This is a genomic window from Sulfitobacter sp. 1A10359 (assembly GCF_043558145.1).
In the GTDB taxonomy this organism is placed as follows: Bacteria; Pseudomonadota; Alphaproteobacteria; order Rhodobacterales; family Rhodobacteraceae; genus Sulfitobacter; species Sulfitobacter faviae.
Map to the genome: position 1 here is coordinate 389,845 of NZ_JBIFGB010000001.1, position 57,062 is coordinate 446,906.

50 protein-coding genes (1 of these 50 running past the window's edge) are annotated in these 57,062 nt (G+C 63.7%); 31 read left to right on the forward strand and 19 right to left on the reverse strand.

Annotated elements, in window-relative coordinates; translation table 11 throughout:
* Positions 1-9: 9 nt before the first annotated feature.
* Genes ACGYK2_RS01965 through pdxH form a run of 3 tightly spaced genes read right to left on the reverse strand, consistent with a single transcriptional unit; the run spans position 10 to position 1,662 of the window.
* The gene (locus ACGYK2_RS01965) at positions 10-468 is read right to left on the reverse strand and encodes a DUF192 domain-containing protein (RefSeq protein ID WP_271689962.1); all 459 of its coding nucleotides are present in this window, start codon (positions 466-468) and stop codon (positions 10-12) included.
* A 23-nt stretch (positions 469-491) separates the two neighbouring features.
* Positions 492-1,037, reverse strand: coding sequence for a cold shock domain-containing protein (locus ACGYK2_RS01970; protein ID WP_197470812.1), 546 nt, complete (start codon positions 1,035-1,037; stop codon positions 492-494).
* 19 nt (positions 1,038-1,056) lie between these two features.
* On the reverse strand, positions 1,057-1,662 hold the full coding sequence (pdxH, locus tag ACGYK2_RS01975; protein WP_271687142.1) for a pyridoxamine 5'-phosphate oxidase: 606 nt from the start codon (positions 1,660-1,662) through the stop codon (positions 1,057-1,059).
* 248 nt (positions 1,663-1,910) lie between these two features.
* Here pdxH and fabI point away from each other — a divergent pair, with 248 nt between their 5' ends.
* From fabI to ACGYK2_RS02005, 6 genes are read left to right on the forward strand one after another with little or no spacing between them, the layout of a single operon-like run.
* Positions 1,911-2,717, forward strand: a complete 807-nt coding sequence (gene fabI, locus ACGYK2_RS01980; RefSeq protein WP_067261594.1) for an enoyl-ACP reductase FabI — start codon at positions 1,911-1,913, stop codon at positions 2,715-2,717.
* A gap of 54 nt (positions 2,718-2,771) precedes the next feature.
* Positions 2,772-3,305, forward strand: coding sequence for a xanthine phosphoribosyltransferase (gene gpt / locus ACGYK2_RS01985; RefSeq protein ID WP_067261592.1), 534 nt, complete (start codon positions 2,772-2,774; stop codon positions 3,303-3,305).
* Between the two features lie 46 nt (positions 3,306-3,351).
* Positions 3,352-4,533 carry an aminotransferase gene (locus ACGYK2_RS01990; protein ID WP_271687140.1) on the forward strand — a complete coding sequence of 394 codons (1,182 nt, stop codon included), beginning with the start codon at positions 3,352-3,354 and terminating at the stop codon, positions 4,531-4,533.
* A 30-nt stretch (positions 4,534-4,563) separates the two neighbouring features.
* Entirely contained in the window at positions 4,564-6,408 is a 1,845-nt protein-coding gene (locus ACGYK2_RS01995; protein ID WP_271687139.1) for a peptidyl-prolyl cis-trans isomerase, read from the forward strand.
* A gap of 12 nt (positions 6,409-6,420) precedes the next feature.
* Positions 6,421-7,932, forward strand: a complete 1,512-nt coding sequence (trpE, locus tag ACGYK2_RS02000; RefSeq protein WP_209217679.1) for an anthranilate synthase component I — start codon at positions 6,421-6,423, stop codon at positions 7,930-7,932.
* 2 nt (positions 7,933-7,934) lie between these two features.
* The gene (locus ACGYK2_RS02005) at positions 7,935-8,975 is read left to right on the forward strand and encodes a succinylglutamate desuccinylase/aspartoacylase family protein (protein ID WP_271687138.1); all 1,041 of its coding nucleotides are present in this window, start codon (positions 7,935-7,937) and stop codon (positions 8,973-8,975) included.
* A 27-nt stretch (positions 8,976-9,002) separates the two neighbouring features.
* Here the strand turns inward: ACGYK2_RS02005 and ACGYK2_RS02010 are convergent, their stop codons facing one another.
* Entirely contained in the window at positions 9,003-10,562 is a 1,560-nt protein-coding gene (locus tag ACGYK2_RS02010; protein WP_271687137.1) for a polysaccharide deacteylase family 2 protein, read from the reverse strand.
* Between the two features lie 166 nt (positions 10,563-10,728).
* On the opposite strand from ACGYK2_RS02010, the gene ACGYK2_RS02015 reads away from it, so the two are divergent.
* The 7 genes from ACGYK2_RS02015 to lexA all read left to right on the forward strand — a co-directional run bounded on the left by ACGYK2_RS02015 (position 10,729) and on the right by lexA (position 16,209).
* On the forward strand, positions 10,729-11,310 hold the full coding sequence (locus ACGYK2_RS02015; protein WP_271687136.1) for an aminodeoxychorismate/anthranilate synthase component II: 582 nt from the start codon (positions 10,729-10,731) through the stop codon (positions 11,308-11,310).
* Positions 11,307-12,323, forward strand: coding sequence for an anthranilate phosphoribosyltransferase (gene trpD / locus ACGYK2_RS02020; protein WP_271687135.1), 1,017 nt, complete (start codon positions 11,307-11,309; stop codon positions 12,321-12,323). The genes ACGYK2_RS02015 and trpD overlap by 4 nt, the downstream gene beginning before the upstream one ends.
* Positions 12,320-12,979 carry a uracil-DNA glycosylase gene (locus ACGYK2_RS02025; RefSeq protein WP_271687134.1) on the forward strand — a complete coding sequence of 220 codons (660 nt, stop codon included), beginning with the start codon at positions 12,320-12,322 and terminating at the stop codon, positions 12,977-12,979. Before trpD ends, ACGYK2_RS02025 begins: the two co-directional genes overlap by 4 nt.
* A gap of 7 nt (positions 12,980-12,986) precedes the next feature.
* Positions 12,987-13,799, forward strand: coding sequence for an indole-3-glycerol phosphate synthase TrpC (gene trpC, locus ACGYK2_RS02030; protein WP_271687133.1), 813 nt, complete (start codon positions 12,987-12,989; stop codon positions 13,797-13,799).
* Positions 13,799-14,272: a cyclic pyranopterin monophosphate synthase MoaC gene (moaC, locus tag ACGYK2_RS02035; protein ID WP_271687132.1), complete on the forward strand. Its 474-nt coding sequence runs from the start codon at positions 13,799-13,801 to the stop codon at positions 14,270-14,272. The genes trpC and moaC overlap by 1 nt, the downstream gene beginning before the upstream one ends.
* Positions 14,269-15,441 (forward strand): gephyrin-like molybdotransferase Glp, encoded by a 1,173-nt coding sequence (gene glp / locus ACGYK2_RS02040; RefSeq protein WP_271687131.1) that lies wholly within the window; start codon positions 14,269-14,271, stop codon positions 15,439-15,441. Before moaC ends, glp begins: the two co-directional genes overlap by 4 nt.
* A 72-nt stretch (positions 15,442-15,513) precedes the next feature.
* The gene (gene lexA, locus ACGYK2_RS02045; protein ID WP_271687130.1) at positions 15,514-16,209 is read left to right on the forward strand and encodes a transcriptional repressor LexA; all 696 of its coding nucleotides are present in this window, start codon (positions 15,514-15,516) and stop codon (positions 16,207-16,209) included.
* Here lexA and ACGYK2_RS02050 read toward each other — a convergent pair.
* Entirely contained in the window at positions 16,203-18,230 is a 2,028-nt protein-coding gene (locus ACGYK2_RS02050) for a ComEC/Rec2 family competence protein (protein WP_271687129.1), read from the reverse strand. The genes lexA and ACGYK2_RS02050 overlap by 7 nt on opposite strands.
* A 115-nt stretch (positions 18,231-18,345) precedes the next feature.
* On the opposite strand from ACGYK2_RS02050, the gene gltX reads away from it, so the two are divergent.
* The 3 genes from gltX to ACGYK2_RS02065 all read left to right on the forward strand — a co-directional run bounded on the left by gltX (position 18,346) and on the right by ACGYK2_RS02065 (position 21,927).
* Positions 18,346-19,746: a glutamate--tRNA ligase gene (gene gltX / locus ACGYK2_RS02055; RefSeq protein ID WP_271687128.1), complete on the forward strand. Its 1,401-nt coding sequence runs from the start codon at positions 18,346-18,348 to the stop codon at positions 19,744-19,746.
* 114 nt (positions 19,747-19,860) lie between these two features.
* A complete protein-coding gene (locus ACGYK2_RS02060) occupies positions 19,861-21,156 on the forward strand; it encodes a citrate synthase (RefSeq protein ID WP_067260690.1) in 1,296 nt (431 codons plus the stop codon).
* Positions 21,157-21,636: 480 nt separating this feature from the next.
* Positions 21,637-21,927, forward strand: coding sequence for a hypothetical protein (locus tag ACGYK2_RS02065; protein WP_271687126.1), 291 nt, complete (start codon positions 21,637-21,639; stop codon positions 21,925-21,927).
* A gap of 3 nt (positions 21,928-21,930) precedes the next feature.
* Here ACGYK2_RS02065 and ACGYK2_RS02070 read toward each other — a convergent pair whose 3' ends face one another.
* From ACGYK2_RS02070 to ACGYK2_RS02115, 10 genes are all read right to left on the reverse strand, one after another.
* Positions 21,931-22,704 (reverse strand): enoyl-CoA hydratase-related protein, encoded by a 774-nt coding sequence (locus tag ACGYK2_RS02070; RefSeq protein ID WP_271687125.1) that lies wholly within the window; start codon positions 22,702-22,704, stop codon positions 21,931-21,933.
* Between the two features lie 67 nt (positions 22,705-22,771).
* Positions 22,772-23,224 (reverse strand): cytochrome c-type biogenesis protein, encoded by a 453-nt coding sequence (locus tag ACGYK2_RS02075; RefSeq protein WP_271687124.1) that lies wholly within the window; start codon positions 23,222-23,224, stop codon positions 22,772-22,774.
* A complete protein-coding gene (locus ACGYK2_RS02080; RefSeq protein ID WP_271687123.1) occupies positions 23,221-25,185 on the reverse strand; it encodes a heme lyase CcmF/NrfE family subunit in 1,965 nt (654 codons plus the stop codon). Before ACGYK2_RS02080 ends, ACGYK2_RS02075 begins: the two co-directional genes overlap by 4 nt.
* 74 nt (positions 25,186-25,259) lie before the next feature.
* Entirely contained in the window at positions 25,260-25,835 is a 576-nt protein-coding gene (locus tag ACGYK2_RS02085) for a holin family protein (protein WP_271687122.1), read from the reverse strand.
* The gene (locus ACGYK2_RS02090; protein WP_271687121.1) at positions 25,826-26,437 is read right to left on the reverse strand and encodes a holin-associated N-acetylmuramidase; all 612 of its coding nucleotides are present in this window, start codon (positions 26,435-26,437) and stop codon (positions 25,826-25,828) included. The genes ACGYK2_RS02085 and ACGYK2_RS02090 overlap by 10 nt, the downstream gene beginning before the upstream one ends.
* An 81-nt stretch (positions 26,438-26,518) precedes the next feature.
* Positions 26,519-26,962: a cytochrome c maturation protein CcmE gene (gene ccmE / locus ACGYK2_RS02095; protein ID WP_067260705.1), complete on the reverse strand. Its 444-nt coding sequence runs from the start codon at positions 26,960-26,962 to the stop codon at positions 26,519-26,521.
* Positions 26,959-27,987, reverse strand: coding sequence for an N-acetyl-gamma-glutamyl-phosphate reductase (argC, locus tag ACGYK2_RS02100; protein WP_271687120.1), 1,029 nt, complete (start codon positions 27,985-27,987; stop codon positions 26,959-26,961). Before argC ends, ccmE begins: the two co-directional genes overlap by 4 nt.
* A gap of 38 nt (positions 27,988-28,025) precedes the next feature.
* Entirely contained in the window at positions 28,026-28,835 is an 810-nt protein-coding gene (locus tag ACGYK2_RS02105) for a glutamate racemase (protein WP_067260710.1), read from the reverse strand.
* Between the two features lie 9 nt (positions 28,836-28,844).
* Positions 28,845-29,717: a lysophospholipid acyltransferase family protein gene (locus ACGYK2_RS02110; protein ID WP_276154414.1), complete on the reverse strand. Its 873-nt coding sequence runs from the start codon at positions 29,715-29,717 to the stop codon at positions 28,845-28,847.
* A gap of 57 nt (positions 29,718-29,774) precedes the next feature.
* On the reverse strand, positions 29,775-33,191 hold the full coding sequence (locus ACGYK2_RS02115) for an indolepyruvate ferredoxin oxidoreductase family protein (protein ID WP_271687117.1): 3,417 nt from the start codon (positions 33,189-33,191) through the stop codon (positions 29,775-29,777).
* 169 nt (positions 33,192-33,360) lie between these two features.
* On the opposite strand from ACGYK2_RS02115, the gene ACGYK2_RS02120 reads away from it, so the two are divergent.
* Both ACGYK2_RS02120 and purL read left to right on the forward strand, forming a co-directional pair.
* The gene (locus ACGYK2_RS02120; RefSeq protein WP_067260717.1) at positions 33,361-34,272 is read left to right on the forward strand and encodes a LysR family transcriptional regulator; all 912 of its coding nucleotides are present in this window, start codon (positions 33,361-33,363) and stop codon (positions 34,270-34,272) included.
* Between the two features lie 283 nt (positions 34,273-34,555).
* Positions 34,556-36,715 carry a phosphoribosylformylglycinamidine synthase subunit PurL gene (gene purL, locus ACGYK2_RS02125; protein WP_276154851.1) on the forward strand — a complete coding sequence of 720 codons (2,160 nt, stop codon included), beginning with the start codon at positions 34,556-34,558 and terminating at the stop codon, positions 36,713-36,715.
* A gap of 211 nt (positions 36,716-36,926) precedes the next feature.
* Here purL and ACGYK2_RS02130 read toward each other — a convergent pair whose 3' ends face one another.
* Complete coding sequence (locus ACGYK2_RS02130) at positions 36,927-38,186, reverse strand: VWA domain-containing protein (RefSeq protein WP_271687115.1); 1,260 nt, start codon at positions 38,184-38,186, stop codon at positions 36,927-36,929.
* Positions 38,187-38,190: 4 nt separating this feature from the next.
* Positions 38,191-39,099: a MoxR family ATPase gene (locus tag ACGYK2_RS02135; RefSeq protein WP_271687114.1), complete on the reverse strand. Its 909-nt coding sequence runs from the start codon at positions 39,097-39,099 to the stop codon at positions 38,191-38,193.
* A gap of 185 nt (positions 39,100-39,284) precedes the next feature.
* On the opposite strand from ACGYK2_RS02135, the gene ACGYK2_RS02140 reads away from it, so the two are divergent.
* The 8 genes from ACGYK2_RS02140 (at position 39,285) to ACGYK2_RS02175 (ending at position 48,544) form a co-directional block, all read left to right on the forward strand.
* A complete protein-coding gene (locus ACGYK2_RS02140) occupies positions 39,285-40,304 on the forward strand; it encodes a glycosyltransferase family 2 protein (RefSeq protein WP_276154417.1) in 1,020 nt (339 codons plus the stop codon).
* Positions 40,301-40,927: a sulfotransferase gene (locus ACGYK2_RS02145; RefSeq protein ID WP_271687112.1), complete on the forward strand. Its 627-nt coding sequence runs from the start codon at positions 40,301-40,303 to the stop codon at positions 40,925-40,927. Before ACGYK2_RS02140 ends, ACGYK2_RS02145 begins: the two co-directional genes overlap by 4 nt.
* Positions 40,927-43,281 carry a glycosyltransferase family 2 protein gene (locus tag ACGYK2_RS02150; protein ID WP_271687111.1) on the forward strand — a complete coding sequence of 785 codons (2,355 nt, stop codon included), beginning with the start codon at positions 40,927-40,929 and terminating at the stop codon, positions 43,279-43,281. Before ACGYK2_RS02145 ends, ACGYK2_RS02150 begins: the two co-directional genes overlap by 1 nt.
* A gap of 3 nt (positions 43,282-43,284) precedes the next feature.
* The gene (locus ACGYK2_RS02155; protein ID WP_331618811.1) at positions 43,285-43,980 is read left to right on the forward strand and encodes an FkbM family methyltransferase; all 696 of its coding nucleotides are present in this window, start codon (positions 43,285-43,287) and stop codon (positions 43,978-43,980) included.
* Between the two features lie 143 nt (positions 43,981-44,123).
* Positions 44,124-45,083: a phosphoadenosine phosphosulfate reductase gene (locus ACGYK2_RS02160; protein ID WP_271687110.1), complete on the forward strand. Its 960-nt coding sequence runs from the start codon at positions 44,124-44,126 to the stop codon at positions 45,081-45,083.
* Positions 45,084-45,129: 46 nt separating this feature from the next.
* Complete coding sequence (gene pyrC, locus ACGYK2_RS02165; protein ID WP_271687109.1) at positions 45,130-46,161, forward strand: dihydroorotase; 1,032 nt, start codon at positions 45,130-45,132, stop codon at positions 46,159-46,161.
* Between the two features lie 55 nt (positions 46,162-46,216).
* A complete protein-coding gene (locus tag ACGYK2_RS02170; protein WP_067268253.1) occupies positions 46,217-46,894 on the forward strand; it encodes an orotate phosphoribosyltransferase in 678 nt (225 codons plus the stop codon).
* 150 nt (positions 46,895-47,044) lie between these two features.
* Positions 47,045-48,544 (forward strand): replicative DNA helicase, encoded by a 1,500-nt coding sequence (locus ACGYK2_RS02175; RefSeq protein ID WP_067268251.1) that lies wholly within the window; start codon positions 47,045-47,047, stop codon positions 48,542-48,544.
* Between the two features lie 379 nt (positions 48,545-48,923).
* Here the strand turns inward: ACGYK2_RS02175 and ACGYK2_RS02180 are convergent, their stop codons facing one another.
* Positions 48,924-50,231, reverse strand: a complete 1,308-nt coding sequence (locus ACGYK2_RS02180; RefSeq protein WP_271689960.1) for a dienelactone hydrolase — start codon at positions 50,229-50,231, stop codon at positions 48,924-48,926.
* A gap of 100 nt (positions 50,232-50,331) precedes the next feature.
* Positions 50,332-51,057 carry a sterol desaturase family protein gene (locus tag ACGYK2_RS02185; RefSeq protein ID WP_271687107.1) on the reverse strand — a complete coding sequence of 242 codons (726 nt, stop codon included), beginning with the start codon at positions 51,055-51,057 and terminating at the stop codon, positions 50,332-50,334.
* A gap of 129 nt (positions 51,058-51,186) precedes the next feature.
* Between ACGYK2_RS02185 and alr the strand changes: the two genes are divergently transcribed.
* The 5 genes from alr to purF all read left to right on the forward strand — a co-directional run.
* A complete protein-coding gene (gene alr / locus ACGYK2_RS02190; protein ID WP_271687106.1) occupies positions 51,187-52,230 on the forward strand; it encodes an alanine racemase in 1,044 nt (347 codons plus the stop codon).
* Positions 52,231-52,510: 280 nt separating this feature from the next.
* Positions 52,511-53,308 carry a DNA repair protein gene (locus ACGYK2_RS02195; protein ID WP_271687105.1) on the forward strand — a complete coding sequence of 266 codons (798 nt, stop codon included), beginning with the start codon at positions 52,511-52,513 and terminating at the stop codon, positions 53,306-53,308.
* A 104-nt stretch (positions 53,309-53,412) separates the two neighbouring features.
* The gene (gene radA / locus ACGYK2_RS02200) at positions 53,413-54,780 is read left to right on the forward strand and encodes a DNA repair protein RadA (protein WP_271687104.1); all 1,368 of its coding nucleotides are present in this window, start codon (positions 53,413-53,415) and stop codon (positions 54,778-54,780) included.
* 29 nt (positions 54,781-54,809) lie between these two features.
* Entirely contained in the window at positions 54,810-55,364 is a 555-nt protein-coding gene (locus ACGYK2_RS02205) for a CvpA family protein (RefSeq protein WP_067268241.1), read from the forward strand.
* 233 nt (positions 55,365-55,597) lie between these two features.
* On the forward strand, positions 55,598-57,062 hold the 5' portion of the coding sequence (gene purF, locus ACGYK2_RS02210) for an amidophosphoribosyltransferase (protein WP_271689959.1). Its footprint extends 20 nt past the window's final position; the window shows 1,465 of its 1,485 coding nt (coding positions 1-1,465); its start codon is at positions 55,598-55,600; its stop codon lies off the right edge, out of view.

The following is a 57,062-nucleotide window of genomic DNA, read 5'->3' on the forward strand; positions in this document are numbered from 1 at the left end:
GCGAAGTCTTTAGCAGGGCCAAGCCGGAGCGTTGCTGGCAAAGGCCGGATGGCGGATTTCGCTGCCTTCGGTGATGCCGAGGCGTTTTGACAAGCCGCCGTTAATCTCCAGCACCGACAGCAGATCGTCGCCGCCCGGGATCGGTGTTTCGTCAAGCGGTTTGGCGGAGTGATGAATCTTCTGCACCACACCCCTTTCGTCGATGAACAGCAAGTCCAGCGGGATCAACGTGTTGCGCATCCAGAAATTCAGGGGCTGAGGTCTTTCGTAGATAAAGAGCATGCCCGCGCTCAGCGGCAGCGAACGGCGGTGCATCAGCCCCTTGGCGCGTTCCGCCGTGTCATCGGCCACTTCGACAGAGAAGCGGGCCTTCCCCCACTCCCCGCGGAGCGTCACAGAATCGATACGGCAAACCTCGGCCACCGCCGCGCCGGTCAGCAGCAGGCCAGCCAGTGCCGCCCCTGACATATACCTTGCCAGTCGCCCGACCTTTAGCCGTCTATCACCGCGTCCCATGAGCTTACCTCCGCCGCCAGATGGCCCCGATCGCCAACAATCACACGCATGGCAAGTGCTTCGCCCGGTTGCAAATCACAAAGTCCGGATTGGCGCAGCACGTCGATATGCAAAAACACATCTTCCGCGCAGCCAAAGACATTTGCAAACCCGAATCCCTTGGCCTTGTCGAACCATTTGACACGGGCGGGCTCAAACTCGGCGGTGGCCAGCTGCTCAGGGTCGAAACCGGCGAATTCCACCACGGCGGCGGGCAATTCACTGGGCGCCTCTACGGAAAGCACTTCGACCGCCTGCGCCCCGCGCTCGGTCTGTTGGACGCGCACCGCCACCCGCGCTCCATCCGCGACAGAGCTTTGGCCGTAATTGCGCAGGACATTGACGTGCAGCAGGATGTCCGCCCCGCCCGCATCCGCAACGACAAAGCCGAAGCCCTTGACCGGGTCGAACCATTTGACCACGCCTTCGAGAGGGTCATCTATCGCCGCTGGTTCCGCTTGGGTTTCAGACACATCTTTCATGGGGTATCGCGCCGTCAGATCAGGGGTTGAGCCGGGTCACGGCCCAGGGTGCCGCGACATCTGCGCGCCGCCATTGGAAACGGTCATGCAGGCGAAACTCGCCATCGGCCCAGAATTCGATTTCCAGCGGGGTGATCCGGTAGCCGCCCCAGAACGGGGGACGCTCAGGGTTCACCCCCTTCTGCGCGGTCACCTTGGCCACCTCGGCCATCAGCGCACCTCGGCCCGAGAGCGGCTGCGATTGGCGCGAGGCCCAAGCCCCCAGACGGCTTTTGAGCGAGCGCGAGGCGTAATAGGCATCGGCCTGCGGCCCGTCCTCTCGGCTGATCAAGCCGCGCACCCGCAGCTGGCGGCGCAGGGATTTCCAATGCATGACAAAGGCCGCCTTGCCCGCGACGTCAAGTTCCTGCGCCTTCTGGCTTTCGTAATTGGTATAAAAGACAAAAGCCTCCGGCTCGATCTCTTTTAGCAGCACCATGCGGGCGTTGGGCAGCCCTTGCGAATCTACCGTGCTGAGCGCGATGGCATTGGGATCATTAGGCTCGGTCGCCTCTGCTTCGGAAAGCCAACGCTGCGCAATTGCAAAGGGATCATCCCCCGCAAAAATACCAGTCCGCGTCTCCATTCGGCATCTCCTTCAGAGTGCTTTGCCTGTCACCGGTTCTACGCCGGGGTCCGATCTCTTCGGTATGGCATTTGTTAACAATCGGCAACTCAAAGGACAACCTCACCCGATTTCCGACAGTTAGCCGCCGATCTTATGGCAATTCTCGGGGGTGAAGGCGCCTGTGCAGTCTTGATGGTAGCGCTGCAATCGCCTAGACCAAGACAACCTCAACGGAACATAGACAAAAACATAGACAAGGCGGCGGAATGGGAAACGAACTGATGCAGGGCAAGCGCGGGCTCATCATGGGGCTGGCGAATGACAAATCCATCGCATGGGGCGTGGCCAAGGCACTGGCCGATGCGGGGGCGGAGCTTGCTTTTTCCTACCAAGGCGAAGCGCTGAAGAAACGCGTAGGCCCGCTGGCCGAGCAGCTTGGCAGCGACATCGTTCTGCCCTGCGACGTGGGCGATGAAGCGTCGATTGATGCGTTGTTCGAGAGCCTGAAAGAACGCTGGGGTGAGTTGGATTTCATCGTGCACGCCATCGGCTTTTCCGACAAGGGCGAGCTGCGCGGCCGCTATGTTGACACCAGCCGCGGCAATTTCGCCATGTCGATGGACATCTCCGTCTACTCCTTCACCGCCGTGATGCAGCGCGCCGAGAAGATGATGTCGCCCGGGGCAAGCGCGCTGACGCTCACCTACTACGGCGCCGAGAAGGTGATGCCGCATTACAATGTCATGGGCGTGGCCAAGGCGGCGCTGGAAGCGAGCGTAAAATACCTCGCCGAAGATCTGGGCAAGGACGGCATCCGCGTCAACGCGATCTCGGCGGGGCCGATCAAGACGCTGGCGGCTTCCGGCATCGGCGACTTCCGCTACATCATGAAATGGAACGAGTATAACTCGCCCCTGCGCCGCAACGTCACCACCGAGGACGTGGGCAAGGCCGCGCTGTTCCTGCTGTCGGATCTGGGCAGCGGCACCACGGGCGAGAACCTGCATGTGGACGCGGGCTATCACGTCGTCGGCATGAAGGCGGTTGACGCGCCCGACATGTCCAAGGAATAAGCCGCCCAAATTAATTCGCGCGGGTGCCCGCGCCAGCTGCTGCAAAGGACCACCATGACCAAATCCAAGGACGCCTCGCGCCTGCCCCATGAAAAGGGCTTTCACATCTCCTGGGATCAGATCCACCGCGACAGCCGCGCGCTGGCCTGGCGGCTGGATGGTCTGGGCCCCGACGATGGCGCTTGGCGTGCGGTGGTGGCGATCACCCGCGGCGGCATGGCGCCCGCGATGATCGTCGCGCGCGAACTCGACATCCGCACCGTCGATACGATCTCGGTCATGTCGTACCACTCGGGCGGCGGCGCCGCCGACCAACGCCGCGAGGCGAAGGTGTTGAAATCCCCCGATGCCGAGATGATGGGCGACGGCACTGGCATCCTGATCGTCGATGACCTCGTCGACAGCGGCAAGACCATCGAACTGGTGCGCGAACTTTACCCCCAGGCCCATTTCGCCACCGTCTATGCCAAGCCCGAGGGCGAGCCGCAGGTCGATACTTTCATCACCGGCGTAAGTCAGGACACATGGATTTTCTTCCCGTGGGACATGGCCCTGCAATACGTCGAACCCTACCGCGGCAAGGACTGACCGGCCCCGCGCCACCTGCCCTGCCTCTATCTGACCGGATACCCCCATGACGCTTCCGCGCACCGCCACCACTTTCTTTCCTCCGGTGATGGAGGCGCGGCGTTGGCTCGACGGGGTCGACTTCCCGCCCGACCGACCGCTGATCAATGTCAGCCAAGCCGCGCCCGTCGATCCGCCCCCCGAAGGGCTGCGCCGGGCGATGGCCGAGGTCACGCTGAACAACGATGAGGCGCATCTCTACGGGCCGGTGCTGGGCCTGCCGGAGCTGCGCGCCGAACTGGCGCGGCAGACGGCAGAGAAATACGCGGGCGTGGTGACCGACGAACAGGTCTGCATCACCTCCGGCTGCAACCAGGCTTTCGCCGCCGCCATCGCCACGCTCTGCGGCGAGGGTGACGAGGTCATCATCCCGACGCCCTGGTACTTCAATCACAAGATGTGGCTTGACATGAGCGGCGTCACCGCGGTGCCACTGCCCGTCGAGGCCGACATGCTGCCCGACCCCGAGAAGGCCGGGGCATCCATCACCCCGCGCACCCGTGCCATCGCGCTGGTCACGCCGAACAATCCCGGCGGCGTGGAGTATCCCGCCGCCCTCGTCCAGGAATTCTTCGAACTGGCCCGCCGCCACGGCATCGCGTTTATCCTTGACGAGACCTACCGCGATTTTCACAGCCGCCCCGGCCCGCCACACGCGCTGTTCCGCGACCCCGATTGGCATGACACGCTCATCCACCTCTATTCCTTCTCCAAGGCCTACCGCCTGACCGGCCACCGCGTCGGCGCGCTGATCGCCAGCCGCGCACGGCTGGCCGAGGTCGAGAAATTCCTCGACACTGTCGCCATCTGCCCCGCGCAGATCGGCCAGCACGGCGCGCTTTGGGGGATGCAGAACCTCAGCGCATGGCTTGCCGAAGAACGCGAGGAAATCCTCGCCCGCCGCGCCGCCATTGCCGACCTGATGCCCCGGCTTGAACCGCTGGGCTGGGAGCTTCTGGGGCTGGGTGGCTACTTCGCCTATATGCGCCAGCCTTTCAGCGTCTCTTCGGCTGATCTGGCGCGCGATCTGGTGCGCGACGCTGGCGTGCTCTGCCTGCCCGGCACGATGTTCCAGCCCGAGGGCGACGCCCGCGGCGAAAGCCAGCTGCGCATCGCCTTTGCCAACCTCGACGCCGCCGGTCTGAAGGTGCTTTTCGACAGGCTTGCAGCCCTGCCACGCAACGCATAGACAGGTCCGAAATCAACGAGGGACCGTGTCATGGCCAAAAAGGGCTTCAGCTTTTCGAAAACCGCCGTCTGGGCCTTGATGGCCCTTTTGATCTTGGGTCTGGGCGGCTTTGGCGCGATCAACCTCAGTGGCAATCTGCGCAGCATCGGCACCGTCGGCGACAAGTCGATCTCGGTCGATCAATATGCCCGCCAGTTGCAGCAGGAAATCCGCGCGATCGAAGCGCAAACGGGGGAGAGCCTGCCCTTCGCCCGCGCCCAAGAGATGGGGCTAGACCGCGCCGTGCTGCAACGGATCGTGCGCAACCGCGCGTTGGACCACGAAGCCGACGAAATGGGCATCTCCATCGGTGACGCCACCCTGCGCGATGAGATCGTGGCAATCTCGGCCTTCCAAGGGATCGACGGCAACTTTGACCGCGAAGGCTATCGCTTTGCCCTTCAGCAAAGCGGGATGAGCGAGGCCGAGTTCGAACGCTCGATCCGCGAAGAAGCCGCGCGTGGCCTGCTCCAACGCGCCATTCTGGGCGGCGTCTCAATGCCCGACACCTATGCCCGCACCCTGGTCGACTATGTCGCCGAAGAGCGCAGCTTCACTTGGGCCCGGCTGAGCGAGGATGACCTCGACGCGCCCCTGCCCGCCGCCACCGAAGACGAATTGCGCGCCTATTACGACGCCAACACCGACGACTTCATGCTGCCCGCCAGCAAAAGCATCACCTACGCTTGGCTCGCTCCCGAAGACCTGCTGGACGAAGTCGAAGTGCCCGAAGAAGAGCTGCGGGCCGAATATGACGCCCGCAGCGACGAATACGACCAGCCCGAGCGGCGTTTGGTCGAACGTCTGGTCTTTGCCGATCAGGAGGCCGCAGACCGCGCCGCCGCAGCGCTTGAGGTCGACGGCACCACTTTCGAGGCGCTGGTCGAAGAGCGCGGCCTGGCCTTGGCGGATGTCGATCTCGGCGATGTCGCGAAATCCGACCTTGATGATGCAGGCGATGCGGTCTTTGCCGCCGAAAGCGGTGATATCGTAGGCCCGCTGGCCAGCTCGCTCGGGCCGGCCCTGTTCCGCGTAAACGCCATCCTCCCCGCGCAGCATGTGCCTTTCGAAGAGGCCCGTGACGTGCTGGAAGAGACCCTCGCCATCTCCCGCGCCACCCGTGCCGTCGAAGCCCGCGCGCAAGAGATTGACGACCAGCTTGCCGGGGGTGCCACGCTCGAAGACTTGGCCAAAGAGACCAAGATGCGCCTTGGCACCATCGACTGGACCCAAGACAGCAGCGAGGGCATCGCCGCCTATGGTGCCTTCCGCGAGGCCGCAGCGGGGCTGAGCGCGAATGACTTCCCGCAGATCGATCAACTCGAAGACGGCGGCATCTTTGCCATGCGGCTGGATGAGACCAAAGAGGCGCGTCCCGAACCTTTCGAAGAGGCCCGCGACGCCGTTGAGACCGCATGGCGCAACGCCCAAATTGTCGAGGCGCTGACCGAAAAGGCCGAGAGCCTGACCGAGACGCTGGCCGAAGAAGGGGGTTTTGAGGCCGCCGGTCTTTCGCCTCAGCTTGGCGAAGGCCTGACCCGCAGCTCCTATGTCGACGGCACGCCCGACGACTTCATGGATCAGGTCTTTGACCTCGACGAAGGCGGTGTGGCCGTCCTGCCTGCGGGCGATAGCGTCGTGGTTCTGCGCCTTGATGCCGTGACACCGGCGGGCGAAGACGACCAGACCCAAGCGCTGATGGACCGCCTTTCGCAGCAGTTGGATCAGGCGCTGGCCCAAGGTCTTTTCGATATCTACAGCAATGCCGTCATGCGCGACGCCGATCCCCAGATCGACCAGCGCGCGATCAATGCCGTGCATGTGAACTTTCCCTGATAGGCAATTTTGATGGCCCTGACCCCGGATTTCGATAGTTTCGCCCGCGCCTATGAGGCGGGCGAGAATCAGATCGTCTACACCCGCCTTGCCGCCGATCTCGACACGCCTGTGTCCTTGATGTTGAAACTCACCGGCGCGGCGGAGAATGCTTTTGTGCTGGAATCCGTCACCGGCGGCGATGTGCGCGGGCGGTATTCGATCATTGGCATGAAGCCCGATCTGATCTGGCGCTGCCGGGGCAAGACCTCCGCACTCAACCGTGCGGCGCGCTATGATGCCGATGCCTTTGAGGATATGCCCGGTGACCCGCTCGACCGTCTGCGCGACGTGATCGCGGAATCGCGGATCACCCTGCCCGACGATCTGCCGCAAGCCGCCGCCGGGCTTTTCGGCTACCTCGGCTATGACATGATCCGGCTGGTGGAACATCTGCCCAATGTGAACCCCGACCCTCTGGGCCTGCCCGATGCCGTGATGGTGCGCCCTTCGGTCGTCGCTGTGCTCGACGGGGTCAAAGGCGAGGTCACCATTGTCTCCCCCGCTTGGGTGTCCGAAGGTCAAACCGCTCGCGCGGCCTATGCCCAAGCCGCCGAGCGGGTGATGGACGCCGTGCGCGATCTGGAACGCGCCATGCCCCAGACCTCCCGCGATTTGGGAGAGGCCGAAGACGCGCCGGAGCCGGTCAGCAATTTCACCCGCGAGGGCTATAAATCCGCCGTGGAAAAGGCGCGCGACTATATCAAGGCGGGTGACATCTTTCAGGTGGTGCCAAGCCAGCGGTGGGCCCAAGGTTTCACCCAACCGCCCTTCGCGCTCTACCGCAGCCTGCGGCGCACCAACCCCTCGCCCTTCATGTTCTATTTCAACTTTGGCGGCTTCCATGTGGTGGGCGCCAGCCCCGAGATCCTCGTCCGGGTCTTCGGCAACGAAGTGACCATTCGCCCCATCGCAGGCACCCGCAAGCGCGGCGCGACCCCGGAAGAAGATCGCGCGCTAGAAGCCGATTTGCTCAGCGACCCCAAGGAGTTGGCAGAACACCTGATGCTGCTGGATCTGGGCCGCAACGACGTGGGCCGGGTTGCCAAGATCGGCAGCGTGCGCCCGACGGAAGAGTTCATCGTCGAGCGCTACAGCCACGTCATGCACATCGTCTCTAACGTGGTGGGTGAGTTGAAAGAGGGCAAGGATGCGCTCGACGCCTTCTTCGCCGGGATGCCCGCAGGCACCGTCTCGGGCGCGCCAAAGGTCCGCGCGATGGAGATCATAGACGAATTGGAGCCCGAGAAACGTGGCGTCTATGGCGGCGGCGTGGGCTATTTCAGCGCGGGCGGCGACATGGACATGTGTATCGCCTTGCGCACCGCCGTGGTGAAAGACGAGACGCTCTACATCCAAGCAGGCGGCGGCGTGGTCTATGACAGCGACCCCGAGGCCGAATTCATGGAAACCGTGCATAAATCCGGCGCAATCCGCCGCGCGGCTGCGGATGCGTCGCGGTTCGGTGGCAAGGGCAACGGCTGACCATGGCCCCCCGCGCGCCTTTCCAGATCGCGGGGCATTCCGTCGCCCCCGGCAGCAGCCTTGCCGTTGATCTGCCCGTTTCGATCCTGCCGGACCACACGCCGGTGCATCTGTCGCTGGAAATCTTCCACGGCAAACGGCCCGGGCCGACGTTGTTCGTTTCAGCGGCGGTGCATGGGGATGAGGTGATCGGCGTGGAGATCCTGCGCCGCCTGCTGCGCGCGCCGCAGCTTTCGGCCTTGCGCGGCACGCTCATTGTCGTGCCTGTCGTGAACTCCTTCGGCTTCCTGAACCGCTCGCGCTACCTGCCTGACCGGCGTGATCTGAACCGCTGCTTCCCCGGCTCGCCTACCGGCAGCCTCGGCGCGCGCCTGGCGCATATCTTTCTGCAAGAGGTGGTGCTGCGCTGCGACTTCGGCATTGATCTGCATTCGGCGGCGATCCACCGCACGAACCTGCCGCAGGTGCGCGTCTCTCCGGCGGATAAGGTGACCCAGAAAATGGCGCTGGATTTCGGCGCGCCGGTGGTGCTGACCTCCCCCCTGCGCGACGGATCGCTGCGCGCGGTCGCCGCGAAACAAGGCACGCCGATCCTGCTCTACGAGGCGGGCGAAGGGCTGCGCTTTGACGAGATGGCCGTGCGGGCGGGTCTGGCGGGCATCTTGCGGGTCATGCGCGGGCAAGACATGCTGCCCGCCAAGGGCATCGCCCGCGCCCGCAGCGCGCCCTATATCTGCACCGCTTCCCATTGGCTGCGCGCCCCCGCAGGCGGCCTGCTGCGCACCTTCCGGGCCGAGGGGGAAACCGTCGCCGAGGGCGATCTTCTGGCCATCGTCTCGGACCCATTCGGCAAGGAGGAGGCCGAGCTTCTGGCCGATGCGCCCGGCATCCTCATCGGGCGGGCGATGCTGCCCATCGTTAACGAAGGGGATGCAGTCTTTCACCTTGCCAAACTTAGCCCCCGCGCGGCGGAGGCGACGGTGGATGAACTCGCCAGCCAGTTGGAGGAAGACCCGCTCTTCGACGAGGACGAGATCATCTAGCGCCACGGCGCGCACCGCGCGGGGTCACTACTCCTCGCGCAGCAGCACCGCCGAGATTGGGACCAAAGCCACGTCGCTCGCGCGGTCTTGCAGCCCCCAGAGCAACAGGGCGGAGACGGTATCGGGGCGCAGGCGGCCCAGCATGATCACAGCACCCTCCTGCCCCGCTTTGAAGGCCGCTTGATCCAGAAAACGCCGGATCACCCGGGCCGATTGATCCTTGCTGTCGAAGTCACGAAACACCGGATCGGCAGGCACACCCGCCTTGCGCGCCAGCTTGGGCATGGTGTTAAGCCCCTTGTCCTGCGTCACCAGCCCGTGGCCGGATTGCGCGAGGATATCGGTCACCTGATCGGCCAGTGCGCGGCTGCCTTGGAAGCCGCTCTCCGTGCCTTCTAACACCCCCACCACCGGGCCAATCTGGTCGAGCGTGGCGCCAAATGTAGTCTCGGCATCGCTCGGCTGCGCGCCCTGCGGCAGGTCGACCATGGCCAAAACCTCGAACCCAGCCTCGCGGTAGGTTTCCACCCGCGCGGCGGCGTCCGGCAGGGTGCTGTCGACGGCGAAACTCAGCGGATAGGGAAAGCTGCGCAATGCGGCCAACCCGGCGCTGCCAGCGGTGACCGAGGTACCATCGTCGATCAGCACCACGCTCATCAGCGGCTTGCCCTCGGGCAGGTCCACGGCGCGGCTGTTGGCCACCACGGGGCGCGGGTCTTCGTTCACGATTTCGTCAGCTTCAGCGGGTTCTGCCGCCACCTCTGCGCCGGGGCGGTTGATCACGACGCCTGTATCTCGCTCGGTCAGGCTGGTCGCGGGCGTGCCGATGGCCGGGCGGCTGTCTGCTTCGGTTTCAGTGGGCTCTGGAGTTGCTTCGGCAACCTCCGTCTCTTCCAGCGGCGCGGGGCTTGCCCCCTCGATGCTCTCCGGCTCAGGCACCGGGGAAGACAGGTCAGCTTCAGCGGCCTCCGCCTCACCGTCAGGCGCGTCTTCAAGCGCATCGGCTTCAACCTCCGGCTCTCCGATCACGACCTCTTCCGCCGGCAGGGTGATCGCCTCCTCCTCTTCGACCTCCGGCGCTTCCATGCCCAGTGGCGCGTCAAATGCCCCTTCGATATCCGCCACATCCGGCGCGGGCGGCTGCGCGGGTTCGGTGCTGATCGAAAGCTCATCCGCCGCGGGCGGCGCATCCGGCGCTGTGGCCTGCGGATTGGGCATGACAGGCTCTTCCGCGCCAGGGGACATCGGCGTCTGCCCCTCGGGGGCCGCGGGGGTGCTGAGCCCCTCCGCACCGCCGGTCTCAGGCAAGCTGGCCGAGGTCTGCGTGTCGGGGTCGAGCGCGGCGAGGCTATCCTGCTGCGGCACATCGGCGCGCGGCGCGGGGGCATTCAACACCGGCGCGCTATCGCGGCTTCGCGCCCGCTCGCCGGCGTCCGTCACATTGATCCGCGCCGGGGCGGGGCCGGATCCGGGCGCATCGCCCACCTGCGGCGGCAGCGGCAAAGGCATCATCAGCGACACCGCACCGGCCACACCGATGCTTGCCACACCGCCCCAAATCAGCCCGCTCAGAACTCCGCGTGCCATCTGCGCTACTCCTGCTGTCTGCGCCATGGCCAGAAAGCCCGGCGTTCCCCTCAATTGGCTTGCCCCAAACTCTTGACGATGGGGTTCAAGCCTGAACATGTATGCGAAAACCTATACCGCGCTCCGGCGCGGTTTCTCCAGTCCTAATACAAAGAAATGCCTGCCTGTGCTGCTGCTCATCGATAACTACGACAGCTTTACCTATAACTTGGTCCACTATCTGGGCAGCCTCGGGGCGGATGTGCAGGTGCACCGCAACGACGCGCTCAGCGTGGGCGAAGCGATGGCCATGAACCCCGCCGGTATCCTGCTGTCTCCCGGCCCCTGCGACCCCGACCAAGCGGGAATTTGCCTAGAGCTGACCCATGCCGCCGCCGCAGCGCGCGTGCCGCTTCTGGGGGTCTGCCTTGGCCACCAGACCTTGGGCCAAGCCTTCGGCGGTAAGGTCGTGCGCGCGGATGATATCGTGCATGGTAAACTGGGCCAGATGCAGCACGACGGGCGCGGCGTTTTCGCCGGGCTCCCCGCGCCCTTCGGGGCCACGCGCTATCACTCGCTGGTGGTCGAACGCGCGAGCCTGCCCGATTGCCTTGAGATTACCGCAGCGCTTGAAGACGGCACCATCATGGGCCTACAACACCGCGAGTTGCCCCTGCACGGCGTGCAATTCCACCCGGAATCGATCCGGTCCGAGCATGGCCACGCCCTGCTGCAAAACTTCCTGAACGAGATGAAGGTCCCGGCATGAGTAGCGCGCTGAAACCCCTGCTTGATGCCGCCGCGAACGGGCCGCTGACCTCGGATCAGGCCGTTGAAGCCTTTGAAATTCTGTTCGAGGGCGAAGCGACCCCCAGCCAGATCGGCGGGTTCCTCATGGCGCTGCGCACGCGCGGCGAAACGGTCACCGAATATGCCGCCGCGGCGCAGGTCATGCGCAGCAAATGCAACGCCGTCCGCGCGCCCGAAGGCGCGATCGACATCGTTGGCACCGGCGGTGACGGCAAGGGTACGCTGAACATCTCGACCGCCGCCGCCTTCGTGGCCGCAGGCGCAGGCGCTGTCGTGGCGAAACATGGAAACCGCAACCTCAGTTCGAAATCCGGCGCTTCCGACGCGCTGTCGCAACTGGGGATCAACGTCATGGTCGGCCCCGCGGTGGTCGAGCGTGAATTGGCCGAGGCAGGCATCGGTTTCATGATGGCGCCCATGCATCACCCTGCCGTCGCCCATGTCATGCCGACCCGGTCCGAACTTGGCACCCGCACGATTTTTAACATCCTCGGGCCACTGACTAATCCGGCAGGGGTCAAACGGCAGCTGACCGGCGCCTATACCCGCGATCTGATTGAACCGATGGCGCTGACACTCAAGCAGCTCGGTTCGGAAAAAGCATGGCTGGTGCATGGCTCCGATGGCACGGATGAGCTGACCATCACCGGTGTCAGCTGGGTCGCAGCACTGGAAGACGGTGTCGTCAACCTGCGCGAATTGCACCCCGAAGACGCGGGCCTGCCGGTCCATCCGTTCGAAGCCATCGCCGGGGGTGAGCCCGCCGAAAACACCAAACATTTCAAGGCGCTCCTTGACGGAGTTCCATCAGGCTACCGCGACGCGGTGTTGCTGAACGCGGCCTCTGCTTTGGTGGTGGCCGATGTGGCCCCGGATCTGAAAACCGGCGTCGAGATGGCCCGCGAAAGCATCGACAGCGGCGCGGCGCGTGAGCGGATCGAGAAAGTGGCGCGGATCAGCCAGTCGGCATGACGCTACCCAGCCTCACCGCCCTTGGCGCATGGGCCGAGCTGCCCTTTTTTGCCGAGGATTGGCCGCGTATCGCCGAACAGCTTGCCGCGGATACGAGGGTGGTCCTACCGCCCGCCCCGCAGATATTCGCCGCACTTGAGCATCTGCAACCATCGGCTGTGGAGGTGGTGATCCTTGGCCAAGACCCCTATCCGACACCCGGCCACGCCCATGGCTATGCCTTTTCGGCCGAGCCGGATGTGCGCCCCATTCCCCGCTCCCTTGTTAATATATTCAATGAGTTAGACGCCGATCTTGGCGCATCACCGCAAGACCCAGACCTGCGGTTCTGGGCCGATCAAGGGGTTCTGCTGCTTAACAGCGTGCTGACCGTTCCGGCGGGCTGCGCACATGGGCACGCCAGGCTCGGATGGCAAAGGTTAACCGCTCAGGTGCTCAACCGTCTTTCTGATCGCCCCCGCGCCTACCTGCTTTGGGGGGCGCATGCGCAAAAGGCGGCGGCAGAGGTCGATCCGGCGCGCAACCTGAAGATAGAGACGCCGCACCCTTCACCGCTGTCAGCAAGGCGCGGCTTCTTCGGCTCACGCCCCTTCAGCCGCGTGAATGACTGGTTGCAGGGCCAAGGCAAGCCCGGCATACATTGGACAAAGCCGTGAGGAAGCCATGACCGCCACAATTCTTGAAAAAATCAAAGCCTACAAGCTGGACGAAATTGCCGCTGCCAAGGCCGAAAAATCGCAGGCAGAGGTCGAAGCTGCGGCCCGCGCCGCCCCGCCGGTCCGCCCCTTCGCGCAGAGCTTGCACAAAGCCTCCCGCGAAGGCTATGGCCTGATCGCCGAGATCAAAAAAGCCAGCCCCTCCAAAGGTTTGATCCGCGAAGATTTCGAACCCGCCGCCCTCGCCCGCGCCTATGCTGCGGGCGGCGCGACCTGCCTCTCGGTCCTTACCGACACCCCGAGTTTTCAAGGCGCGAAGGAATTCCTCGTCGAGGCCCGCGCCGAATGCGATCTGCCGGTACTGCGCAAAGATTTCCTCTACGACCCCTACCAGGTCGCCGAAGCGCGCAGCCTTGGTGCCGACTGCATCCTGATCATCATGGCCTCCGTCTCAGACGCGCAGGCCGCGGAACTTGAGCAAGCGGCAGATGAATGGGGCATGGACGCGCTGATTGAGGTTCATGACGCGGAGGAACTCGCCCGGGCCGAAAAGCTCAACAGCCGCATGATCGGGATAAATAACCGCAATCTCAACACCTTCGAGACCTCTCTTGATGTGACGCGCCAACTGTCAGAGGCCGTCCCTCACGACCGTATGCTGGTCTGTGAATCCGGCCTCTACACCCCCGCAGACCTCGCCGATATGGCTGTCTACGGCGCGCGCTGCTTTCTGATCGGCGAAAGCCTGATGCGCCAGCAAGATGTCGAACAGGCCACCCGCGATCTGCTCGCAAACCCGCTCGTTCCCGGAGGGATGTAATGGCGCTCACCCATTTCGACGCCGAGGGCGACGCCCATATGGTCGATGTCTCGGAGAAAGCCGTGACTTCGCGGGTAGCCAAGGCTGAAAGCTACATCAAGATGACGCCGGAAACGCTTGATATCATTACTGAAGGGCGCGCTAAGAAGGGTGATGTTCTTGGGGTCGCAAGGCTTGCCGGGATTATGGCGGCCAAACGGACGGCAGACCTGATCCCGCTTTGCCACCCTCTGCCGATCACCAAGGTCAGCGTCGAACTGACCCCCGACACCGCACTGCCCGGCATCCGTATTCTCGCCACCGTCAAAACTACTGGCCAAACTGGGGTTGAGATGGAGGCCCTCACTGCGGCCTCCGTCACCGCCCTCACCGTCTATGACATGGCCAAAGCGGTGGATAAAGCGATGGAGATTGGCGGCACGCGGGTCGTTCTGAAAGATGGCGGTAAATCAGGCCGTTACGAGGCGACATGATCAGCGTCGAAGCGGCTTTGGAAGCCGTCCTGAACCTTGTCGATCCTCTGAAAACCGAAGAAGTCGCCCTTCGCGGCGCCAATGGCCGTGTCTTGTCGCAGCCCGTGCGCGCGCAGCGCAGCCAGCCGCCTTTCGCCGCCTCCTCTATGGACGGCTACGCCCTGCGCCGCGCCGAAGTCGAACCGGATGCGATGTTCAAAGTTGTCGGCGAAGCCGCGGCGGGCCATGCTTACGTGGGCACGCTGCGAGCCGGACAAGCCGTGCGCATTTTCACCGGCGCGCCTGTGCCCGAGGGCGCCGATTTCGTGGTGATCCAAGAGGATGTGACCCGGCGCGGCGACCTTATCACCCTCGGCCACCATATTGACGACAAAGACAATATTCGCCCCGCTGGCGGAGACTTCACCAAAGGCGAAAACCTAACCGCCCCGCGCATTTTGCGCCCCGCCGATGTGGCGCTGCTGGCTGCGATGAACGTGGCACAGGTGCCTGTCACCCGCAAACCCATCATCGCGATCCTCGCCACCGGGGATGAATTGGTGCAGCCCGGTGAAAGCCCCGGCCCCGACCAGATCATCGCCTCCAATAGCTACGGCCTCGCCGCGATGTTCGAAGAGGCGGGCGCCGAAGTGCGCATGCTGCCCATCGCGCGGGACACGACAGCGTCGCTCAAACAGGCCTTCGCCTTGGCCCGCGGCGCGGATTTGATTGTCACCATCGGCGGCGCGTCGGTGGGTGATCATGACCTCATCGCGCCCGTGGCGGCTGAGCTTGGCATGGAGCAATCATTTTACAAGGTCGCGATGCGGCCCGGCAAGCCGTTGATGGCAGGCAAGATCGGTGATGCCGCGATGATCGGGCTGCCGGGAAACCCCGTTTCTGCAATGGTTTGCGGTGCGATCTTCGTGTTACCTATGCTACGGCGCATGCTTGGGCTGACCGTAGTCCATGCTGTCAAGCGCGAAGCCCCCCTTGGGCGCGAGATTGGCCCGAATGGGCCGCGTGCGCATTACATGCGCGCCTATCTTCGCGATGGCGCGCTCTACCCGGACGATCGGCAGGATTCGTCTCTTCTATCCGTGCTCGCGCAGGCTGATGCGCTGATGATCCGCCCGCCTAATGAACCGGCGCGCAAGGCGGGCGATTTGCAAAAGTACATTTTGATTTAACGCCAACCCACGGTTGACACAAAACAAGAACATCCCTAGAACAAAAGCAATAAAAGCTTCAGGGGCCGCGCGATGCTGACCAAAAAACAACTCGATCTGCTTTCTTTCATTCACCAACGCGTGCAGCGCGACGGCGTCCCGCCCAGCTTTGATGAGATGAAAATGGCGCTCGACTTGCGGTCGAAATCCGGCATCCACCGGCTGATCACGGCATTGGAGGAGCGTGGCTTCATCCACCGCCTGGCCCACCGCGCCCGTGCGATCGAAGTGGTCAAGCTACCCGAGAGCCTAGGCGGTGCGCCCGGTTTCGCCCCCCGCGTGATCGACGGGGATCGGCCCGACGCCCCGCCGCCGCCTGCGGCGCAACCGGTCACCGCGCATCACGCGTTCGATGTGCCGGTCATGGGCCGGATTGCTGCCGGTGTCCCGATCGAGGCGATCTCCCAAGTTTCCCATAGCGTTACGGTGCCCGGCGGGATGATCGCTGGTCAGGGGGAGCATTACGCCCTCGAAGTGCGCGGCGACTCGATGATCGAGGCGGGTATCAACGATGGCGATATCGTGGTGATCCGTGAAACCTCCGTCGCCGATAATGGTGATATCGTGGTGGCTTTGGTCGAAGATCAGGAAGCGACGCTGAAGCGTTTCCGCAGGCAAGGGTCTTCGGTGGCTCTGGAAGCCGCCAATGCCGCCTATGAAACGCGGGTGCTGCCTTCGGACAAGGTGAAGGTTCAGGGGCGACTGGTCGGGTTGATCCGCACTTACTGACTCTGCGGGCGGCTGTTCCACAAGCGTGTCCCGGCGCGGTCTTTCGCGGTGGTGACTTCCCAACCCTGCGCCGATTTGTTCAGCGCGATTGCGCCAGTTTTCCGCAGCCGCAGGGGATCGTAGACTTGGCAGCCCCAATCTCGGTCGGTCGCCATATCGGCGGACGCGACCACGACATCCTCGGGCTGGCAGCCGCTGAAGGCGGCGACCGCCCGTTTTCCTGACAGATGGATGATACCCTCCTCTTGGCCCGCCCATCTTTGGGCGGCCACGGCTTGATCCGCGCCGTCGCCATCATTCTCCAACCAATTGCGCGCGACGAAACCTGCGGCTTTGTCTTTGCTGAGCGCCCTGCCCGCCGGGGTCATGACGCCCACGAGCGTTCCCGTGTCGGCGACAAGCACGTCCGGGCGTGTGGTTCCTTGCCAGAGGGCGAAAGACAGCACGATCGCGGGCAGGCCGAACCAACGCAAATGCCCTTGCCACAGGACGAGCCAGAGAAACCCGAGTGACAGGAGCGGCAACACCCATCCCCCCGGCCCCGGCACGAAGCTGCGCGCGCCGGGCAGATGTGCCACTACATCCGCGACCGATAGGATCCACTCAAGGCCCAGACCCATCGCCCAAAGCGGTATTCCTTCACCGCCGAAGGGCGCAAGGATCGCCGCCAGCACTGCGGCGGGGATGACCAAGCCCCCCATCAAGGGAACCGAGAGCAGGTTCGCGACCAATCCGTAATGCGCGATCGTGTTGAAATGCGCGGCGGATATGGGCGCGGTGGCAAGCCCCGCAACGGCCGAAGAGATCACCACCGCGGCAACGGGGCGGAGACGTTTGGGAATGACCTCACCTTCGATATCGCGGATCCAGCCAAAGACGGCGACAAGCGCCGTGGTCGCGGCGAATGACATTTGGAACCCCGGCCCCATCAGCGCCTCTGGCCGCAGGGTCAGGACGATGATGCCCGCAATGGCGACGGCGCGCAGAGAGATCGCCCGCCGCCCGATCATCAGCGCGCATAGCGCCACGGCGCACATGACATAGGCCCGCTCGGTCGCGACATTTCCGCCCGACAGCGCGAGGTATCCGGTGGCGGCAATCAGAGCGGCCCCCGCGGCTATGCTTCGGCTGGGCCATCGGGTGGCGGTGACCGGATGCAACGCGAGAAGCAGGCGCGCTGCGCCGAAGACAACTCCGCTGAGCAAGCCCATATGCAGGCCCGAGATCGCCAATAGATGCGCCAAATTGCTGCTGCGCAGGTCTTGCAGGGCGTCTTGCGAAATGGCGCTGCGGTCACCGGTGGTGATGGCGGCGGCGAAACCACCGATATCGCCGGGAAGATGGGCGCGCACCCGCGCGGAGGCGGCCATGCGCAATCGGAAAAGGATCAACGCGATGCCCCCTTCCACAGGGTCCGCCATGCCCAAAAGCGGCACGCGGGTGTAGCCCACCGCACCCAACTCGGCAAACCAAGCATGGCGCTGGAAATCAAAGCCGCCCGGCTCGACCGGGCCTGCGGGCGGCGACAGATGCGCCGTGGTCATCACCTGCATGCCGGGCCGTGGCGTAATTGCGCCGGAGAGCGTCGAATGGAGTGAGACGCGAACCCGGGGCGGCGTGCGCGCGGGCGGCACCCGGTCCAACCGCACCTGATCGAGCGTCACGCGGGGCGCGTCGGACTGGCTTCGGTCAAGTGCCACGACACGCCCCTCGACCGGGCCATAGTAACGCCAGCCAAGAACCGGGGCCGCCACCGAATGCGCCCGAAACGCCGCCAGCAGCACTCCCAGCAAGACCAAAGCCGCGGCGACAGCAAAGGGGGCCGTGACCTCAGGCAGCGCTCGCGCGACGACCGCCAGCACGACCACGACACATGCGACCGCCGCCAACATCACCCCCGAAGGCTCAGCCCGCAGCGAAAAATACCAGCCGATCCCCAAGGCGAGGCAGACCGGCACCCAGCAAAATAGATGCCCGCGCTGGCGCAGCATCACGGCGCTGAACTGGTTCCAAAGGCCCATGCTTGCCCCCGCGGATCGCACTGGGTAGACAGGCGTCAAATCCTAGGACCGGGATGGTTACCAATTGGTAAACGCCGCTCCAAACACCATATCTCTGACCGAAAGGCCCTTCGCCATGAACGCCCCTGTTGTGACCCGTTTCGCCCCTTCTCCCACCGGGTTCCTGCATATCGGCGGGGCGCGGACCGCCCTATTCAACTGGCTCTATGCGCGTGGCCGGGGGGGTAAATTCCTGCTGCGCATCGAAGACACCGACCGCGCGCGTTCCACCCCCGAAGCGACGGCGGCGATTCTTCAGGGCATGTCGTGGCTCGGCCTCGACCACGATGGCGAGATCGTGAGCCAGTTCGAAAATGCCCCGCGCCACGCGGAAGTCGCGCAGGAACTGCTGGCCGCCGGCAAAGCCTATAAGTGCTTCGCTAGCCAAGAAGAAATCGCCGCCTTTCGCGAGGCGGCCAAGGCCGAGGGGCGCAGCACGCTCTATCGCTCCCCTTGGCGGGATGCCGATCCGGCGAGCCACCCGGACGCGCCTTACGTCATCCGCATCAAGGCGCCGCTGGAAAGCACTACCGTGATCCGCGATCAGGTGCAGGGCGATGTCACCATCCGCAACGACCAGCTCGACGATATGATCCTGCTGCGCTCGGACGGCACGCCGGTCTATATGCTGGCCGTGGTGGTGGACGATCACGACATGGGCGTGACCCATGTGGTGCGCGGCGACGATCACCTCAACAACGCCGCCCGCCAGATGATGATCTATGAGGCGATGGGCTGGGACGTGCCGGTTTGGGCGCATATCCCGCTGATTCACGGCGCGGACGGCAAGAAGCTGTCGAAACGTCACGGCGCCTTGGGTGCGCAGGAATATCAGGTGATGGGCTATCCTGCGGCGGGCATGCGCAACTACCTCGCCCGTCTGGGCTGGAGCCATGGGGATGACGAATTCTTTACCGATGCACAGGCGCAGGAATGGTTCGATCTGGACGGGATCCGCAAAAGCCCCGCGCAGTTTGACCTGAAAAAGCTGGAAAACCTCTGCGGTCAGCATATCGCACAGGCCGATGATGCCGCACTGCGGCGCGAGATTGAAGCCTATCTTGAAGCGGCAGGAGAGCCCGCGCTGACCGAAGGTCAGGCCGAGGCGTTGGAACGGGCGATGTACTGTCTGAAAGATCGCGCGAAGAAATTCCCCGAACTGCTTGAAAAAGCGACCTTTGTCTTGGCCGATCGCCCGATCACCCCAGATGAGAAAGCGGCAAAGAATCTCGATACGGTATCCCGTGGCATACTGTCGGAATTGACGCCGCAATTGCAAAATGCTAGCTGGAACAAAGAAACGCTGGAGGAGGTACTGAACGGCTTTGCTGCCGCGCATGACACCAAATTTGGCAAGCTGGCGGGGCCGCTTCGGGCGGCCTTGGCTGGCAGGGCAGTCACCCCATCGGTTTTTGACATGATGTTGGTGCTGGGGCGCGATGAGACCCTTGCCCGACTGACGGACGCCGCGGCCTAAGTTTTGGTTCACCACTTCTTTGGGCGGCAGGTATAACTGAACGGGACAGCCCCATATGGGGCTAGGCCCAGACGGCGGGGGCATCTCCGCAGCCTACATTCGGGAAGGGATTTCATGACCAATAACAATAAAACCGCAACGCTGACGATCGACGATCAAAGCTTCGATCTGCCGATTCACAGCCCCACTGACGGGCCCGATGTTGTCGATATCCGCAAGCTCTATGCGCAGGCGGGTGTCTTTACCTACGACCCGGGCTTCACCTCGACCGCGGCTTGCGACAGCACGATCACTTTCATTGATGGTGACAAAGGCGTGCTGCTGCACCGCGGCTACCCGATCGAGCAGCTGGCGTCGAAGTCGCATTACCTCGAAGTCTGCTACCTGCTGCTTTATGGTGAGCTGCCCTCTCCCAAGGCGCTGGAAGATTTCGAATGTCTGGTGACCAACCACACCATGCTGCACGAGCAGATGATGAACTTCTTCCGCGGCTTCCGTCGCGATGCGCATCCGATGGCGATCATGGTGGGCGTGGTTGGCGCGATGTCGGCCTTCTACCACGACAGCACCGACATCAACGATGAGCACCAGCGCGAGGTCGCCACGATCCGCCTGATCGCCAAGATGCCGACGATCGCGGCGATGGCCTATAAATACACCATCGGCCAGCCCTTCGTCTATCCGCGCAACGATCTCGACTACGCGTCGAATTTCCTGCGCATGTGCTTTGCCGTTCCGGCCGAAGAGCATGAGGTCAACCCGATCCTCAGCCGCGCGATGGACCGGATCTTTACGCTCCACGCCGATCACGAGCAGAACGCCTCGACCTCGACCGTGCGTTTGGCGTCGTCTTCCGGTGCGAACCCCTTCGCCTGTATCGCCGCTGGCATCGCCTGCCTCTGGGGTCCGGCGCATGGTGGTGCGAACCAAGCTTGCCTTGAGATGCTCAAGGAAATCGGCACGCCCGATCGCATTCCTGAGTTCATCGCCCGCGCCAAGGACAAGAACGACCCCTTCCGCCTGATGGGCTTTGGCCACCGCGTCTACAAGAACCACGACCCGCGCGCGACCGTGATGAAGGAAAGCGCCGACGAGGTTCTCGAACTGCTGGGCGTGGAAAACAACCCGATCCTTCAGGTCGCGAAGGAGTTGGAGAAAGCCGCGCTGGAGGATCCGTATTTCGCGGAAAAGAAGCTCTTCCCGAACGTGGATTTCTATTCCGGCATCATCCTCGAAGCGATGGGCTTCCCCACGTCGATGTTCACCCCGATCTTCGCGCTGGCGCGGACCGTGGGCTGGATCTCCCAGTGGAAAGAGCAGATCAGCGATCCGCAGCTCAAAATCGGCCGTCCGCGTCAGCTGTACCTCGGCGAGGACAAGCGCGACTACGTCGATATCGAGAACCGCTGAAGCGACCTTCAGAGACCATGCAAACGCCCCGGATTTCCGGGGCGTTTCGCGTTTCTCCCGCCACTGCCCGCAATACCTATGATTGAGGTTGTTGACCTAAGGGCAACAATGGCGCCGCCGTCGGGGTGACTGATTCCGCGCGCCCGAATCGCGAAAACCGGTGCCCTTATATGCACTGTCAGCAATGGCGTGAAAAATCAGTGAATGTTTCCAAGCGTTTTGCCGGACGCGAAACACCGGAGCCGAAAATACGGCCAAATTACGGCACTGTTTCGCACCTCGTGACAATGCCCCCGCCCCGCTTGACGGGATTCCCCCCGCGGCGGTAGCCTCCTTTCACGATGTCTTTTCGGGGTGGGAAGGGCATCATTGTGGCACTGCCGAAGGGGTTCGCTCTTTCGCAGTCCGGCCGGCGTCCACCCCATTGTAGACGCCCAGCAGTACAGCCGGGCCGCGACGAGAGGATGCAGGATGACCGCAATGGACCGGACCAAAGGGCTTCGCTGGGACTGCGCCACCGGTCTGACGCCTGCAAAGGCCGACGATGTCCCCGGCCCTCAGGGTGCGCTCGTCCCCGATACATTGCATGATTGCGACCAGATCGCCGTGGTCTATGACAAGGGCCAGACCCCGCCGCGCATCACCATCGCGCAGGTTTCGAACTCGGTCCATACGGTTTTGGCGGACGGCGTCGCTGTGGCGGTCGTGGCGCGGGCCAATGGCCCGGCACCTTCGGCCAGCGATGTGCTGCTGGTCGAGCGGAGCTGCTAGCGCTCAGCGCCCCTGAAACTTGGGGCTGCGCTTTTGGGTAAAGGCCGTCACCCCCTCGGCGAAGTCCTGCGACTTGCCGCAGCGGCCCTGCGCTTGGGCCTCCAGCGAGAGTTGATCCTCAAGCCCATTGTCCCATGACGCGCGGATCGCCTTCTTGGCCTCGGCATAGGCAGCCGTGGGGCCACCGGCCAATTGCGCGGCCTTGGCGCGCCAATGGGCATCGAATTCCGCATCCGGCACGGCCTGCCAGATCATCCCCCAATCATCTGCCTGACGGGCGGTGATCTTATCGGCGAAGAGGGCCGCCCCCATTGCCTTGGCCATGCCCATCTGCCGAGGCAACGCATAGGTGCCGCCCGCGTCGGGGATCAGGCCAATGCGGGTGAAAGCCTGCATGAAATAGGCGCTCTCGCTCGCAAAGACGACATCGGCGGCCAGCGCGATATTCGCCCCTGCCCCTGCCGCCGGGCCGTTCACGGCGGCAATGGTCGGCACTGGGCAGTTGATGATGGCGCGCAGCAGCGGGGCATATTCTTCGCGCAGCGTCTTCTCCAGATCGGCCACGCCGCCCGCACGGTCGGCCAAGTCTTGGCCCGAGCAAAAGGCACGCCCCGCCCCCGTCAGGACCACGACCCGCGCCGCGCGCCCGCCTTCGGTCACTGCATGGGTCAGCTCCGCCCGCATCTGCGTGGTGAGCGCGTTCATCTTATCGGCGCGGTTCAGCGTGATCAGCGCGACATCGTCGGTCAGCGCATAGGTGATCGTTTCATAGTCCATCTTGCTATCCTCGATTGCTTGGCCGCAGCATATCAAAGCAATGTGCCGCTGCCAGTGCAACGGGGCGTCAGCGGTCGAGAATATCGCGCAGGCGGGCTTCTTCCTCTGCCGAGAGGGGCGCTTCGCTTGGGGTTTTGCTGCGGGCGCGGCCGCGCAGATAGATCACGCCCAGCCCCCCGGCCAGCAAGAGCATCAGCGGCCCCGCCCCCCAAAGCAGCCAATTGGCCCCCGTCGCCTGCGGGTTCAGCAGGACATATTCACCGTATCGGTCGACGATGAAATCCACCGCCTCTGCGTCGCTGTCGCCCGCTACCAGCCGCTCGCGCAGCAAGATGCGCAGGTCACGCGCAAGGCTCGCGTTGCTCTCATCAATGCTTTCGTTCCGGCAAACGAGGCAGCGCAGACCTTGGCTCAACTCCCGCGCGCGGGCCTCCAACGCGGGATCGTCGAGCACTTCGTCAGGCTGCACCGCCCATAGGGGGCTGGCGAGCAGGGTCAGGATCAGCAGCAGCCGTTTCATTCCGCAGGCACCCCCGCCGGTTGCTTGCGCGCACCCGCCGCGACCCGGAAGCGCCGGTCGCTGAGGCTTAGCACCCCGCCAAGCGCCATGAGCGCGCAGCCGATCCAAATCCAATTGGTCATCGGCTTGATATAGGTTCGCACCGCCCAACCGCCGCCGTCCTGCGCATCGCCGATCACCACATAGACGTCCCGCGCGAGGTTATAGTCGATCGCCGCCTCGGTCGTGGGCATCTGCGCCACGGGGTAGAACCGCTTTTCAGGCCGCAGGGTCGAGATCACCGCGCCGTCCTGCGCCAGCGTAATCTCCGCCATGGTGCTGAGGTAGTTTGGCCCCCGAACCTCGCTCACATCCCGCAGGGTCAGCGTGTAGCTGCCCACGTCAAAAGGCTCACCAATCCGGGCCACGCGGATGTCATCCACGGCCCAAGCCATTAGCCCCGCGATCCCGGCCATGGTGACGCCCAGCCCGCCATGCGCCGTGGCCTTGCCCCAATCCGCACGCGGCAGGCGGCGCAACCGGCGCAGCTTGCCCGGGCCGCGCCCAAGACGTTGCATCACATCCACCACGGTGCCCATCACCAGCCATGCCCCAAGGAACAGGCCCACAGGCCCCAGCAGGCCGCGCCCGGCCTGCATGGCAAAGGCCAGCCCCCCAAGCGCCAGCGCTAGCAGGAAGGCATAGCGCAACGGGTAGAGCGCACGCATGATCTTGGCCCGTTTCCATGGCATCGCGCTGCCAATCGGCAGGATCAGCCCGAGCGCTACCATGAAAGGGGTAAACGCGGCGTTAAAGAACGGCGGCCCGACGCTGAGTTTTCGGTCGAGGAACATCTCAGCCACCAGCGGCCACATGGTGCCGACGAAGACAACGAAACAGGCCACTGCGAGCAGCAGGTTGTTCACCACGAGGGCCGTCTCGCGGCTCAGCAAGCCAAAGACGCCTTTCGCCTCCAGCGCCGAGGCGCGCAGCGAATAGAGCACCAGCGCACCGCCGGTAAAGACCCCCAGAATGGCCAGAATAAAGACCCCCCGCTCGGGGTCATTGGCGAAGGCATGGACGGAAGTCAGCAGGCCAGAGCGCACAATGAAAGTCCCGATCAGCGAAAAGCCGAAGGCGAGGATGGCCAGCAGAATGGTCCAGCTTTTCAAGCTCTCGCGTTTCTCGACCACAATGGCGGAATGCAACAGCGCCGCCGCCAAGAGCCAGGGCATGAAGCTCGCGTTCTCGACCGGATCCCAGAACCAGAAACCGCCCCAGCCCAGCTCGTAATAGGCCCACCAAGACCCAAGCGCGATGCCAATGGTCAGAAACACCCAAGCCGCCAGCGTCCACGGCCGCACCCACCGGCCCCAAGCCGCATCCACGCGCCCCTCAATCAGCGCCGCCACGGCAAAGCTGAAGGCCATGCTGAGACCGACATAGCCGAGATAGAGAAACGGAGGGTGGAAGGCCAAACCGGGGTCTTGCAAAAGCGGGTTCAGGTCTTGGCCATCAAAGGGCGGCGTGCCCATGCGCAGAAAGGGGTTCGAGGTGAAAAGAATGAACGCCAGAAAGGCCACTCCAATCGCCGCCTGTACCGAGAGCACCCGCGCGCGCAGGCGCGGCGGCAGGTTGCCGCCAAACCACGCGGCCATCGCCCCGAAAAGCGCCACGATCAACACCCAAAGCAGCATCGACCCTTCGTGATTGCCCCATGTGCCGCTGATTTTATAAAGCATCGGCTTGGCGGAATGGCTGTTGGCCACCACCAATTGCAGGCTAAAATCCGAAGTGACGAAGGCCCACATCAGCGCGCCAAAAGACAGGGCGATCAGAATAAATTGCGCCGCCGCCGCCGGTTCGGCCACCGCCATCAAGCCCGCGCGGCCCCGCCAAGCACCCCACATCGGCACCACCATCTGTACAAGCGCGACGCCAAAGGCGAGCACAAGCGCGAAATGTCCAAGCTCTGTAATCATGGGCCGGACTATAGGGGGCCGAAGCCCCCTAAGCCATGGCAAATCAAACGTGAAAAACGGTCAATCGGTCGCAGTCAGCCCCGGCTGCGACGCCAAGCATCAAGGGCCGCATTCTCCGACGGCGCGACCGCGGCGAGGGCCAGACAGCTGTCGGCACCGGTGTCGGCCACCTGAGGGCTGTCGGCGCGCATCTCGCGCAAGGTTTCGATATTCTCGACCACCTGCGGCACCCGGGCGATGGTGCCAACGATGGCCCGCTGAAACTCCTGCGATTTCACCTGCTGCCGCGCGCCGAAATAGAAGGAGACGATCACCCCCAACAACCACCAAAGCGGCTCGGGCACCAAGGCGATGCCCTGCATCCGTTCGGCGAACCACAGCGGATTGACCATGGCGGTGACGAAAAGCCCGAGCGTGCCGAGCGCCAGCATCGGGCGCGGCAGCCGGTTGACTCCATCCATGAAGCGGTCAAAGCCACCTTGCCGCGCTTGGGCGAACTCGGCCCCATATTGCGCCATGGCTTGGCCTTGCACCGCATGGGCGCGCTGCGCTCCGGCCTCGGCATTCTCGCGGAACACTTCGACCGTGTCCCGGATGACGTTCCGCTCACCGCCGAAGATTGCCGTGAAGATACGTTCGATCAGCCCCATTGTGCCACCCTCCGTGCAAAATCGGCCTCGCTCATGTGATAGCGCGGCGCGATGAACTCCTCCGCGCGCCGGATCCAGCCGCCCTTGCCCCCTGTCCGGCTGCGCGCGTATTTGCGGCTCGCGGGGCGGCGGTCAGCAAGGCGGAAGTAGTAGTTGCGCCGCGCGATGCCGTAAGCATCCACCAGATGATCCGGGGCGGCCTGCCAGGCGGCATGGGCGGCGCGGATCGTCTGCGGGCCGATGGCTCCGTCAACGGTGATGTCCTGCCCCATCTCGCGCAGCAGGCTTTGCAGGATTTTCACCGCGTTGCTGCCAGCGTTGACATACATGTCGAAAACGCTCGGCTGCAAAGGCGCGGGCAGTTCGGCGATACGCGGCGCGTTGAAGTAATGCCGGACAAAGATATCCACCGCCTGCGCGCGGCCAAGGCGGCGCACATCCGCCACATCGACCGCCCCATCGCCGGTCAGGTCCAGCCCCAAGCGGCGCATGGTATGGATCGTCACCCCGTATTTCGTCGCCCCGCCGGGGTCGTCGGGGTCATTCACAAAGCCGCCCTCGCGGACGACGATGGCGCTGGCGATCTCACGCACGGACTGCATCGCGGCTCTCCTGTTTTGCATGCAAACAGGCTCCGCCGGATTGGTTAACCGATGCTCACGCCCCCGCGCGTTGCGCAGCGGTCAGCCTTCGGATTCGCGATAAACGCCCTGCTCTTTCAGCGCGTCCGTCACTTCCTTAGGCATGTAGGTCTCATCATGCTTTGCAAGGATTTCAGTGGCTTCGAACACGCCGCCGACATAGCTGCCGGTGCCGACCATGCCTTGGTTCTCTTCAAAGAGATCGGGCAAAACGCCGGTGAAAACCACCGGAACAGAGGCCCCGCCATCGGTCACGGCAAAGCTTATCTGCTCCCCCTGCCCGCGCTTGAGCGATCCTTCTTCGACCAACCCGCCGATGCGGAACACCTCTGTCGGGCCGGGCGGCTCGGCGATGACTTGGCTCGGGGCGCGGAAATAGTTGATCCCGTCGCGCAGCGCATAGCCGATCAGTGCGGTCGACAGGACCAAGGCCACCGCCGCCACGGCGATGATCTGGATCCGGCGCTGTTTCTTGAGGCTCTTCATGGGAAGAGCGGGGCCATCATCAGCCCGTCGGTTTCTGGCAGTCCCAGCATCAGGTTCGCGTTTTGCAAGGCTTGCCCGCTGGAGCCTTTGGTCAGGTTATCGAGCGCTGCAACCACCGTCGCCCGCCCGGTCTGGCGGTCGGCCACCACGCCGATATGACAGAAGTTCGAGCCGCGCACATGCCGGGTGCTGGGCGCCTCGCCGAAGGGCAGCACTTCGATAAAGGGTTCATCGGCATAGGCTTTTTGCATTGTCTCATAGATCGCCTGCGCATCACCTTTGACATAGCAGGTCGCCAGAATGCCGCGGTTCGCAGGCACCAGATGCGGGGTGAACTGCACCTGCACGGGCCGTCCTGCAAGGGCCGAAAACTCCTGATCGAACTCCCCCAGATGCCGGTGTGTGCTGCCAAGCGCATAGCCGTGATAGCCCTCGCTCAACTCCGCATGCAGCAGGTTTTCCTTGAGCGAGCGGCCAGCACCGGAAACGGCGCATTTCAGGTCCAGAATGATATCGTCCAAGTCAATCACCCCCGCCGCGATCAGCGGGCGCAGGGCAAACTGCCCCGTGGCCGCATTGCAGCCCGTCCCCGCCACCAGCCGCGCGGCGGCAATCTCTTCGCGGTAGAATTCGGTGAGGCCGTAGACCGCCTCTTTCTGCTGCTCAAGGGCAGCATGTTCATTGCCGTACCACTTGGCATAATCCTCAGGGTCGCGCAGGCGGAAGTCGGCGGAAAGATCGACGATCTTCAGGTCTTTGGGCAGCGCCGCGATCACCTCTTGGCTGGTCTTATGCGGCAATGCGCAAAAGCACAGATCAATCTGCGAAAAGTCGATTTCATCAATCGTGACCAATGTGGGCAGATCGAGATGGCGCAGATGGGGAAAGACCTCGGCCATGGTCTGGCCGGCCTTGGAGTTCGCGCCCAAAGCCTTGATCTGCATAGAAGAATGGCCAGCAATCAGCCGGATGAGTTCTGCCCCGGTATAGCCGGAGGCGCCAAGAATGGCGATGTTCTGGGTCATGGTCTGTCCCCTTGTTCGGAACGAAATGTAATTGGAGTTCAGGCGGCGGTGAATGTGATCTGTCGTCGCAGGAACTGCGTCGCGCGGTCGCTCACCCGGGCGGGATCACCAGTGGTGAGAAAAGCCGCCTCACCCGTGCCTGTCATATCAGGATGCCGCTCAAGGTAATCGGCCAAGGAATCCGCCACCAACTCGGCCTGACTAAAGACTTTGACCTGCCCGCCCAAGGCCGCCTGAAAAGCCTCCTGCATCAGCGGGTAATGGGTGCAGCCCAGGATCGCCGCATCGGGGTTGGGCATCTTGCGCTTCAGCGCGTCGACATGGCTGCGCACCAGCGCTTCGGCAAGGATCATGTCGCCTTCTTCGATGGCATCGACCACCCCGCCGCAGGCCTGCGCCTCAACATCCACACCGATGGCGCGGAAAGACAGTTCACGCTGAAACGCGCGGCTTGCCACCGTGGCAGGCGTGGCGAAGAGCGCCACATGGTTAACCGCCACCTCGCGCGGGGGGGAGTTGTCGCCCCACTGCCGCTCGGTCATCGCTTCGATCAAGGGCACGAAAACGCCCAGCACCCGCTTGTCGCGCGGGATCCACCCCTCTTGCATCCGGCGCAGCGCGGCGGCAGAGGCGGTGTTGCAGGCAAGGATCACCAGATCGCAGCCCGCATCGAACAGCCGCTGCACGGCGGCGCAGGTCAGCTCATAGATGTCATCGGCGTCGCGCACGCCATAGGGCGCATGGGCGCTGTCGGCGAGGTAGACAAAATCCACCTCCGGCAGCCGTTCTTGCACCTTGTTCCAGACGGTCAGCCCGCCCAGCCCCGAATCGAAAATACCAACTGCCATGGTCTGTCGTCACCTGTCGGCTCTATGCCGTTCCTCAAACTCGTAACCGAGGCCCTGATACTGGCCCGGCTTTGGTGACAACTCATAGGTGGCTTTGCGCAGGAAATCCATCATCGCTTTTGCGTCCCCCGCCAGAGGGTCGAGCGTGGCGCGCGGGATCGGCGCGCCGATGGCCACGCGCACGGGCGTATCGACACGGGCACGGAACTCTTTGATCAGCAGGCCCATGCGCAGGTTGGCGTGCAGATGGCTGGCGATCTGGAACAAGCGGCTGGTGTGACCGTCAAAGTAGATCGGCACCACAGTGGCGTCAGACTTGGCGATCATCCGCGCCGTGAAGCTGCGCCAGCCGGGGTCCATCGGCTGCGAAAAGGGCCGCGCGGCGGTGCTGACGGTGCCCCCGGGAAAGATGCCAATCGCCCCGCCCTGCGCCAGATAGTTCAACGCGGTCCGGCGGGTGGCGAGGTTTAGCGCAAGTGCGGCGCGATCTTCGGCAAAGCTGATGGGCAGCAGATGATGCGCCAGATCCGGCGCTTGGCTGAAAACCGCATTGGCCATGATGCGAAAATCGCCGCGCGTCTGGCTCAGGATATGGCCCAAAATCAGCCCGTCCAGAATGCCGTAGGGGTGATTGGCGATCAGAATGACCGGCCCCCGCGTCGGGATATCCGACAAAGCGCCGCGCATCACGTCGAGCGTCAGACCACAGCGCTGCACCATCGCATCGAAGAACCCTAGCCCCGCGGCCAGATCATCTTCGTAGCCTTCGGCCCGTTTCAGCAGGAAAACACGGCCCGTGGTGTTTTCCATCAATCGAATGAGCGCCCTCCCGCCCCGGGTTCGGGCGGAATGGGCATAGCTTATGTCACGGGCGTAGGTCACATCTCGGCCTCAGGGTCGTCTTGGCGGACACTTTAGGGCAGAGATGTAACAGCGATATTACTCCGCCGCCTTGGCCGTGGCCGTGCCGCCCGCGCGGATCACCGCCAGCAGTTCTTCGCGCCGTTTTGCGGCCTTGGCCTCATTGGCTTGTTTGACCGGCCCGAAGCCGCGGATTTGCAGCGGCAGTTCGGCCAGCGCCACGATGGCGTCGCGGGTCTGGTCGGTCAGCTTTGGCAGCACCTCGGCCATATCGGCCTCATATTGCTTGATCAACGCACGCTCCATCTTGCGCTCGGCGGTATAGCCGAAGAGATCGAGCGGCGTGCCGCGCAACCCTTTGAACTTCGCCATGACCCGCAGCGGCCCTTCGAGCCACTGGCCGAACTCGCGCTTCTGCGGACGGCCATTCGGCCCCATCTTCGAGATCAGCGGCGGCGCCATGTGGAAGGTCATGTTGAAATCGCCATCGAACTGAGCCCGCGCCTTGTCCCGGCTGGTGATCAGCAGGCGGGCGACCTCATATTCGTCCTTGTAGCTCAAGAGCTTGTGATACCCCAAGGCCACCGCCGCCTTGACGTCACGGTCCTCGATACCATTAAGCATCTTGGTATAGCGTTTGGCCAAGCCCTTGCCCTGATAGTCGGTCAGGTGGTTCTCACGGAAGGCGATCTTCTCCCCCAGCGATTTGGGCAGTTCGACCACGTTGTCGGGCTGGCTCACCTTCCGCGCGTCCTCGGGGTAGAGCACGGCCCAGCGACCGATCTCGAAGGCCCGTTTGTTGCGCTCCACCGCCGCGCCGTTCATCTCGATCGCCTGCATCAGGCTCTCGAACGTCAGCGGCAGCAGGCCGCGCTGCCACGCGGCACCGAAAATCATCATGTTGGAGAAGATCGAGTCGCCCAAAGTCGCCTTGGCGAGATCCGAGGCATCGAACATCGCCACGTCATCCTTCAGCCGCGCTTCCAACGCGAGGCTCAGCCGGTCATAGGGCATCTGGAACTCGGTATCGCGGGTGAAGTCGCCGGTGATGATCTGGTGCGAGTTCACCACGGCACCGGTGCGCCCGGCGCGCGTCAGCCCCAGCGTCTTGTGGCCAGCCGAAACCACCAGATCGCCACCGATGAGCGCATGCGCCTCGCCGGTAGCCACACGGATCGCGCTGATATCTTCGGGGCGTTCGGCCAGACGACAGTGTATATGCACCGCACCGCCCTTTTGGGCGAGGCCTGCCATTTCCATCATGCCCGCGCCCTTGCCGTCCAACTGTGCCGCCTGCGCCAGCAGCGCGCCGATGGTCACGACGCCGGTGCCGCCCACGCCAGTGATGACGACGTTATGGGTGCCGTCGATCTTGGGCAGGTCGGGCATCGGCAGGTCGGGAATGCTGAGATCGGTTGTCGGGTCCTTGCGAATCTTAGCGCCCTCCAGCGTCACGAAAGAGGGGCAGAACCCGTCGAGGCAGGAGAAATCCTTGTTGCACTGCGACTGGTCGATGGCGCGCTTGCGGCCCAGTTCGGTCTCGTTCGGCACCACGGCCACGCAGTTCGACTGCACGCCGCAATCGCCGCAGCCCTCGCAGACGTCTTCATTGATAAAGACGCGCTTGTCGGGGTCCGGGAACAGCCCGCGTTTGCGGCGGCGGCGCTTCTCGGCAGCGCAGGTCTGGATGTAGACAATAGCGCTGACGCCCTTGTGCTTGCGGTAGGCCTTTTGCACGTTCGGCATCTCGGCACGTTCATGCACCTCCACGCCCTTGAAGCGGGCAAGGTCCACGTCTTCCTTCTGGTCATAGACCACGGCGACGTTCTTCACGCCCATGGCCTTGAGTTCTTCGACGATGCGGTAGGCGTCCAGATCGCCCTCGTTGTGCTGGCCGCCGGTCATGGCGACGGCATCGTTGTAGAGGATTTTGTAGGTGATGTTGGTGCCCGCCGCGATGGCCGCCCGGATCGCCAGCACGCCGGAGTGGTTATAGGTGCCGTCGCCGAGGTTCTGGAAGACATGCTCGGTATTCGAGAACGGCGCCTCGCCGATCCAGTTCGCGCCCTCGCCACCCATATGGGTGAAGCCCGTCGTCTCGCGGTCCATCCATTGCACCATGTAGTGACAGCCAATGCCCGCATAGGCGCGGGAGCCATCCGGCACCTTGGTCGAGGAGTTATGCGGGCAGCCCGCGCAGTAATACGGCAGGCGTGCCGCGATATCCTCGGCATTGTCCGAGCGGCGCGCTTCGTTGAGCGCCTCAAGGCCTGCGCGGATGCCATCGGTCTCGCGGCCCTCCTCCAAGAGGATGCCGCCGATCTTCTCGGCGATCAGGATGGGGTCGAGCGCGCCGCGTGTGGGGAACAGCTCTTCGCCATGCTCCATGCCCGCACCGCCCTTGTGCCAGCCATAGACGCGGCGGTGGGTGTCGTTGAACAGCGCTTCCTTGATCTGCACCTCGATCAGCTTGCGCTTCTCCTCGACCACAACCACCAGATCGAGCCCATCGGCCCAGTCATGGAAGCCCTGCATGTCGAGCGGGAAGGTCTGGCCGATCTTGTAGGTGGTGAGCCCGAGCCGCTCGGCCTCATTCGCGTCGATGTTCAGAAGGCTCATCGCATGCACGAGGTCGAGCCAGTTCTTGCCCGCCGCGGCAAAGCCGATCTTGGCGCCGCGCTTGCCCCAGACGCGTTTGTCCATCTTGTTGGCATGGGAAAACGCCTCGGCCGCGAAGCGCTTGTAGTCGATCATCCGCGCTTCCTGCAGATGCGGCGTGTCGTTCAGCCGGATGCTGAGGCCGCCGTCAGGCATGTCGAAGTCAGGGATCACCAGCTTCATCCGGTTCGGATCGCCGTCAACCACGCTGGTGGCCTCCACGGTGTCCTTCATGGTCTTGAGACCGACCCAAAGGCCCGAGAACCGGCTCAGCGCCCAGCCGTAGATGCCATAGTCGAGGATTTCCTGCACACCGGCCGGGGAGACCACGGGCATATAGGCATCGACCATGGCCCATTCGGATTGGTGCAGCACGGTGGAGGATTCGCCGGTGTGGTCGTCGCCCATGGCCATCAGCACGCCACCATGGGGCGAGGTGCCCGCCATGTTGGCATGGCGCATCACGTCGCCGGTGCGGTCCACGCCCGGCCCCTTGCCGTACCACAGGCCGAAGACGCCGTCGTATTTGCCCTCCCCGCGCAGTTCCGCCTGCTGGCTGCCCCAGAGCATGGTCGCCGCGAGGTCTTCGTTCAGCCCCGGCTCGAAACGCACGTTGTAGTCGGTCAGGAACTTCTGCGCGCGCTGCATCTGCAGGTCCACGCCCCCCAGCGGGCTGCCGCGGTAGCCGGTCACATAGCCCGCGGTATTGAGCCCCGCGGCGCGATCCCGTGCCGATTGCATCATCATCAGCCGGACCAGCGCCTGCGTGCCGTTCAGCAGCACCGGGCTTTTCTCAAGGTCGAAACGGTCGTTCAGTGAAATCTTTTGCGTCGTCATGGCGGGCCCTCCCTAGCACGTCAGTCTTGCATGATTGCCCGGATTATAGGTCACAGTTGCTGACCTGTATAGCAGTTATTCCGCAACGGCAGTCCCGCAGGCGACGGTTTGTGCTGTTTTCTCCCGGCTATTAAGGTAGGAGAAAGGCTGGGCAAGGAAAGTACGGGCCATGGATTGGGACAAACTCAGAATTTTTCACGCCGTGGCCGATGCGGGGTCGCTGACCCATGCGGGGGACAAGCTCAACCTCTCGCAATCCGCCGTCAGCCGACAGATTCGCGGGCTGGAAGAGCAGCTTAACACCAACCTCTTTCACCGGCATGCGCGCGGGCTGATCCTGACCGAACAGGGGGAGCTTTTGTTCGACGCAACCTCGGCCATGGCCAAACGCCTTGACGCCGCCGCGGCGCGCATCCGTGACAGCGAAGAAGAGGTTTTTGGCGAGCTGCGCGTCACGACGACGACCGGCTTCGGCACCCTCTGGCTCGCCCCGCGCCTGCCCAAACTCTACGAGCAATATCCCGACCTCAAAGTCGATCTGATGCTCGAAGAACGCGTGCTCGACCTGCCCATGCGCGAGGCCGACGTGGCGATCCGTATGAAAGAACCAAGCCAGGCCGATCTGGTCCGCAAACGGCTGATGTCCGTGCGCATGGGCCTCTACGCCAGCCCGGAATACCTCGAAAAACACGGCACGCCCGCGCGTATGGAGGATATGACTGATCACCGGCTGATCTGTCAGAACACCGACAGCGATCAGGTCGGCGCGGGGCTGCAACTCGTCAAAGAGTTAATGATGTACGACCTGCGCTCGCTTTTGACGGTGAACAACTATTTCGGCGTGCTCCAAGGCGTGGTGCACCACCTTGGCCTCGGCGTGCTGCCCAACTACCTGATCCAAGACTTCCCCCATATCGTGCAGGTGATGCCCGATATCGAATCCGCCGAAGTGCCGGTCTACCTCGCCTATCCAGAAGAACTGCGCCAATCCAAACGCGTCGCCGCCTTCAAGGATTTCGTTCAAGAAGAGATCATTACCTACCGCAAGCAATGGCGCGAACGGGTGGAGGGCGAAGGCTAAACCGCAACCCATGGCTAGCCATGCAATAGGCGCATATCGGCCATGATGACTTGCCATGTTAATTAGCCTTGATTTGAGCAGCCCTGCCTCCTATTTCACCATCATGAAGATTGACAGCCTGAGGGCGCGTCGCTTCATACCTCCCTGTTGGACTTGGCCGAGCTTTTAGCTCGGCCTTTTTTTTGGCCCATCGCCTTCTTTCAGCCTGCAGGCGGCCAAAGCCACTTCCCCCCCGGCATTTCCCCTTGTATGAGGGCGCAAACGCGCCAGCCGGGGAATTTCCATGCAAGATCCAGCCATCACGCCCGACCTTATCGCCAGCCACGGGTTCACGCCCGAGGAATACGCCGAGGTCGTCAACATCCTCGGGCGCGAGCCGAACTACACCGAGATGGGCATTTTCTCGGCCATGTGGAACGAACACTGCTCCTATAAATCCTCCAAGAAATGGCTCCGCACCCTGCCCACCGACGGCCCCCAAGTGATCTGCGGCCCGGGCGAGAATGCGGGCGTGGTCGACATCGGCGATGGCCAAGCGCTGGTCTTTAAGATGGAAAGCCACAACCACCCCTCCTACATCGAACCTTACCAAGGGGCCGCGACCGGTGTCGGCGGCATCCTGCGCGATGTCTTCACCATGGGCGCGCGCCCGATCGCCGCGATGAACGCGCTGAGCTTTGGCCGCCCCGATCACCCCAAAACACGCCAGCTTGTGCACGGCGTCGTCGAAGGCGTCGGCGGCTATGGCAACTGTTTCGGCGTGCCAACCGTTGGCGGCGAAGTGCGTTTCGACAAAGCCTATGACGGCAACTGCCTCGTGAACGCTTTCGCGGCAGGCTTAGCGGATGCCGACAAGATCTTCTACTCCGCCGCCTCCGGCGTGGGCATGCCCGTGGTTTACCTCGGTGCGAAGACGGGCCGCGACGGCGTTGGCGGCGCGACCATGGCCAGCGCCGAATTCGACGACACCATCGAAGAGAAACGCCCAACCGTTCAAGTCGGCGACCCCTTCACCGAAAAACGCCTGATGGAAGCCACGCTCGAGCTGATGGCCACCGGCGCCGTGATCTCGATCCAAGACATGGGCGCTGCGGGGCTGACCTGCTCTGCCGTGGAAATGGGCGACAAAGGTGGCCTCGGCGTGCGCCTCGACCTTGAAAAAGTTCCGACGCGCGAGCCGCATATGACCGCCTATGAAATGATGCTCAGCGAAAGCCAAGAGCGCATGCTCATGGTGCTGCGCCCCGAGCTTGAGGCCGAGGCCAAAGCCGTCTTCGACAAATGGGACCTCGACTTCGCCATCGTCGGCGAAACCCTCCCCGAAGACCGCTTCCTCATCTGTCTCGATGGTGAGGTCAAAGCCGACCTGCCGCTGTCGAAACTCGCCTCCACTGCACCCGAATACGACCGACCTTGGGTGGAAACACCCGCCGCCGCCGCGCTGACCGATGCGCCCAGCATCGACCCCATCGAAGGCCTGCGCGCCCTGATCGGCTCCGTGAACCACGCCTCCAAAGACTGGGTTTACGAACAATACGACACGATGGTCATGGGCGATACGGTCCGCCTGCCCGGCCTCGGCGCGGGCATCGTGCGGGTGCATGGCACCGACAAGGCGCTGGCCTTCACCTCCGACGTGACCCCGCGCTACGTCAAGGCCAACCCCACCGAAGGCGGCAAACAGGCCGTCGCCGAAGCCTACCGCAACCTCTGCGCCGTGGGCGCCAAACCGCTGGCGACGACCGACAACCTCAACTTCGGCAACCCCGAAAAGCCCGAGATCATGGGCCAATTCGTCGGCGCCATCAAAGGCATCGGCGAGGCCGTGGGCGCGCTCGACATGCCCATCGTTTCCGGCAATGTGTCGCTCTATAACGAGACCGACGGCAAGGGCATCCTGCCCACGCCCACCATCGGCGCGGTCGGCCTGATCGACAGCCTCGATCAGGTCATCAGCAACCAACTGCGCGACGGCCATGTGGCTCTCCTGATCGGCGCGACTGGCAGCCACCTCGGCCAATCCGCCCTGCTCGCCGAAGCCTTCGACCGGGCCGAGGGCGACGCCCCCCATGTCGACCTCGCCACCGAACGCCGCCACGGCGAATTCATCCGCGCCCAAGCCAGCCAAATCTCCGCCTGCACCGACCTCGGCGACGGCGGCCTCGCCCTCGCGGCCTTTGAGCTGGCTGAAACCGCAGGGATCGGCGTCGAAATCGAAAGCGAAGACACCGCCACCCTCTTCGGCGAAGACCAAGCCCGCTACCTCGTCGCCTGCACCGCCGACGCCGCGGAAACCTTGATCGCCGCAGGCAAGGAAGCCGGCGTACCGGTCACCGCCGTCGGCGCCTTTGGCGGCGACAAGATCAGCTTCGGCAACACCTCCGCCACCCTGTCGGACCTGCGCACGATCTACCGGACCACTTTCGCCCAGACCTTCGCCTGAACCTCTGGTTTCGGAGCCGCCCTTGCTTGAGACCAAACGGTCGCGCGCAGGGCGGCGGGGCAGGCTAAATCGCCGAGGGGCCCCTTTAGGGGATACGGCTATTTCGCTTGAACCGACGACAGGCGGGTGACAGGCCGGGATCAATCAAGGGTGGGTCCGAGACCCCTCTGGTTTTGGAGAGACCCGCAGCCCTCCGCCCTCCCCTCATTGGCTAAACCTCTGCGTTCAACCCAGCCAACATCCGCGCCTTCTCCCCCACATCATCGGGGCGCGAGATCGCCTCGGCCAGCGCTTCCAAAGATGCAATCGAATGCCCGGCGCGAAAACTATCGACATGGGGCAGCATCGCGCGAATACCCGCCGCCTTGGGCGCGAAACCGTCCCAGCGAAGCAGCGGGTTCAGCCAGATCACCCGCCGCGCGGTCAGATGTAGCCGCTGCATCTGCCGCGCCAATTCTGCCGGGTCGTCCCGGTCCAGCCCGTCGGTGATCAACAAGACCACCGCCCCCTGCCCCATGACCCGCCGCGACCAGTCGCGATTGAAGGCCGCCAGCGCCGCGCCGATGCGCGTGCCGCCCTCCCAATCCTGCGCCTGCGCCCCCGCCGCGGCGAGCGCCGCATCCACATCGCGGGTGGCGAGATGCCGGGTGATATTGGTCAGCCGGGTGCCAAAGGTGAAACCATGCACCTGCGCCCAGCCTTTGCCCTTGCGGTTGGCCACCGCATGCAAAAAATGCAGGATCACCCGGCTGTATTGGCTCATCGAGCCGGAAATATCGCACAGCACGACGAGGTTGGGATAGCGCGCGCGCGGTGTCTTCCGATAAAGCCGGTCCGCCTCTCCGCCCCGCCGCAGCGCCGCTTTCATCGTGCGCGCCACATCGATCCGCCCCCGCGCCGCGGCCACATTGCGGCGGCTTGGCATCGGCGGTACCGGCAGGTCGAGTTTGGCCAACATCCGTCTCGCCTCAGCCATTTCCGCGAGGCTCATCTGTTCGAAATTCAATGTCCGCAGCCGCTCCCGCGCGGACATGGTCAGGCTTGCATCCACCTCGACGAGACTCTCCTCGGGCTGAGGCGCGTCCTCCCGCTCCGGTGCCTCGGCCCCGTCCAACAGGGCCTCTGCCGCGCGTTTCTCGGCGGGCGTGGCGGGGCGATCCTCTTGCACGCCGCGGATCGCAGGCAGCATCGCGGCCATCATATGCTCCAAATAGCGCGGGTCACGCCAATAAAGTCGGAATATCTGCGCAAAGACCCGCGCCTGTTCGGGGCGGCTCACGAAACAGGCGTGGAGCGTCCAATAGAAATCACGGCGGCTGGTGAAGCCCACGGCAGCGACGGCCTCCACCGCCTCTACCACCCGCCCGGGCCCGATTGACAGCCCCGCCCGGCGCAGGGCGCGGGCGAAATGGGTGATATTCCCCGCCAGCTTGGGGTCCTCGGGCAGGTCCAAAGGTAGGTCTTCGGCCATCGGTTCAGGCAGGCGCCAGCGATGCGCGGGCCTGGTCGAGAATGCGCGCCGCCTCGGAGCCTTGCAGCTTGGCGATGTCATCTTGATACTTCAGCACGGCCCCTAGCGTATCGGCGATAACCTCGGGGCTGAGCGTTGTGACATCCAAAGCCAGCAGGCATTTCGCCCAGTCAATCGTCTCCGCCACGCCCGGCTTCTTGAACAGATCCTCGGTCCGCAATTGCTGGACAAAGGCCACCACCTCGCGGCTAAGCGCCTCTGCCGCCTCAGGCGCGCGAGCCGCAAGGATCGCCATCTCGCGCGAGACATCCGGGTAATCGACCCAGTGGTAAAGACAGCGGCGTTTCAGCGCGTCATGCACCTCACGCGTGCGGTTCGAGGTCAGGATCACGATTGGCGGCTCGGGCGCGCGGATCGTGCCAAGCTCGGGGATGGTCACCTGAAAATCGCTCAACGCCTCCAGCAAGAACGCCTCGAAAGGCGCATCGGTGCGGTCCAACTCGTCGATCAGCAGCACCGGGGCGCCGTTCTCATCCGGGCGCAGCGCCTGCAACAGCGGGCGTTCGATCAGGTAGTCGTCACTGAACAACTCCTGCGTCAGTGCGCGCCGGTCAGCGCCGCCGCCTGCCTCCGCCGTGCGGATCGCCACCATCTGAGCGGGAAAATTCCATTCGTAAACCACGCTGGAGGCGTCGAGCCCCTCATAGCATTGCAACCGGATCAACCGCCGCCCCAGACCGGCAGCCAGCGCCTTGGCGATCTCGGTCTTGCCGACGCCCGCCTCGCCTTCCAGAAACAGGGGCCGCCCTAATGTGAGGCTGAGGAACACCACGACCCCAAGCGCGCGGTCGCAGACATAGCCCTCAGCGCTCAGCATCTCTTGGACCGCGTCGATCGTATCAATGTTTTTCATGGCCCCAGTGGTGCATCCTCGCCCCGCCCCGTCAAGAGGGCAGACCGCGCGGCGGCAGATTGACGGGATTTCCCCGCGCTGGCATAGTCCCACGCAATAAACGACGGCTTCCGGCAACAAGGGGGCCACAGGGGCGGATATGGGACAGAGCATTATCATCGCGATCCGGCGCGGCGGGGTCTGACATGCGCATCACCGCTGTCACCTGCGTCAAGAACGAAGGCCCGTTTTTGCTGGAATGGATCGCCTTCAACCGGGTGATCGGGGTCACGGATTTCCTATTTTACTCCAACGATTGCAGCGATGGCACCGATGCGCTGCTCGACGCGCTTGCCCGCCACGGTCTCGTCACCCATCTGCCCAACCCGGCCACCAATCGGAACTACCAGATGCAGGCGCTCAAGGATGCGCGGCGTCACCCCATCGTCACGCAGGCCGATTGGGTCTGGATCGCCGATGTGGATGAGTTTCTGAACATTCATGTCGGCGACCACCGACTGCCCGCCCTGATCACGGCCTGCAACAACCCGCAGGCCGTTTCGCTGCATTTCCAGTTCTTCGCCAATGGCGGGGTCGAGGATTTTGCCGACGCCCCCGTCATCGGGCAATTCACCCATAGCCATAACCCCGACATTTGGTGCGCCGATACGGCGATTGAGGTTAAGACCTTGGTTCGGAAAGACTTTCCCTTGGGCTACTACGGGGCGCACCGGCCCTTCCACGACGACACGAAGCACCAGCCGCATTGGACCGATGGCGCAGGCCGACAGGTGCCTAAGCCCTTCCGCAGTGCCGCCACCAAACGCCGCATCCGCGCCTTTCCCGCTCGCGGCGCACGGCGCTTTGCCACGCTGAACCACTACGCGCTGCGCTCGCTCGACAGCTATCTCGTCAAGAACGACCGTGGCGACGTGAACCGCGAACACCGCGCTTTTGATGACAGCTATTGGCGCGACCGGAACGATGCAGCTTGGGAGGATCGCTCGATTCAGCGCTACCTGCCCGCCTTGAATGAAGAAATCGACCGCCTGAAAGCGCTGCCCGGCGTCGCCGATCTGCATGCCGCCTCCGTGGCCGCCCACCGCGCCCGCCGCGACGCGCTGCTGACCGATCCGAGCTACCGCGCGATGCAGGCGCAACTGCGCGCAGCCAGCCCGTTCTGCGCCGCCGAGGCGCGGATCCGCGCCGAGATCGGCCTCACATGACGGGGCCGCGGATCGTCAACCTCGGCCTGCCCAAGACCGGCACCACCACGCTCACGGATGCGCTGCGCCACGCCGGGCTCAAGGTCGCGGATTGGCGCATTCGCAAGGGCCAAAGCAACTCGCCCGAGATCACCGGCGCGCATGTAGGGCGGATCATCTATGCCGATTTCTTTGCCAGTGGCGACCCGCTGGCGCGGCTGCATGAGTTCGACGTGATCAATGAGATGAGCGCCGTGCGCCATGACCGCAGCCTTTGGCCGCAGACCGATTGGGGTGTGCTGAGCGCCATCCAGCACCACCACCCCGAGGTCAAGTTTCTGCTTTCGCACCGTGATCCGGCCAAGACGGCCAACAGCATGATGCGTTGGAATAATCTGGGCCGCCGACGCTTGCCGCAGGCCGATGTGCCGGGGCTGCCCCGCGGCTTTGGCCGCGACGAGGCCGAGCTTGCCCGGTGGATCGAAGGACATTTCGCCTTCTGCCGCCGCGTCTTCGCCGGTTGTGCCAACTTTCTGGAGTTCGACATCGAAGACCCCGAGGCGCGCGACAAGATCGCGGATTATCTTGAGATCGACTTGCCGTGGTGGGGCCAAAGCAACACCGGCAAGGCGGAGGCCGGGTGATGCGGCTGACCCTCTTCATCGGTCCGACCGAACGCGCTGCCGCCCGGCTGCGCAACATCCTGCAACAGCAAAAGAACGCGTTGCTCAAGGAGGGGGTTCTCGCCGCTGACTGGAACCACGTCCGCCTCTATGCCGCTTGCGCCGCCCCGGAAGCGGTGGGTCTGCTACGGCACCGCCGCGGCTTGGACAGCCCCCTGATCGGCACGACCCTGCGCGATGAATTTCACGCGCTGATCCCCCATGAGCTGGCCGCGACCCGCGCCGATCATGTGGTGCTGAGCGCGGCGCAACTGGGCAATCTGCTGTCCCGGCCCGAGGAGCTGCGCGCCCTACACGATCTGCTGCGCCCCTATTTCGACGACATCCGCGTGGTCGCGCATCTGGATGAACAGGCGCGGACGCTGGTCGCACATTACGGCTTTGCCGTGGCCGAAAGCCGCCGTCATCCGCTGACGCAGGAATTGGCCTTGGCCGAGCGCGACGACTGGTGGCATGGCGCGCTTGCTCAGAGAGAGACCGCCCCGGATTTCGGCCTTTTCCCCGAGGTGCAAGCCCCGCCCTTTTGGCTCGATTATCAAGCGCTGCACGCCCATTGGGCCGCCGCCTTCGGCGCAGAGAAAATTACGTTTCGCCCGCTTGACCTGCCCCATCTTATGTCCAAGTCCGGGGCCACGGAGATCACCGAGAGCTTGGGCCTTTCCACGCCCCTCGGCCCGGTCGATCCCGGGCGCGCCCTCGCGGCCCTGCCCGCGCCTTGGCTGACGCGGATGCGGCAGTTCAACGATGTTCTGATCCGCTATCAACAGGCCCATGACCTCGCCTGCCCGCGCAGCACATGGAGCCAGATGTTGCAGGCGCTGCAAATCGGCGGCCCCGTGATCAAACCCGGAAGCCTCGCCGTGATCTCCGACCATTTCGCCCGCGACAACGCCGCACTCATCGCCCGTTTTCCCACGCTGGATCAGGCGCTTACCCCCGACGCGCCCGAGGCTCCGTGGCAAGAAGCCGACCCCCAGTTCGGCTTTCGCGCCACCCAATACCTCGCCGCCTTCGCCCACCGCATCCGCAGCACCGCGACCCCGCTCGCGCAAAAACGCGCAGATGCCGAGGAGGCCCGCCGCTCTGCCGCGAGGTTCGAGGCGCTGTTGCACGATCCCGACGCCCCCGAAGAGACGCGCGCGGCCAATGATCGGCTCCTCACCCGGCTAAAGGTCAACCACGAAACCATTCTGCGCGGCCCCTTCCGCCCCCACAACGGCGCGGCCCCTGCGGGCGAAGACGAGCCCGCGCCCGCCTATACCGCCGTGCCCCCGCGCGCATTGCCGCCCGGCAACAGCGGCAATGTCATCGTCGCCTGCATGAAAAACGAAGCGCCCTATATCGTCGAATGGGTCGCCTATCACCGCGCCGTGGGCTTCGATAACTTCCTGATCTACACCAATGATTGCAGCGACGGCACCGATGCCGTTCTGGGGCGCCTGCAAGACATGGGCATTCTCCAGCACCGCAACAACGACGATTGGAAAGGCAACTCCCCCCAACAACACGCGCTGAACCAAGCGCTGGAGGAACCGCTCGTCCGCCAAGCGGAATGGATCGCGCATATCGATGTGGACGAATTCGTCAACATCCGCACCGGCAACGGCAGGCTCGAAAACTTCTTCGCCGCCGCCCCCGAGGCCACGAATATCGCGATGACGTGGCGCCTCTTCGGCCACAACGGCGTGACCGCCCTGTCGGAGGCCCCCGTGATCGACCAATTCAACCACTGCGCGCCGAGCTTTTGCCCCAAACCCCATACCGCATGGGGGTTCAAAACGATGTTCCGCAACCTCGGCGCCTATGGCAGACTGTCCTGCCATCGACCAAACAAATTGGACGAGGCCGCGGTATCCGAGGTCAAATGGGTCAACGGTGCGGGCCACGGCATGACACGTGATGCGCTGCGCAATGGCTGGCGGTCCTCGCGCAGCAACGTCGGCTATGATCTGCTACAGTTGAACCATTATGCCCTCCGGTCAGCCGACTCCTTCCTCATCAAACGCCAGCGCGGGCGCGCCCTTCACGTCGACCGCTCCATCGGGATCAACTATTGGATCCGGATGGACTGGAATGACCACCGCGACCTGTCGATCCAGCGCAATTTGCCCCGTCTGCGCGCCGAGATGGACCACCTCCTCGCCGACGCCCAACTCCGCAAACATCACCAAGCGGGCCTCGACTGGCACCGCGCCAAGGCCGAAGACCTGCGCCAGACACCGGAGTTCCGCGATCTCTACCGCCAAGCGCTTAACATCAAGTTAACCGCGACAGAGCGGGCCGCCTATGCCCTTGCCCTCGATATGGAAAGCTGAGCCGTGACACAGGCCGCGCCCCCGTCTGAACCCAATTTCATCCACTCCCGCGGCATGAAGTTTCCCGACGATCCGGCGATCCTGCGCGGGCGGATCCGCAAGCTGCTGCGACAGAACGCCTATGAAGCCAAGGAGAGTGAGGCTGCGCTGCGCGTCGTCCGCGAAGGCGACAGGGTGATCGAACTGGGCGGCGGGGTTGGCTATATGTCGACGCTGGTGGCCAGCAAACGCAATGTCGCCTCAGTCCATAGCTTTGAGGCGAACCCCAACCTCATCCCCTATGTCCGGCGGGTCCACGCGGCCAACGGGCTGTCCAACGCCCATGTCACCAACGCGATCCTCGGCCCCGCCCCCGGCAAGGCGGATTTCTATGTGCGCGACCGCATCCTGTCGTCTTCCCTGACCCGTTTCAAAGACGAAGACCCGCCTGAGCCCCATCAGATCGACGTGCTCGACGCGGCTAAAGTCTTTGCCGATCTCACCCCAAGCGTATTGATCTGCGACATCGAAGGGGCCGAGGTCGATCTCATTCCCACCCTGCCCCTCGACACCCTCCGCGCCGCGATCATCGAATTGCACCCGCAATGGATCGGCCCCGATGGCGTCAACAAGGTCTTCGCCGCCTTCATGCAGGCGGGCATGGCCTATTATCACCGCGGCTCGCACAACAAAGTCGTGGCTTTCCGCCGTAGGTGGTAACGCGCCTTCGACAACCGCGCCCCCGGAAAACCGTCACATTCTCTTCAATTTCTCACGGATTTTCCGCATTTTCGCCCTAATATCCGGCTACACCCAGCTGAAACGGCGGTTCTGCCCCGCCCCGACAAGCCCGAGGATGCCCGATGCCGCGCGAGACGCCCACGATCGAAAGCTCACTGGCCGATATGCCCAAACGCAAATGGCTGCGCGCGATTGAGGCCGTCGCCGAAGAAGACGGCTATTTCCAATCTCTGGGCAAAAGCCACTTCTCCGCCTTCATCGAGCGTGAGACGACCCTGCTCGTCACCTTCGAGACCTACCAAGGCATGCATGCGCTCTCTGACAAGGCGCAGCCCTTGGGCTGGGACATGGTGCGCAATCACGACTGGTCGCATCTGTGCCTTGCCAGCGACGGTGACACATGGTTCCGCGCCGAAGAGGTCTATGCCTATTTCGACCGGCTGATTGACGACGGCTTCTTCGACGAATTCGATCAAGTGCTCTTCTACGGCGCGGGCCCCTGCGCCTATGCTGCCGCCGCCTATTCCGTGGCCGCGCCCGGCGCGGCAGTGGTGGCGATCCAACCGCAGGCCACGCTGAACCCGCGCATCACCGAATGGGATGAGCGTTTCGCCGATATGCGCATCCTCGATTTCACGTCGCGCTATGGCTATGCGCCCGATATGCTCGACGCCGCCGAACGGGTCTTCGTCCTCTATGACCCGCGCGAGAGGCTCGACGCGATGCATGCGGCGCTCTTCACCCGTGCCAATGTCACCAAATTGCGGATGCCCTTCATGGGCGATGCGCTGCAAACCGACCTGCTTGAGATCGACCAGCTCGACCCGCTGTTGCAAGCCGCCGCCGAGGGCACGTTGGACGCAACCCGCTTCGCCGCCCTCTACCGCGCGCGGCGCGATTACCTGCCCTATCTGCGCAACCTCAGCCAAGCGATCAACACCCAAGGGCGCGAACTGCTGCTCGAAGCGCTCTGCGCCAATGTCTCGGCCCGGATGAAAGCCCCCCGCTTTGCCCGCCGCCTCGAACGCATCCGCGCCAGACGCAAGGCCCGCGTGGCCGAGGCCGCGACCGCCACCGGATAGGTTTTCAATCTGGCGCGCGGCCCCGCTCTGTGCTAGCCCCGCGCCCATGACACAAAGCCTCACGATCCGCCGTCCCGATGACTGGCACCTGCACCTGCGCGACGGCGACATGCTGCGCGCCGTGGTCCAGCACAGCGCCCGCGACTTTGCCCGCGCCATCATCATGCCCAATCTCGTGCCCCCTGTGGTGACAGGCGCCCAGGCTGCTGCCTACCGCGACCGGATCATGGCCGCCCTGCCCGAGGGCGCGGATTTCACGCCCCTGATGACCCTCTACCTGACCGAGGAGACGGACCCCGACGATGTCGCCCTCGCCCATGCCGAGGGGCTGATCCACGCCGTCAAACTCTACCCCGCAGGCGCCACCACCAACTCCGCCAGCGGCGTGTCGAACTTCGACAATGTCGCGCCGGTGCTCGACCGGATGGCCGAAATCGGCCTGCCCCTTTGCACCCATGGCGAGGTCACCGACAGCGAGGTCGACATCTTCGACCGCGAGGCCGTCTTCATCGACCGTGTGCTCGACCCGATCCGCCGCGCCCACCCCGCGCTGCGCGTGATCATGGAACATATCACCACCGCCGAGGCCGCCGACTACGTCCGCAGCAACGACAGCGGTCTTGCCGCCACGATCACCACGCACCACCTCGTGATCAACCGCAACCACATCCTCGCCGGTGGCATCCGCCCGCATTATTACTGCCTGCCAGTCGCCAAACGCGAGACCCACCGCCGCGCCCTGCGCCAAGCGGCCACCTCTGGCGATCCGCGCTTCTTCCTCGGCACCGACAGCGCGCCCCATACCGATGGCGCCAAGCTGCAACCCTGCGGCTGCGCGGGCTGTTTCACCGCGCCCAACACGATGGCGATCCTCGCTCAGGTGTTCGAAGAAGACGGCGCGCTCGACAAGCTCGAAGCCTTCACCTCGCTCAATGGCCCCGCCTTCTACGGCCTGCCGCCAAACGAGACACAGATCACCCTACGCCGGGAAGCGCCCCAACACCCCGACAGCATCGACACGCCCGACGGCCCGGTCACGGTCTTCGACCCCGGTTTCGATCTGCACTGGACCACCTGATCTTCATCCTTTCTTAAATACCGCTCCGACCTCTCCCCACCCAAGGACGCCTGCCATGATCCCCACCAGCCACCCAAGCCCCCAAGAAATGGCCCGCCTCACCGCACGCATGCTGCTGGAGATCGGCGCGGTGCATTTCAACGCGGAGGAGCCCTTCACGCTGGCCTCTGGCCTGCCGTCGCCCACCTATATCGACTGCCGCAAGCTGATCTCCCACCCGCGCATCCGGTCCACGCTGATGGATTTCCTCGCCGTCACCGTCATGCGCGACGCGGGCTTTGAGGCCTTCGACAATATCGCCGGGGGCGAGACGGCGGGCATCCCCTTTGCCGCCATGGTCGCCGAACGCATGGCCCTGCCGATGACCTATGTCCGCAAGAAGCCCAAGGGCTACGGTCGCAACGCGCGGATCGAAGGTGAGATGACGCCGGGCCAACGCGTGCTGCTGGTCGAAGACCTGACCACCGATGGCGGCTCGAAACTCAGCTTCGTCGACGCGATTCGCGAAACCGGGGCGACCTGCGCCCATACGGCGGTGATCTTCCACTACGGCATCTTCCCCCAGACCGAAAAGACCCTTGGCGACCATGGCGTTACGCTCCACGCGCTCTGTACCTGGTGGGACGTGCTAGCCGAGGCCCGCGCCCAAGGGGCTTTTGACGCCGCCACGCTGACGGAGGTCGAAGCCTTCCTGAACGCCCCGCGCGATTGGCAGGAATCCCGCAAAAGTTAACCGAATTTTCGCAAGATGTTGACCGAAGGCCCCACCACAAGGCAAAATGTGGTGGGGCCTTTTGTCGGTAAAGATATCCACAAAAGATACAATTTGCGCCGGACGCACCCACTGGCTATGAGGTCCATCTGGGTAGAAATGGGTGAGGTCATGAACGAGATTACATCGCTGAACGCGAACCAATTGGCCGTGCAGGCACCGGAATCGATGCCGCATTCGATCGAGGCCGAACAGCAGCTTTTGGGCGCGATCCTGACTAACAATGACGTCTACGACCGTGTCGCCTCGGTCATCGGGCCCAAGCACTTCTACGAGCCGGTCCACGCCCGCATCTTCGACATCGCGGCCCAGCGGATCGCCAAGAACAACCTTGCCTCCCCGGTCACGCTCAAGGCCTTCATGGAAGACGACGAGGGGCTGAAGGAGCTGGGCGGCCCGGCCTATCTGGCCCGTCTCGCCGGTGCAGCGATCAGCGCCTTCGCCGTGCGTGACTACGCGCAGATGATCTATGACCTCGCCGTGCGCCGGGATCTGATTCAGCTGGGCCGCGACATCTCGGCCAAGGCCGCACAGGTCGATGTCTCCTCCGAGCCGCGCGAGCAGATCGTTGAGGCCGAGCAGGAGCTTTACAAGCTGGCCGAACAGGGCCAAGTCGAAAGCGGCTTCCAGTCCTTCCTGAAGGCCGTCACCGACGCGGTGAACGTGGCAAATGCCGCCTACCAGCGGGATGGCGGCCTTTCCGGCGTCTCCACCGGTTTGATCGACATGGACAAGAAACTGGGCGGGTTGCACCGCTCTGACCTTCTGATCCTCGCCGGGCGCCCTTCGATGGGTAAGACCTCGCTTGCCACCAACATCGCCTTCAACGTGGCCAAGGCTTACAAGCGCGGGATGAAGCCCGACGGCACCGAGGGTGCTATCGACGGCGGCGTCGTGGGCTTCTACAGCCTCGAGATGAGCGCCGAACAGCTTGCATCGCGGATTCTCTCGGAAGCCGCCGAGATCCCCAGCCACCAGATCCGCTCGGGCGACATGACCGAGGCAGAGTTCCGCCGTTTCGTCGATGCCGCCAAGGCGCTCGAGGCCTGCCCGCTCTTCATCGACGACACGCCCGCCCTGCCGATCAGCCAGCTTGCCGCCCGCGCGCGGCGCTTGAAGCGGACCCACGGCCTCGACGTGCTGATCATCGACTACCTCCAGCTCGTGCGCGGCACCGGCAAATCCGAGAACCGGGTGAACGAGATTTCCGAGATCACCATGGGCCTCAAGGCCATCGCCAAGGAACTCGACATCCCGGTGATCGCCCTGTCGCAGCTCTCGCGTCAGGTGGAAAGCCGCGACGATAAACGCCCGCAGCTCTCGGACCTTCGGGAATCCGGCTCGATCGAACAGGACGCCGACGTGGTGATGTTCGTGTACCGCGAGGAATACTACAAGGAACGCGAGAAGCCGGGCGATCACGAGCTCGACAAGATGGCGGTCTGGCAGGAAGAGATGGAGCGTCTGCACGGCCGCGCCGAGGTGGTGATCGGCAAACAGCGTCACGGGCCCATTGGCACGGTGGACCTCAGCTTCGAGGGCAAGTTCACCCGCTTCGGCAACCTCGTGCAGCCTTGGCAGCAGGGCGGCGGGGACGATCAGGAGTTTTGAGGGGAGAGCCTTCCGTTTTCCCTGAGGAACGATTTTAAAGAACCTAGGGCCATCGCCTGCCCGCGGGTGGGCGATGCAACAAAAGTTCGGTACCACTTTATCTTTCAACTATGATGTGCGTGCCGCGAGGTCTCACCCAGCCTAGCCAAATCGCCTACCCGTCCGGGCGGGCAGGCGATGGCCCGGCGCCTGCGGCTTGATTCCGGGCTGCGTGGCAACCTCGACTGGTGCTTTTGCCGCCATGATCGGTCTTAAGGAACGCCATGCCGAACTTCACCTAGTAGCCCCCCTTTCGCCAAGCAGGCTATGGCCCGGCGCCTGCGGCCTGATTCCGGGCCCGGTGGCAAAAGGGCCCGGCAACGCTACCGGGCCACGCGTTTCACTCAGCCGCCGATTTCTCCTCATACATCAGCCCCTTCGCGGTCCCCTCCGGAAAACCCTTCCAATAGCTGTGGTCCTCCTTCTCGGTCCCATCCTCCTCGACCGACCAGACGCCGTCGTTCGAGTTCTCTACCAGATCGAGATACGCAGCCTTCGCCTCCTCACCCTTCAAATGACTGTCCATCCACGCGGTCACGAAATGCTGCGCGATATTGTTCATCCGCGCTGTGTCCCAGACCGCGTCCGTGTAATGCTCGGAAATGTTGAAGCCCTTGTCCTCGCTGAAGTAATAGGCCTCCTCCGGCGCCGGCATGGGCGCGCCCGCGTTATGGCCCGCGTTCATGTAGGTCAACAGCGCGCGGTCCACGTTCGAGGTGTTCTCCCAGATCGCTCGGATGCCGTTCTCGTAGAGCGAGACATCATCCTGCGAGCCTGCGATGAAGAGCATTGGGATCTGCACCCCCGCCAGCCCCTCGGCATCCCAAAAGCCGCGGTTCATGCCCCAGGGGCCGAAGGCCACGGCGGTCTTGATACGCGGATCGGGCAGCGCGTCATGCGTCTCGGAGCCCGCCTGATGAATGCCCAGCGTTCCATGCGGACCGCCCCATGTATAGCCAACCGATGCCTCCGTCACCCCGCCCCCGGCGGTGATGATCGCGCCGTAGCCGCCCATGGAATAGCCGATCAGACCGGTGTTCTCGGCGTCATAGAGCCCCGCGAAATCACCGCCCTCCGCGGCCTTCTGCGCCATCTGCTCTAGCACGAAAAGCTGGTCCAGCGAGCGGTTCACCAGCGTCGAGCCAAAGGCCGCCTGCGTGCGGTAGGTGCTGTCGGTATGGTCGATCGAGGCCACGACATAGCCTTTAGAGGCGAGGTTCTCTGCCAGATGCGACATGAGGTAACGGTTGCCCGGATAGCCATGGCTGATCAGCACGAGCGGAAAGGTCTCGCCCTCCGCCGGATCGACGTCGCGCATGGCCTGTCCCTCGAGCGTGACCTCGGTGGTGCCGTCGCGGAGATAAGCCTTGAAGGAGGTCTCGCCCTCCGCCCCCTCGGCGGCGGGATAATACATCTCAACCGTGAGCGGCCGGTCATAGCGCGGCATCTCCTCGGGCTTGTCGGCGGCGGGGTCGATGGCGAGGATGTCGATCTGGTCGGGGTTGACCATCTCCAGCGTGCGCACCCCCACGGCATGATCGCCATAGGCCGCAAGCTCGGGCGCATTCGGCAATTGCCGGTCGATCCGGTTCTCCGCCTGCGCCGCGCCAGCGGTAAGGCCCGCGGCAAGCAAGGCTGTGGTGGTCATATGTCGGTGCATGGTTCGTCCTCCCTTGAATTGGGCCAAGCCTACCCGCGCCACGGGGACAGGCAAGCGCCCTTCGGGTAACGTTACGGAAGTTTCACATCTACCCCCGCGCGGCCCGGGCCACTTCGGCCTCGCTCAGCCCGTATTTCCCAGCGTACCGCGCGCGGGCGGCCAGCAACCTCGGGTCATCGGGCTGCATCCCCAAGGTGCGGATAAAGGCGATGCGCTGCTGCTGTTTCAAAGACTCGGTGTCGATATCGGTGCCCATGGCCCGGTCGATGATTTCTCCGCCCGGGCTGACGTGGAACCACTTGTTGAAGTCGCGAAAGTGATGCTGATTGTGCAGCCGGGTGACATGCCGCTCCACCGCAGTTTTCGGCACCGTCAGATGCGCCGTCATGTGAAACCACTCATAGCCCAGAAAGGTCAGCACCCCGCCCAGAGGCACGATCGCCGTGGCGATCCAGATGCTCGCCTCGACCCCCAAAAGCGCCGCGATGCCCCAGACCAGAAGGAAATTCCCCACGAGCATCGGCAGCGCGACCCAGACCGGCACGAAAAACAGCCCGTGATTGGTCGGGAAGTCATGGTGCCCGTAATGCGCGCGGTACAGCAGATCAAAGGCCCACTGCCGCTTCGGCGGGGCAAGGTGAAAGACATGTCGGTGCAGGTTATACTCATTAAGCATCTGCGCCGCGACCCCCAGCGGCACCAGCGCCCAAGACCACAGCGGCGCCCCCCAGAGCATGGCAACGAAAGCCACCACAGCGGCCAGCGCCATGAGCGACACGCCCGCATGGCCGAACATGATCTTGATCCGTGACATCCGTCTGACCTCCCCATCCTGCGCATCCGGTAGGCAAAACTGTAACAAATCCCCCGCCTGCCTGTCGCGCATGACGTTAGGTGCCCTTGGCCGCTTGACCTCCCCCCTCATTCCGGCCCACATCCGCGCATGAGCAAAGCGACCCTGACCATCGACCTACAAGCCATCGCCGACAACTGGCGCGCCCTCGACCGTATGACAAAGGCCGAGACCGCCGCCGTGGTCAAAGCCGACAGCTATGGGCTGGGCGCCGCCCGTGTGGCCAAGACATTGGCCGAGGCCGGGGCGCGGCAGTTCTTCGTGGCCCTGACCGAAGAGGGGGTGGCCCTGCGCCAAGCCTTGGGCGAAGGCCCGGTGATCAATGTCTTTTCCGGGCATATGCCGGGCGATGCAGAGGCGATTGCCGGTGCCGCGCTGACGCCGATGATCAACTCGACAGAGCAGCTGCTGCGCCAGTTTGAGGCCCTGCCCGGCCATGCTTTCGGCATCCAACTCGACAGCGGGATGAACCGGCTGGGGATGGAGCCTGCGGAATGGGCAGCCCTGCGCGACATCGCGCTGAGCCAGAACCCCACGCTCATCATGTCGCATCTGGCCTGCTCGGACGCGCCGGATCACGAGATGAACGACGCGCAACTGCACAGTTTCCGCGACATGACCCAAGGGGTCGAGGTGCCGCGCTCGCTCTCCGCCACGGGGGGCATTCTGCTGGGGCCGGAGTATCATTTCGACGTCACCCGGCCCGGCATCGGTCTTTACGGCGGGCGCCCATTCACAGAGGCGCGGCCCGTGGTCACCCTCGACGTGCCAGTGATCCAGACCCGCAGCGTCACCCCCGGGGAAACTGTGGGCTATGGCAACACCTGGACGGCGGAGAGCACCGTGACGCTCGCCACCGTGGCCGCGGGCTACGCCGACGGCCTTCTGCGCGCGATGGGCAATGCGACCGGCACCGCCTGTTTCCAGCATGAGGGTGTTACCCTACCCATCCTCGGGCGCGTCTCAATGGACCTGATCACGGTGGATGTCTCTGCATTGGACGAGGTGCCCGCGACCTTGCAACTGCTGGGGCAAAGCCAAGGCGTTGATGATTTGGCGGATTGGGCGGGCACGATCGGCTATGAGGTGCTCACCTCTTTGGGCGCAAGATATGCGCGAAACTACGCCGGTTAGGTCGGCGATTTTCCCCCGCATCGCAGCACGCCGCCGAGAGAGTCGCTGCGCGACTCACTGGCGTTCCCCCACGGTACGCCTCGCCCCTGCCCTGCGCTGCCGATCACGAATTGCACGGCGCAGGCGCAAATAACTTCCGAAAAACCTGCGGTTGTGCCATAATCTCGGCAAAACTAGGTTAAATCCTCAGCATAATCCCACAGGGAATGGGAACAAAGAAGGATAAGGAGGCGTTGGTCGGCAGAAACTTGCTTAGTAGCTCTTCCAGGGGGGAGAAAGTATGTCCCAGCTTCGTTCCTTTGCCTACCTCGTTCAATTCGCCTTTCAACGGCTTGCGGTGGTGGTTTTCGCCCTCGCGGCCCTTGCCCTTACCGGTGCCAGCATCATGGCGGCGCTCGGCCTTTGGGATTGGATCAGCCTTGATCTGCAATACGCCGGTGAGCCTGTCGAAAACGCCGGGATGTACGCCCAACTGGCGCTGACCGTCCTTGCTGTGGGCCTGTGCTTTTTCCTGCCCACTAACCGCCGTGTCATGCAGCTTGAGACCTCGCACCGCCAATTCAATGTCGGCATGCAGGACGTGGCCCGCGCCTATGCCGCCGTGCACGCCGCCGACCGGGCCGAAACCTTTCAGATGAGCTCGGAATTCGATTCGGTGCGCGAACGTCTGGCCTATCTGCGCGATCATCCCGACCTCGCCACGCTGGAGCCTGCCGTGCTGGAAATGGCCGCTCAGATGAGCCACGTGGCCCGCGATCTGGCCGAAGTCTATTCGGATGAGAAACTGGCCCGCGCCCGCAGCTTCCTCAAGCAGCGTCAAGAAGAGGTCGAGCTTTTCAATAGTCGTCTCGATCAAGCCAAAGCGATCTCGACCGAGATGAAACATTGGCTGCACGAAGTCGAACTCGAAGAAAGCGTCGCCGTGGCTCAGCTTGAGCGTCTGCGTGAAGAGATGCGTGAGATTATGCCTGAGCTTGGCCTTGAACGTGTGGTCCAGACCGAAACACCCGAGCGCAAGCCTGAGACGACATCGCTCGACAATATCGTGATCGACCTGCCGCCCAAAGCCGCTGAGTAATGCCAGCGGCGGCATCCGGCCCATTGGGTTCCCCCCCGGGATCATCACCCAAGGGCCGGATGCTTTTCCTTTGACGCCATCGGGCACCTGCGCGAAAAGGGCCCATGGCCAAATCCTCCTCCAGTTTTTCCTGTGCCGAATGCGGCGCGAAACATTCCAAATGGTCCGGGCGCTGCGACGCCTGCGGCGCGTGGAATTCCATCGTCGAAGACAAGGGCATCTCCGCAGGCCCGCCCAGCAAATCCTTGGGCGCAAGGCGCGGCTCTGCCATTGAACTCACCGATCTTGCCACACAAGAAACCCCGCCCCCGCGCGCACAGTCGGGCATTGCGGAGTTGGACCGCGTGTTGGGCGGCGGGCTGGTGCCCGCCTCGGCGATCCTCGTGGGCGGCGATCCCGGCATCGGGAAATCGACCCTTCTGCTGCAAGCCGCCGCGCATTTCGCCAACTCCGGCCTCAAGACGATCTATGTCAGCGGCGAAGAAGCCAGCGCGCAGGTCCGCATGCGCGCGCAGCGTCTTAGCCTTTCCGAAGCGCCGGTGAAACTCGCGGCGGAAACCAATCTGCGCGACATCCTGACCACGCTTGAGGCCGAGCGCCCGCAGCTTGCCATCATCGACTCGATCCAAACCATGTGGGCCGACAACGTCGAAAGCGCGCCCGGATCGGTCAGTCAGGTCCGCGCCGCGGCGCATGAGTTGACCAGTTTCGCCAAACGCCGCGGGGTCGCGGTGATCCTCGTGGGCCATGTCACCAAGGAAGGCCAGATCGCTGGCCCCCGCGTGGTGGAGCATATGGTCGACACCGTGCTCTATTTCGAAGGCGAGCGTGGCCACCAGTTCCGTATCCTGCGCGCCGTGAAAAACCGCTTCGGCCCGGCGGATGAGATCGGCGTTTTCGAAATGACGGGGGGCGGTCTGTCAGAGGTGATCAACCCCTCGGCGCTGTTCTTGTCGGAACGCGGACAACCCTCTCCCGGTTCGGTCGTCTTTGCGGGCATCGAAGGCACCCGGCCTGTCTTGGTCGAACTTCAGGCGCTCGTGGCCCCCTCGCCCCATTCCCAAGCGCGCCGGACGGTGGTGGGCTGGGATTCGGGGCGTCTGGCGATGATCCTCGCGGTATTGGAAGCGCGGTGCGGAATTCCTTTCGCGGGGCTGGATGTCTACCTCAATGTGGCGGGCGGGATGAAGATCTCCGAACCCGCCGCCGATCTCGCCGTGGCCGCCGCGATCCTCTCGGCGCGGGAAGACGCGGCCCTGCCCGCCGAAACCGTTGTTTTCGGAGAGATTAGCCTCTCCGGTGCGCTGCGCCCCGCCAGCCAGACGGAAAACAGGTTGAAAGAGGCGCAAAAACTTGGTTTTACGAGCGCTATTGCACCGCGCGGCGGCAAGGCTGTGGGTGTGACCGGAATTGCGCTGAATACGATGAGCGATCTGACCGGATTTGTTGGCGAAATTTTCGGGGCGGGCTGATCCCCCCTTAGACGAGGGCGAGAACGCGCATGGACGGTTTTACCATTATTGACGGGGTGGTCGCGGTTGTCATCGTGCTATCGGCATTGCTGGCCTATGGCCGCGGGCTGGTGCGCGAGTTGATGGCGATTGTCGGCTGGATTGCAGCGGCTGTGCTGGCCTTTCTCTTTGCGCCGCAGGTCGAGCCGCTGGTGCGTGAACTGCCCTATGTGGGCGAATTCTTGGCCGATAGCTGCGAACTGTCGGTGATTGGTGCTTTTGCGCTGGTCTTTGCCGCAGCACTGATCGTGGTCTCGCTCTTCACGCCGCTCTTCTCCTCGCTTGTGCACCGCTCGATGCTGGGTGGCGTGGACCAAGGGCTCGGCTTCATCTTTGGCGTCGTGCGCGGCGTGCTTTTGGTGGCGATTGCCTTCTTCGTCTACGACACCGTCATCACCGGTGAGCGGACCACCATGGTGGAAAACAGCCGTTCCGCCGCCGTATTCTCGCGCTTCACCGGCCAGATCGAAGAAAAAGACCCGCAAGAGGCGCTCGGCTGGATCACCAACCGCTATGAGGCGCTGGTGGGCAAATGTAGCGCCTAAGGCTTTCATAATCTCTTAACACAATCCTTTTAGACAGGCGGCCAGAGCATAATGGCCGCCTGTTTTGCGTTTGGGCTTGGCAGGTTACGGGGGCCGCCTCCTCGGCGGGCAATGCGGCGCTTTATCCTGCCTCATGCCCCCCGCAGGCGACATGCGGGGTGACAGCCGCTTACGAAGCCCCTACATAGGCAGCGACCTCACCCGGATTCGGAGTTGCCCCGTTGTCCAAGCACATGCCGCCCGCCCATCCCTTTGACACTTCCTATCTGCGCGACAGCGGAGATGAGGATAAACTGAAGGAGGAATGCGGCGTCTTTGGCGTGGTTGGCGTTGCCGATGCCGCCACTTTCGTGGCCCTTGGCCTGCACGCCCTCCAGCACCGTGGACAAGAGGCTGGCGGCATCGTCAGCTACGATCCCGCCGCCGGTTTCCAATCGGCCCGCCGCTTTGGCTATGTCCGCGACAACTTCACCTCGCAGGATGTGATGCAAACGCTCCCCGGCGAGCTGTCCATTGGTCACGTCCGCTATTCGACCTCTGGCAACAAGGGCCCCACCGCGATCCGCGACGTGCAGCCCTTCTTTGGTGAGTTCGCCATGGGCGGGGCCGCGATTGCCCATAACGGCAATATCACCAATGCCAACGCCCTGCGCCGTGAGTTGATTGAGCGGGGCTCGATCTTCCAATCCTCATCCGACAGTGAGTGTATCATTCACCTGATGGCCCGGTCCTTGCAGCAAAACATCCCCGAGCGGATGGAAGATGCGCTGCGCCGGGTCGAGGGGGCCTTCTCTGTCGTTGCCATGACGCGCACCAAGCTGATCGGCGTGCGCGATCCGCTGGGCGTGCGCCCGCTCGTGCTAGGCCGTGTCGGCGATGGCTGGGCGCTGAGTTCGGAGACCTGCGCGCTCGACATCATCGGCGCGGAATTCGTCCGTGAGATCGAACCGGGCGAGATGGTGGTGATCACCGAGAAAGGGGTCGAAAGCCATTTCCCCTTCCGCCGTGTCGCCTCGCGTTTCTGTATTTTTGAGCATGTCTACTTCAGCCGCCCCGACAGCATTCTCGGCGGTCGCTCGGTCTATGAAACGCGTGAGAATATTGGCCGCGAACTGGCCAAGGAAAGCCCCGTGGAAGCCGATCTCGTCTGTCCCGTGCCTGACAGCGGCACCCCGGCGGCGATTGGCTATAGCCTTGAATCCGGCATTCCCTACGCCATGGGCATCATCCGCAACCAATACATGGGCCGGACCTTCATCGAGCCGACCGAGCAGATCCGCAATATGGGGGTCCGCCTCAAGCTCAACGTCAACCGTGCGCTGATCAAGGGCAAGCGGGTGATCTTGGTCGACGACTCGGTGGTGCGCGGCACGACATCGCGCAAGATCAAAGAGATGATCCTCGACGCGGGCGCGAAAGAGGTGCACTTCCGCATCGCCTCCCCCCCCACGGCTTGGCCCTGTTTCTACGGCGTCGACACCCCGCAGCGCGAAAAGCTGCTGGCGGCGACCATGTCCGAGGATGAGATGCGCGACCACTTGCAGGTCGACAGCCTCAAATTCATCTCGCTCGACGGTCTCTACCGCGCGGTGGGCGAAGCCGAAGGCCGCCACGCCGACTGCCCGCAGTATTGTGACGCCTGCTTCTCTGGCGACTACCCGGTGACCCCTGCCGATCAGGTTAAGGAAGGTTTCCAGA

Excerpts from the sequence above, each read along its gene's own strand:
- glp (WP_271687131.1), top strand. The coding sequence starts at position 14,269 with ATGATCAGCGTCGAAGCGGCTTTGGAAGCCGTCCTGAACCTTGTCGAT.
- lexA (WP_271687130.1), top strand. The coding sequence starts at position 15,514 with ATGCTGACCAAAAAACAACTCGATCTGCTTTCTTTCATTCACCAACGC.
- ccmE (WP_067260705.1), bottom strand. The coding sequence starts at position 26,962 with ATGAAGAGCCTCAAGAAACAGCGCCGGATCCAGATCATCGCCGTGGCG.
- trpC (WP_271687133.1), top strand. The coding sequence starts at position 12,987 with ATGACCGCCACAATTCTTGAAAAAATCAAAGCCTACAAGCTGGACGAA.
- ACGYK2_RS02130 (WP_271687115.1), bottom strand. The coding sequence starts at position 38,186 with ATGGCCGAAGACCTACCTTTGGACCTGCCCGAGGACCCCAAGCTGGCG.
- ACGYK2_RS01970 (WP_197470812.1), bottom strand. The coding sequence starts at position 1,037 with ATGAAAGATGTGTCTGAAACCCAAGCGGAACCAGCGGCGATAGATGAC.
- ACGYK2_RS02075 (WP_271687124.1), bottom strand. The coding sequence starts at position 23,224 with ATGAAACGGCTGCTGCTGATCCTGACCCTGCTCGCCAGCCCCCTATGG.
- ACGYK2_RS02180 (WP_271689960.1), bottom strand. The coding sequence starts at position 50,231 with ATGACCACCACAGCCTTGCTTGCCGCGGGCCTTACCGCTGGCGCGGCG.
- ACGYK2_RS02195 (WP_271687105.1), top strand. The coding sequence starts at position 52,511 with ATGTCCCAGCTTCGTTCCTTTGCCTACCTCGTTCAATTCGCCTTTCAA.
- ACGYK2_RS02080 (WP_271687123.1), bottom strand. The coding sequence starts at position 25,185 with ATGATTACAGAGCTTGGACATTTCGCGCTTGTGCTCGCCTTTGGCGTC.
- radA (WP_271687104.1), top strand. The coding sequence starts at position 53,413 with ATGGCCAAATCCTCCTCCAGTTTTTCCTGTGCCGAATGCGGCGCGAAA.
- ACGYK2_RS02135 (WP_271687114.1), bottom strand. The coding sequence starts at position 39,099 with ATGAAAAACATTGATACGATCGACGCGGTCCAAGAGATGCTGAGCGCT.
- ACGYK2_RS02185 (WP_271687107.1), bottom strand. The coding sequence starts at position 51,057 with ATGTCACGGATCAAGATCATGTTCGGCCATGCGGGCGTGTCGCTCATG.
- ACGYK2_RS02120 (WP_067260717.1), top strand. The coding sequence starts at position 33,361 with ATGGATTGGGACAAACTCAGAATTTTTCACGCCGTGGCCGATGCGGGG.
- gltX (WP_271687128.1), top strand. The coding sequence starts at position 18,346 with ATGAACGCCCCTGTTGTGACCCGTTTCGCCCCTTCTCCCACCGGGTTC.
- ACGYK2_RS02025 (WP_271687134.1), top strand. The coding sequence starts at position 12,320 with ATGACGCTACCCAGCCTCACCGCCCTTGGCGCATGGGCCGAGCTGCCC.
- ACGYK2_RS02150 (WP_271687111.1), top strand. The coding sequence starts at position 40,927 with ATGCGGCTGACCCTCTTCATCGGTCCGACCGAACGCGCTGCCGCCCGG.
- ACGYK2_RS02170 (WP_067268253.1), top strand. The coding sequence starts at position 46,217 with ATGATCCCCACCAGCCACCCAAGCCCCCAAGAAATGGCCCGCCTCACC.
- ACGYK2_RS02105 (WP_067260710.1), bottom strand. The coding sequence starts at position 28,835 with ATGGCAGTTGGTATTTTCGATTCGGGGCTGGGCGGGCTGACCGTCTGG.
- ACGYK2_RS01995 (WP_271687139.1), top strand. The coding sequence starts at position 4,564 with ATGGCCAAAAAGGGCTTCAGCTTTTCGAAAACCGCCGTCTGGGCCTTG.
- ACGYK2_RS02175 (WP_067268251.1), top strand. The coding sequence starts at position 47,045 with ATGAACGAGATTACATCGCTGAACGCGAACCAATTGGCCGTGCAGGCA.
- trpD (WP_271687135.1), top strand. The coding sequence starts at position 11,307 with ATGAGTAGCGCGCTGAAACCCCTGCTTGATGCCGCCGCGAACGGGCCG.
- ACGYK2_RS02070 (WP_271687125.1), bottom strand. The coding sequence starts at position 22,704 with ATGGACTATGAAACGATCACCTATGCGCTGACCGACGATGTCGCGCTG.
- trpE (WP_209217679.1), top strand. The coding sequence starts at position 6,421 with ATGGCCCTGACCCCGGATTTCGATAGTTTCGCCCGCGCCTATGAGGCG.
- gpt (WP_067261592.1), top strand. The coding sequence starts at position 2,772 with ATGACCAAATCCAAGGACGCCTCGCGCCTGCCCCATGAAAAGGGCTTT.
- ACGYK2_RS02050 (WP_271687129.1), bottom strand. The coding sequence starts at position 18,230 with ATGGGCCTTTGGAACCAGTTCAGCGCCGTGATGCTGCGCCAGCGCGGG.
- ACGYK2_RS02085 (WP_271687122.1), bottom strand. The coding sequence starts at position 25,835 with ATGGGGCTGATCGAACGTATCTTCACGGCAATCTTCGGCGGTGAGCGG.
- ACGYK2_RS02145 (WP_271687112.1), top strand. The coding sequence starts at position 40,301 with ATGACGGGGCCGCGGATCGTCAACCTCGGCCTGCCCAAGACCGGCACC.
- fabI (WP_067261594.1), top strand. The coding sequence starts at position 1,911 with ATGGGAAACGAACTGATGCAGGGCAAGCGCGGGCTCATCATGGGGCTG.
- ACGYK2_RS02140 (WP_276154417.1), top strand. The coding sequence starts at position 39,285 with ATGCGCATCACCGCTGTCACCTGCGTCAAGAACGAAGGCCCGTTTTTG.
- ACGYK2_RS02005 (WP_271687138.1), top strand. The coding sequence starts at position 7,935 with ATGGCCCCCCGCGCGCCTTTCCAGATCGCGGGGCATTCCGTCGCCCCC.
- ACGYK2_RS02115 (WP_271687117.1), bottom strand. The coding sequence starts at position 33,191 with ATGACGACGCAAAAGATTTCACTGAACGACCGTTTCGACCTTGAGAAA.
- ACGYK2_RS02090 (WP_271687121.1), bottom strand. The coding sequence starts at position 26,437 with ATGCAGTCCGTGCGTGAGATCGCCAGCGCCATCGTCGTCCGCGAGGGC.
- ACGYK2_RS01990 (WP_271687140.1), top strand. The coding sequence starts at position 3,352 with ATGACGCTTCCGCGCACCGCCACCACTTTCTTTCCTCCGGTGATGGAG.
- argC (WP_271687120.1), bottom strand. The coding sequence starts at position 27,987 with ATGACCCAGAACATCGCCATTCTTGGCGCCTCCGGCTATACCGGGGCA.
- moaC (WP_271687132.1), top strand. The coding sequence starts at position 13,799 with ATGGCGCTCACCCATTTCGACGCCGAGGGCGACGCCCATATGGTCGAT.
- alr (WP_271687106.1), top strand. The coding sequence starts at position 51,187 with ATGAGCAAAGCGACCCTGACCATCGACCTACAAGCCATCGCCGACAAC.
- ACGYK2_RS02010 (WP_271687137.1), bottom strand. The coding sequence starts at position 10,562 with ATGGCACGCGGAGTTCTGAGCGGGCTGATTTGGGGCGGTGTGGCAAGC.
- pyrC (WP_271687109.1), top strand. The coding sequence starts at position 45,130 with ATGACACAAAGCCTCACGATCCGCCGTCCCGATGACTGGCACCTGCAC.
- pdxH (WP_271687142.1), bottom strand. The coding sequence starts at position 1,662 with ATGGAGACGCGGACTGGTATTTTTGCGGGGGATGATCCCTTTGCAATT.
- purL (WP_276154851.1), top strand. The coding sequence starts at position 34,556 with ATGCAAGATCCAGCCATCACGCCCGACCTTATCGCCAGCCACGGGTTC.
- ACGYK2_RS02205 (WP_067268241.1), top strand. The coding sequence starts at position 54,810 with ATGGACGGTTTTACCATTATTGACGGGGTGGTCGCGGTTGTCATCGTG.
- ACGYK2_RS02065 (WP_271687126.1), top strand. The coding sequence starts at position 21,637 with ATGGACCGGACCAAAGGGCTTCGCTGGGACTGCGCCACCGGTCTGACG.
- ACGYK2_RS02160 (WP_271687110.1), top strand. The coding sequence starts at position 44,124 with ATGCCGCGCGAGACGCCCACGATCGAAAGCTCACTGGCCGATATGCCC.
- ACGYK2_RS02060 (WP_067260690.1), top strand. The coding sequence starts at position 19,861 with ATGACCAATAACAATAAAACCGCAACGCTGACGATCGACGATCAAAGC.
- ACGYK2_RS01965 (WP_271689962.1), bottom strand. The coding sequence starts at position 468 with ATGTCAGGGGCGGCACTGGCTGGCCTGCTGCTGACCGGCGCGGCGGTG.